This window comes from Pararhodobacter marinus (assembly GCF_003122215.1).
GTDB classification, from domain to species: Bacteria; Pseudomonadota; Alphaproteobacteria; order Rhodobacterales; family Rhodobacteraceae; genus Pararhodobacter; species Pararhodobacter marinus.
This window is the reverse complement of record NZ_QEYD01000003.1, coordinates 226377-282676: the sequence shown is the minus strand read 5'-3', so window position 1 is coordinate 282676 and position 56300 is coordinate 226377. Positions and strand designations below refer to the sequence as shown.

Sequence of the window (56300 nt, the reverse complement as noted above, 5' to 3'; positions counted from 1 at the left end):
ACCCGGGCCGAGGAATTCATCGCGCCGCGCTTTCATCTGAGCGAGGCGGAGCATCGCGAAAGGGTGGCGGCATGGGCTTGATTACGGGCATTGCGCGGGCGCTCTTCGCGCGCGGCGGCGTGGCCGAGATCGGCCGGGTCGGGGCGCAGGTGGCCGAGGTCTTCCGCCCCAACGCCACGCGGCGGATGGAGTTGGGTCACGACGCGTTCAGCGCCACGCAGGCCGCCTATGCGGCCGAGTTCGGCGCAAGCGGGGCAGGGTGGTTCGACGGGCTGGTCAACGGGCTCAACCGCCTGCCCAGACCGATGCTGGCGCTGGGAACGCTGGGACTGTTCGCCTATGCCATGGTGGACCCGCCGGGCTTTGCGCTGCGGATGCGCGGGCTGGCCGAAGTGCCCGAGCCGCTCTGGTGGCTGCTGGGGGCGGTGGTCGCCTTCTATTTCGGCGCGCGCGAGACGCATTACCTGCGGGGCGGGCGGCTGATCGCCGCCGTGGCCGGGCAGGCGGCGCCTGCGGTGGCTCCTGATGCCCCGGCGCCCGGGCGGGACAGGGATGCGCTGCCGGCCAATCCGGCGCTGGCCGAATGGCAGGCGATGCAGGATCGGTGAGGGACGAAATTGCGCAGGGCGCCGGAACCGGGGCGGCCCGCGGGACGTTTGCCTCTGGATAGCGGCATGCGCCCGCGAAGATATTGAGGAAAAACCCCTATGCTTGAATGGATCCTGATACTGCTCGTCGTCGCCGCCGTTGCGGCTCTTCTCGGTTTTGGCCGCCTGTCGGGGCTGGCGCTCAGCGGTGCCAAGATCCTCATCGTGATCGTGCTGGTGCTGTTCCTGCTGATGCTTCTGGGCGTCTTCGCGATCGGCTGACCAAGGTCACCCGGCCACGGCCGGTCCGTGACCCGGACCGCCGTTTTCCTCCCCTCCCGCAAAGACCCGGCCTGCGCGTCAGCGCAGGCCGAATTCTGCCAGGGCCTCGGCCAGTTCGGGCGGCAATTCGTCGTCGCCCTCGCGGTATTCGGGCATGTCGCGCGGCGCGTCCTCGGGTTTCAGATACCGCCAGCCCTGAAACGGACGCCGCGGCGCCGGTTCGGTGCGGAACAGCTTCGGTTCGAACACCATCGCGCAGCGCTGGATGCCGTCCGCGCCCTCGACCGGGTCGAGCCGCAGGATCCGCTGGCGTGCCAGCACCAGACCCTTGATCACCCAGTAGATCGACCCGCCATCCAGCACCTCGTCCGCGCGTTTGGGCCACATCCGGGTGACGTGGCGCGGCAGCCCGTCGGGCGCCTGTTCGGCGCGCAGTTTCTGCCAGGCTTCGAGATCGTCGACCGACTCGGTGCCGACGCTCAGCTTGAGGATATGCGTGGTCATGGCCGCAATATGTAGCGGCGCGTGGCGAAGGACAAGGGATCGCACGAGAGGGTGAAAGCGGCTCGGCGAGACGCCGCGAGGGCCGTCGAAAGCGCCGCCTGCGGCGTTGACCGCGCGCATCGCTGGTCCTATATCCTGCGCCTTCTCCCTATACTGCTCCCTTGCCCTCAGGATCCCGCCATGAGCCGTTTCGCCGCCCCCATCGCCGCGCAGATCTGGGACATGAAATACCGGATGAAAGCCGCCGACGGCACGCCGGTCGATGCCACGCTCGAAGACAGCTGGCGCCGTGTCGCCCGCGATCTGGCCCGGGTCGAGGACCAGCCCCAGGCATGGGAAGACAAGTTCTACGCCGCGCTCGAGGATTTCCGCTTCCTGCCCGCCGGTCGCATCCTGGCCGGGGCCGGAACCGGGCGCTCGGTGACCCTGTTCAACTGTTTCGTCATGGGCACGATCCCCGACAGCATGGGCGGCATTTTCGAGATGCTCAAGGAAGCCGCCCTGACCATGCAGCAGGGCGGTGGCATCGGCTACGATTTCTCGACCATCCGGCCCAAGGGTTCGCCCGTGGCCGGCGTGGCTGCCGATGCCTCGGGGCCGCTCAGCTTCATGGATGTCTGGGACGCGATGTGCCGCACGATCATGTCGGCGGGCTCGCGCCGGGGGGCCATGATGGCGACGATGCGCTGCGATCACCCCGATATCGAGCAATTCATCGAGGCCAAGCAGGATTCGGCCCGCCTGCGCATGTTCAACCTGTCGGTGCTGGTGACCGATCCGTTCATGGAAGCGGTGAAGAACGATGCGCCCTGGGACCTGACCTTTGACGGCCGCACCTATCGCAGCCTGCCCGCGCGCGACCTGTGGAACAAGATCATGCGCGCGACCTACGATTACGCCGAGCCGGGCGTGATCTTCATCGACCGCATCAACAAGGCCAACAACCTCGGCTACGCCGAGACCATCGCCGCCACCAATCCCTGCGGCGAGCAGCCCCTGCCACCCTATGGCGCGTGCCTCTTGGGCTCGATCAACCTCGCGCGGCTCGTCTCGGCCCCGTTCGAGACGGATGCCGGGATCGACCCGGCCGAGCTGGAGGAACTGGTGCGCACCGCGATCCGCATGATGGACAACGTGGTCGATGCGTCGAAATTCCCGCTGCCCCAACAGGCGCAGGAAGCGCAGGCCAAGCGGCGTATCGGTCTTGGCGTCACCGGCCTCGCCGACGCGCTGCTGATGATGGGCCTGCGCTATGGCTCGGACGAGGCCGTCGCCCAGACCGAAGCCTGGATGAAGGCCATCGCGCGGGCGTCGTATCTGGCCTCGGTCGATCTGGCGAAAGAGAAGGGCGCCTTCCCGCTTTTCGAGGCCGAGCCGTACCTCGCCTCGGGCAACATGCAGCAGATGGATGACGACGTGCGCGACGCGATCCGCACCCACGGCATCCGCAACGCGCTGCTCACCTCGGTCGCGCCGACGGGCACGATCAGCCTCTATGCGGGCAATGTCTCGTCGGGGATCGAGCCGGTCTTCGCCTATGCCTATACCCGCAAGGTGCTGCAAAAGGACGGCTCGCGGACCGAGGAAGAGGTCGTCGATTACGCCGTCAGCCTGTGGCGCGAGAAATTCGGCGATGCCGAGCTGCCCGATTACTTCGTCTCGGCCCAGACGCTGGCACCGATGGACCATGTGCGGATGCAGGCCGCGGCGCAGAAATGGGTCGATTCCAGCATCTCGAAGACCATCAACTGCCCCGAGGACATCGATTTCGAGACCTTCAAGGACGTGTATCTCTCGGCCTGGGATATGGGCTGCAAGGGCTGCACCACCTACCGCCCCAATGCGGTGACGGGCTCGGTGCTGGCCGTGTCCGAGAAGGCCGACACCGTGCCGCAGGCCGAGACGGGCGCCGAGGTGATCTATCTCTCCGAACCCCTCGACCGCCCCGAGGCGCTGGAGGGCCAGACCTACAAGCTGAAATGGCCGGTGAGCGAGCACGCGATCTACATTACCGTCAACGACATCGTGGTGGCCGGCCGCCGCCAGCCCTTCGAGGTCTTCATCAACTCGAAGAACATGGAGCATTACGCCTGGACCGTGGCGCTGACGCGGATGATCTCGGCGGTGTTCCGGCGCGGTGGCGATGTGTCCTTCGTGGTGGAAGAGCTGAAAGCGGTTTTCGACCCGCGCGGCGGAGCATGGATGCAGGGGAAATACATCCCCTCGATCCTTGCCGCGATCGGCGGCGTGATCGAGGAACATCTGATCGCCATCGGCTTCATCGAAGGCGCCGGGCTTGGCCTGAAATCCGACCCCAAGGCGGGCGCGGCCTTTTCGGTCAAGGGCAACGCCAAGCCGAAATCCTGCCCCTCCTGCGGTGCCTATGAACTGGTGATGATCGAAGGCTGCATGACCTGCCGCGCCTGCGGTCACTCGAAATGCGGGTAAGGGGGCAGGGTCTGTTGTTGTGATGACACGCTTACTTTGGCCATTTGGGACTAAAAAACGGCTATTCGCACAGTAACGACGGCCATTGGGGAATTCCGTGTGCCATACGGGGTTTCCCTTTCGAAAGGGCAGCTGGGCAGTTCAGTCGGCGTCTCGGAGAGTATAGGGCAGCGGAACTGCGACCCAAAGCGGTGACCCAGGGTTTGCTCGAGCCATGATCGTGTGCTGCTTGTTACCCATAGCCCGATCCAGACATGACAAAGGCCGCAGGTTTCCCTGCGGCCTTGCTTGTCTTGGTGGTGGTCCTGCCGACGGAGAGGATCCGGCACGATCTGATGTCAGGCGGGCGAGCGTCTCGCTGCAGGGCGCAACTTATTCCGGCTGCAACTGAGCTATCTGGCGGCGCGCATCAATCCGAGCCGAAATCAGCTCGCGCATGCGGACGATCACCCGGAAAGCCTGTCGAAGTTCATCGACTGTACGCCCGTGCTCCGACAGAACCGGAACCGAGATGACCGTCCCCACGGATCCAAGCTCTGGATCGTCATAGCCATCAAAGACATTGCGGAAGCCAAGTGTCTCCCTGTCAACGGCATCCGCAGGTGGGTCTCAATTCGGCCAACATGGTCGTCCGCGTCGTCGGCCAAAGGACCTTGGGAACGCAAGCCGGCGAGAGATTGCATCACTGTGTTCCGCTCAGTGGCCGAGAGCCCGCTTCTGTTGCAATCGAAGCGGTCGTGAAGGATGTCGAGTTCCTGAAGGGTCTGGGTCCACAGCTCTTCGAGCGACAGGTGTTTGAAAGACGGCATCGCGGTCTCCTCTCTTCTATTGCAGGGGGTCAGGCGGCGTGCCGGTCTTCGACCGCGAACGAGGAACCGTCGGTCTCATCGTCAAATTCACCGATCGTGACGAGCAAATCGTAGAGCCTGTCCGCGAGGAGACAGATTTCCTGGACTTCGGCACTGTCTGGGTCCGGCAGCAACCAGAGCCCCGCGTCGGTCTCGGGATCCCCGAAGTCCGAGTCGAGGGCGATCAGACGATGGAGATCGAGCAGCCGGCGGCGCATCGCCCGATCGAGTTTCGCGGAGTTGCGCAGTTCGGTCATGATCCGCACGACGCGAGCTTCGCCGGACCCTGCTTGCAGCAGGCCTGCGGCGTTACGGAGCGCCTCGCCGTGAGTCGCGAAATGCGCGCAGACGGCAGCGTGATGGGCGTCGATGGACTGGAACGGGGTGTGGGTGCGCAGCATGATGATACTCCTTAAGCTGTGCGAGCGGCCATTCGTGGCCGTGTCAGTCCGTTCCATCCGCGTTCTGCTGCCTTCGGGTCCCCTTGCTCTCCTTCGCCTGCCGTTCCATTCAAGACATTGGCCGCCAGCGCCGATGACGAAGAATAAAGATCGGCGCTTGTGAAGTTTTCTCGCCGCTGCCAGTGCTCGTCGAAACACCTGCTGATCACGGCGATGAGAAACCCCCGCGGTCCACGGTGAACTGCGGGGGCTTCGAACGTGCCGTGAGGAGCGTCACTTTTCTCCGATCGACCAATCGTCATCGAGATCTGGCACGTCGTAGACATCATCGACGACTGTCGCCTCGCAGATATCGGGCCCGCTGCTTGCTTCAGGTTGGGCGTGGTCGGCGCCGGGGCTACGGCGCGTCGGCAGATCGATCCCGAGGCCATCCTCGCCGGTCGGCACGGTGGCAGCACGGGGCGTGTCCTCGACCCGGAAGCCGATCATCAGAGTGGCGTCCAGCTTCTTGAGCCGCTCTTCGGAAAAATCCTCGACGAACAACCCTTGGCGCGCCATCGCGTTGGCGTTCAGGGCGACAATATGGTCCATGGTCCGGGCGATGATCGCTTCGCTGACTGCGGCTTCCGCGGCGTAAGCAGCACGGATTTCGCGCACGGTCCGGAGCCAGACGCCCGCGCGCTGACCGCGGAAACGCGTCAGCACCGAGGGGATCTCAACCCAGACGCCGTCCAATTCCACGGCGATGGCACCGAGATCCTCGGAATACCAACGCACGCGCACCTCCGGATCCCGAGCATGCATGAACCACCGCGCCAGCGCGTCGGAATGGTAGCGAATGCCGAGGATCGTGATGCCTGTCTTCGTGACCGTGTACTTCGTCCGCGTTCCCAGTGCCTTGCGACGGCGCTCCAGCGACGGCATCGGCGCGACACCGTATTTGTCGACGAGGCGGGTCCAACAATTCAGGGGCGTTTCTCCGCCGAGGCCCGCGTGTGGACGACGATGATAGACGTCCACGACCCAGCGCACGAGGGCTTCGCTCAGCTCCTCCGAAGTCAGGGCGGCGCGCTTGTCAGAGTCGTAATCGCCCTTGGCGATAGTGTTGCTGAACGTCCGCCCCGTGAAGCGTCCGATGAAGCTGCCGGCCATCGTGCCGAACATCCGTTCGATCCTGCCGCGAAACTCGGGCATCCCCGCCGGACCTGCGTCGATGTTGATACCGAGATCGGTCGCCGCGGTACGCGTGTCGAAATCGATGAACCCGGACCCTGCGTCCGTGACGATAAGCTCCGGAGTGCCGGACATGCTCCAGGGGGTCAGAGTGCCCACGGCATCTGCCCAATGCCCCTTGTCGCGCACGATCATGTCGATTGTCTGCATCGCAGCACGGCCGCTTTCGGCGCGCGCCAGCTTCATGGCGAGGATGCAGCGGGTCGTCGCACACATCGCGGCAACCAGGAACCAGCGCGTCTTCTTGCCCATATCCAGACCGAAGGCCGCCTTCTCCTCTTCATCGAGCATCGACCAGATCCCGGCCTCTGACATGATCGTCTTGAGATCGACTTTCCAGGCGTCCATCTCCACCCGCTCGAGTGGCCGTGTCAGAGTCATCCCCGTGCCGACCGGGGCAAACTTCTTGCGAGCTGCATCGAGACCATGTCGGGCCGCAACAACCTCAAAGGGGTCGAGTTTGTTGATCTCGCGACGGATGGTCTCGCGCGACGGCGGCACCAGATAGGACGTCGGCTGTCCGGAGCCTTGACCTGCGGACCCTTGCTCGAACAGGGCCTTGCGACGGAGGTTTTCGGCTCGGAAGGCTCTGCTGACATCATCGACAATGTCAGCGATGGAAGGCCGCTCCGGAGACAGGTAGTTCCGAATTGTCAGTGTCAGCAGGCACAGCTCATCCGGACCGATACGGCGCTCTCGGCGGTTCTGAGTGTCCTGACCGTAGAGCGCAGAAAGGCCGTCGCGCGAATAAGGGGCAACCCGCTTCAGTAGCCGGCTCGCACTGACTTTCTCCGGCGACACCCGCGTGTTTCGAGCAAACTGGCCGCCATCTGCCTCGCTCGCGATCGAATAGTACTTGCCGGCGCGAAACTTGATTTCTTCAAGGGCTTCCTTGGTTGCATCCTCGGTCCGCTTGACCTTGCCTTCCTTTTCCAACTCGAGAAACGCAAGCACGAGGGCCTCATGGTTCTTCGCCTTGCGTTGTGTCTTCGGCGAAAGAGTCGAGAGCTCCCGTGTCGGTTGGCGCAAGCGCCGCCTCGCATGCTGAGAAAGGAACTCGTCACGACGATGTTCCAGCGTGCCGTTGATGACCCGCTGAGACAGGACGGCATGGGAGAAGGACTCTGCAACGTCACTGGCGTCGGTTCGGACGAGTATGTAGCCATCGTCGCTGCAATCCGTCGCGCGGTATGAGATGCCGTCGAGGATCACCTCGTCATACCTGCCGAACGCGAAACGCGGGAGACTGGGGCTGACCTGAACATCGAGCATCAGGCGGCCCTCCGCAGGACAAAGCTCTCATAGGCCACGCGATCGCGATCCCGGAGCTGAAGTTCACGTGCCGCGATCAGCCGCGCAATGGATCGGAAGCCGCGGCCTTTCAAACCGGTACGATCAATCAGGTCGCTGATCCTTGCGGCTCCGCTCAGTCCTCTGACCGCCTCGCGCATGATGGCATCGGCGTCCTCATCGGGATGACGGACGGAATTGAACAGCGTGGCATTGAACACGTCGACTGGGTCGAGGTGCTTTTCGGTCATCAGGGTCACGCGGTCGGCAAAGTCCGGGGTGACGTGCTCTGCAATCTCCGCGATTTCGGCTTGGAAACCGTCTTGCCGGAGCTTGGCATCATACTTGACCATGATCGCGGTGCGGCTGCCGTCCGTCATCGTCGCTCGAAAGTCAAAGTAGTGACGCCTGGTGACCCCCTGGGGCGCAAGCCATGTGAAGAGCACCTGGTTCTCCAGCTCGACGACATCCGGTCGAGCCAGCAGGACGAGCGCGACCCGTTTCTCGGTGAGGCTATCGGTGTTCATGACCGATCCAGCACCGGCGCCATGAACGAACGCACAGGAGAAGTGCTTCTTGGCGCCGACACCGGGAGTACGGTCTGTCTTTGGTCGTGCGGGTAGCATGTCGGCCGCGCGGACATCTTGGTTGCGGACAGGCATCAAACTCTCGGCCCACTCATCGTCGCCGCTGTTCCAGTCGTGATCCATCTTTGTTCTCTCTCTGCGAAGCGATCGGCCGAGCGATGGCTGGCCTGAAGAGAACCTTGGTCCATTCAAGAATTACGGAAGAAATTTCTGGGAAAAATCTTCGGAACTCGAGCGATCTTCTGCTATCTAATTGATTTTGAGCGATATTTTATTCGAGAGTTGATGGTCGGCTGGCGCCATGGTGTGCCCCTGAACTTTGTCGCCGATCTCCCACCCTGCAAATGAAGGCTGCGCCACGTGCCCTTCCACTACCGTATGCATGCGGGCGTGCCGTTCCGATCCGTTCTCGCGTTTTGCAACGAACTGGACACAACACCCCACGAGGAAGCGCGTTTGACCGCCAAGCTGGATACGGGCCATTCCCCAATGTCCGGCCGAACAAGCAAGCCTGCGGACCTCCTGCCATGAGAGTAAGCCGGGAAATTCAGCATGACGAATGTACAGGACGGGAAACGGAAGTTCGCCGCGGCCGCACTCGACTAAATAGAAGGTGACGAGAGCGGAAATTTGATACGGCGCAACGAGCTACCTAAACGTCAGTCGGCCGCCACCAACTGGGCGGTTTCAACTGAGTGAGTGAATCTCACTATTGACACTAAATACCAAATGAAGTTCTGGATTGCTTTGGCTGTCCAATAAACTGTTGTTTGAACTCTCAATCAAAAAGTATCCCAGAAGCACCAGAAGCACAATAATTATCAAAAGGATAATTCTTTTCGTCCAAACAAAGATCTTCTCTCCTTTCTTTACTCTGTTCCACTCAAATTTCAAAAGTGCTTTCGAATCCCGAATGAAGAGACTTTCTACGGCCTTGATCTTCTCCGGGGTGAGTGACTTGTTGTTGCTTGCTAAGGCCTCAAAATCTTTCATCGCAGCCAAAAGGGCCTTGGCTGGAACCTCATCATCATTTACGCGCAAAGTTATTCCGTGGCTGGCCTCGTTCAATAGTTTGTAGTGTGCTATCAAAGCGGAATCGTCATAGCTTTTCCCAGAATCTTTTAGCCTAATAATATCACAAACCGCGTTAATATTTACCAGATAGTCCACAACGCATTTTCTAAGTTGGTCTATCCAGATCTGTCGGAATTCGGAAACTTTTTGTTCTTTTCCGATGATCAGTCCAAGCATCGACACCAAGCCGGCAATCGTCGCAGCGCCAACCGCACCAATGCTGATTTCATTCATAATTTGCGCCCGTCACTTGCTGAAGATAACACTCTGAGATTGAAGGCGGAGGTAAGGCAGGGTAGCAAGGTCGTACTTCACCATGAGTCGTTGAAATTGGCAATGCACTCATTGCCAGGCAAGGAACTTTATGGATGCCCGAGAACATAACCTTTCATTTTGAAGGTGCGCTTGCGGATGAGCACCGCATGAACTTCTATGAATCTGCCCGATTTCAGTATGCCGCTGCTCGCCTTCTCGTGAAGTTGTCCCAGTTCAGAGCTTCTGGAAGGTTCAACAAGAATATCTCAAGTAAGTCGAACCGTGATGTCAGACTTGTCAGCCAGTCCGACGGCTCGTTCAACATCAACGTGGAAGACAACGGCAAAGGCAAGTCCGACGAAGAGTTCATAGATCTGTCCTTGGGTGATTTGGTTGCTTATGTCAGCGAACGTGTAATTGAAAAGATAGATGAAGATTCTTTGAAAGAATATGGCCCGATCGGGCGCCGTGCGGGCGCGGACAAACCTCAGTCTAAAGTAGATGAGATTGCGGAAAGTATAGGCTCAGGAAAAGCCGAGCTTGATGAAGTCCCTGCGGATATACGGGATGTTGTCAGGCGTCGCCTTGCTGAAGTATCCAGAGAGGAACGAATGAATGAGAACACAGAATCAATAAAGAAAATTGATTTCGCTCGAAGTCAAAAATTGATAGCCATGTCTGCCCCGCTGATAAGTGAAATGGCGACTGCGCTGCGAAGGAGCGCGGATTCCCTTGAGGTGTCTTCCTCAGTTTCTGGAGCATTAAAGCCTGTCTTGTTCTTGGATCAGAATATGGCTGCGGAAATTGAAACATCTATTGTAGACAAGGAGATTACAGCTCTCTTGTGTGATGTAATTCAATTCAATAAAGACAATGGCTGGGGTAAGGTGAAAATTGAAAATGGAGCTGTGACAGTTAGCTTCAGCATTCCATACGACATCCTACCTCGAATCAAGCAGACTTTGATTGACACCATGAAAAAGGATCAGGTTTATCTCCAGACCTATTTTGTTCGTGATAGAGCGGGTGATGTTATTCGCCTGATAGTTGCTGGCATCCTTCCGACTCCCACAAATTGACTGAGGCTTTTTTGGGCTGGCTGGTTAAGGCGCAGATGAAGAGAGACTGGACCCAACTGAATGTCGCAAAGGCGGGTTGCATTCGAGTCCTTAGTCAAGTGGCCGCTTTGAGCCGGACGCCACGATGTCTCGCGTCGCGCCCGACCAATAGCCATGCGCCAAAACCGCCGCCTTGCCCTCACGTTCGCATCATGGAGACAAGGTGCGAGACAGCAGCGGCTGCGAACTCCGGCTCCGGTAACTCCAACGCATTGGCAAGCCGGCGCAGCGCCTCAATATCCGGAGCGGCTTCGGCTCCCGTGGTTAGATCGGACAGCCACGCCGGATCCAAGTCAGCTTCGGATGCAAGATCCTCCGATTTGATCTGACGAAGGTCGAGCAACCGGCTGAGTAGTTCCGGGAAGCTCGCTGACTTGTCCGTGAGGAGCATTGAGATGATCTGAGCCATCTGCGCCACCAGATCTTGCGACCGCTGCGGAATGAACCCGCGGCGACGCGAAAGCCACAGTCTGGCATCGGCCGTGTTGAGGCGGAACGACGCTTCTTCTTGGTTGCCACGAGAAATGCGCTGCACTTTTTCGAGCTTGAAGCCCTCTTTGCTGAGTGAGGTTCGCACAGCAGGAACCGTCATGTTCGCAAGCAAGGACAGTTCTCGGATGCTTGGCTGATACTCGATATACTCGAACTCATCAGAGTCGTAGAGAGCGAACCGCGCGTAGAATGTTTCGAGCATTCGTCTGAGGGGGAAATCGTTCAGCATGCAAAACGGCGATGGTTCTCCGTTGGCGTCTGTTTGAGGAAAACCTTCCATCAGTGCACCGACATCATGCCATTCGGAATCGATTTTTCTCGACGCTCCGTCCAACTGATAGGCATAATTATATGCTGCTTTTACCAAGATGAGCATTTGGTGTTCTGAGATGTCGAGCTCCTCGGACCTAACATCTTCGACTGACCGTCCACGAAAAGAGTCACGATCAAGGCAGAGGTAATCCGCAACCAAGTTCTGATCCTGCCAAGGGCCGAAGGTCTCCAAGATGCTTGCTTGGCAAAGGATCGCTTCGCGGACTTGATCCTCGATCTGCTTCCAAGTGTAAGGGATCTCACCGGCCTTGCTCATGCGGCGTTCCTTTCGAGATTCGCGATCTGGGCCTTGAGCCGCTGATGTGCCGCAATCAAAGGCAATGGATTTGTTTGGCGTGACGCGTCTTCAGGCTTCTTGCGGCCAAGGAATACAGCGACACGCTCGGCATTGGCTCCACTTGGATGCGGCATTCCGGACAAGATACGAGCAGGATCAAGAAGCCCTTCCTTGGCAAGATGAGACACAGCGGCCTCGGCCTTAGGGCCAAGCGGCAGCCAGATTGCCTTGCCCAGCAGCTGCGCTTCCTCGGCCAGATACGTATCAATCTGCTTGCGCAAGATAGGCGTCGACAGCATGTCAGGCGAGCCGTTGTAGTTCTTGCCATCCACGAAGACAGGATAGCGCAGCGCTGACGTAAAATGCACGTCCGTCGCACCGGGCTGAAACATAGCGGCCGTGCTTTGTTGCCCGAAGTGCTTCGCGACACCGATGGCGTCGAGCATCGCGACCAGATTGTTGCGGATTGAACTGCCAGAGAAGCTGGCTGTCAATTTCGCTTTCGCAAGCGTTGCTTCGAGACTGAGTGCGTTAGACGCTGCTTTTGCAGCGATCAGGGCGTTGACGGCTTGTGTCATGCCAGGCGTGATGCCGACCACGACCAGGCGAGCGCTCATCTCGATGCGGTCGAACGGCGCGTAGATAATGCGGATCGCACCAGACGCTTCAAGAAGCAGTTCGGGGGCTTTCAGCGGGTCATGGCAATTTTGGGACGTGATGCGCGGAAGCATTGCGCGGGCGATTGCAAGGTTCTGAGCCAAGTCAGGACTCCTCAAAGCGATTGTTTAGCGGCGAAAGCGACGCGTACGGCGCGCAGCTGTTACAACACGATCGCCGGATGCGACGATGATGTAGGCTCCGCGGTAGCGCTCGAGCTCGGCGGAGAGGCGACGGTCATGTTCAGCCGCCAGTGCGATGGCGCGACCATCCAGAGTCAGGCTGAGGGCACCTTTCGCGTGCCGCTCGGTGCCGTAGGCGTGGATCGTAGAGACAACCTCGATGGGCAGGCTGCGTTGGATGCGGCGGCGGTCAGCATGGCGAGTAAGGCGCATATCGATTCTCCTGACTGATAACGGTGAGATATCTGAATCACTAATTTACCACAAGAGAAAAGTGATGGTAGAGTGTTAGGTAAATCACTTTATTGGCTGTGGCGTGATGGGTCGGCTCGGCGCCACGCGCTCGGGGGCATTGTTTGCGCTGGTCGCAGCGAGGCACGACCTCCGTCTCATTCTGGTTCACGCTTCAAGTGTTTCGAACATGTGCCAACCGGTGGCGCGGCAGGCCCAGCAGGGATCAGCCTAAGCAGGTGTTAGGAAGCGTCCGATACCGGTTCCCTCCCGACACGTTCTCGATGTTGGCTGCGAAGGAGTGTGGGCACCCGCGGCCCGCCAAGGCAGCGTAGTGAAGAAAGCCGGCTACAAGCGGTGCAGTTCTGGGGATCAGATCAGGGCCACCGCCTGGCCTCCTCCCGACACACATCCTTGTCTTCGCGCATGAAAGCAAAGTAGCGTCAGACATTGATCATGTGGTTGAGTATTCCGGTAAGGCGACATGGATAAGAGGATTCTTAGCGAGCGCGATATCTGCTCGAAATTCATTACCCCCGCGCTGGTCGCCGCAGGATGGAACCTCACCACACAGATCCGCGAAGAAGTCAGCTTCACCAAAGGGCGGATCATCGTGCGCGGCAAGATGGTCAGTCGCGGTGAAGGGAAGCGCGCTGACTACATCCTCTCTGCCAAGCCCAACATCCCCATCGCCATTATCGAAGCGAAGGATAACAAGCAGCCTGTGGGTGGCGGTTTGCAGCAGGCCCAGGGGTATGCCGAAACGCTTGATATCCCGTTCGTGTTTTCTTCGAATGGCGACGGCTTCATTTTCCATGACCGAACTGGCACGTCACCCGAAGTCGAGCAAACATTGGGATTGGACGAGTTTCCGAGCCCCGATGAACTTTGGCACCGCTACAAGGTCTGGAAAGGTTTGACCGACGCGGAAGAAAAGATCGCTCTCCAAGACTACCACGACGACGGGTCCGGCAAGGAGCCGCGATACTACCAGGTCAACGCGATCAACAAGACGATGGAGGCGATTGCCAAGGGGCAAGACCGTGTTCTGCTCGTCATGGCAACAGGGACAGGCAAGACCTATACGGCGTTTCAAATCATCTGGCGCTTTCGCAACGCGTTCCCGGGCAAACGGGTGCTGTTTCTGGCCGACCGAAACGTCCTGATCGACCAGACCATGATCAACGACTTCCGGCCCTTCAGCGGCAAGATGGCGAAGCTCTCTACGCAGTCGAAGACCATCGAGCGTCCTGATGGGACGCAAGAAAGCGTGACCCTCGCGCTGGACAACAAGCGGCGGATCGACCCGTCCTACGAGATTTATCTTGGCCTGTATCAGGCGATCACCGGGCCAAACGAGAGCCAGAAGATCTACCGTGAGTTCTCCAAGGATTTCTTCGACCTGATCATCATCGACGAATGTCACCGGGGCAGCGCGTCAGCAGACTCGGCTTGGCGTGAGATTCTGGATCACTTCTCGTCTGCCGTGCAGATCGGCTTGACCGCGACTCCGAAAGAGACGGAGTACGCCTCGAACATCGAGTACTTCGGCGCACCGGTTTACAGCTACACCTTGAAGCAAGGCATCCGTGACGGTTTCCTCGCGCCTTACAAGGTCATCAAGGTCCACATCGACCGCGATGTGCAAGGGTATCGCCCGGAGAAGGGGCAGTTGGATCGGGATGGCGAAGAGGTCGAGGATCGGATCTACAACGCCAAGGACTTCGACCGCACGGTGGTGCTCGATGATCGGACCAAGCTCGTCGCAAAGAAGGTGACCGAGTTCTTGCGCGACAGCGGGGACCGCATGGCGAAGACCATCGTCTTCTGCGTGGATCAGGAGCACGCCGCGCGAATGCGGCAGGCCTTGATCAATGAGAATGCGGATATGGTTGCGAAGAATGCCCGCTATGTCATGCGCATCACCGGAAACGACAAGGAAGGGATCGACCAGCTCGGGAACTTCATCGACCCCGAGGCTTCCTACCCCGTGATCGTGACGACATCCAAGCTGCTGTCCACCGGTGTCGATGCTCAGACCTGCCGTCTGATCGTGCTCGATCGGGAAGTCGGGTCGATGACCGAGTTCAAGCAGATCGTCGGACGCGGCACACGCTTGCACGAAGACAGCCGGAAGCTGTTCTTCACGCTAATGGATTTCCGCGGCGCATCGAGCCATTTCGCCGACCCCGACTTCGACGGAGAACCCGTCCAGATCTACCAACCCGGCCCGGACGATCCTGTGACCCCACCGGACGATACCCCGACCAACAACGACGACACATCGGGCGTGGATGACATCGGTGAGAACGAGACCGTACTGATAGATCCGCGCAACGAAAGCATCCTGAGCACCACCGGCCCCGGTCCACGCCCGAAGGTCTACATCGACGGCGTGGGCGCCGACATCGTCGCGGAGCGCGTCGAATACCTCGATGAAAACGGCAAACTGGTGACTGAGTCCCTGCGCGACTACACCCGCAAGGCCATGCGTCAGCGGTTCACCAGCCTCGACGACTTCCTGCGCCGCTGGAAAGAAAGCGAACGCAAGAACGCCCTGATCGAGGAACTCGCCGATGAGGGACTGCCCCTCGACGTGATCGCCGACGAGCTGGGATTGGATCTCGACCCGTTCGACTTGATCTGCCACATCGCCTTCGACGCCAAGCCGCTGACCCGCAAAGAACGCGCCGAGAATGTCAAAAAGCGCGATGTGTTCACGAAGTTCGGCCCCCAGGCGCGCGCTGTTCTCGAGGCCCTGCTCGACAAGTACTCGGACGACGGTGTCATCAACATCGACGATCCCAAGATCCTGAAAATCAATCCCTTCTCCGGCATGGGCACCGAGGTTGAACTGATCCGGGCTTTCGGTAAGAAACCCGACTACATTCGCGCCGTTCATGAAGTGCAGGCGGCGCTCTACGAAGAAAGTGCCTGATCATGTCCGTCCGCAACCTCGTCAAGTCCATCCAGGACATCATGCGCAAGGACACCGGCGTCGACGGTGACGCGCAGCGCATGTCACAGCTGGTCTGGATGTTCTTCCTCAAGATCATGGATGACCAGGACGAGGCGCTGGAAATCACCCTCGACGACTACACCTCGCCCATCCCCGAGGACCTGCAATGGCGCTTCTGGGCGGCCGATCCCGAGGGCATCACGGGCGACGCCCTGCTGAGCTTCGTCAACGACGACCTCTTCCCGCGCCTCAAGATCCTGTCGCCGCAGAAAGGCCCCCGCGCCAAGGTTGTGCGCGATGTCTTCGAGGACGCTTACAACTACATGAAGTCCGGCCAGCTCATGCGGCAGGTGATCAACAAGATCAACGAGGTCGATTTCAACAACCTGTCCGAACGCCAGCACTTCGGCGACATCTACGAACAGCTGCTGAACGACCTCCAGAACGCGGGCAACGCCGGCGAATACTACACGCCCCGCGCCGTCACCGCCTTCATGGTGCAGCAGATGGACCCGAAGCCCGGCGAGATCCTCATGGACCCGGCCTGCGGCACCGGTGGCTTCCTGACCTGCGCCATGCGCCACATGCGTGACACCCACATCAAGCGCCCCGAGGACGAGACGCTGATGCAGGCCTCCCTGCGCGCGGTCGAGAAGAAACCGCTCCCCCACATGCTCTGCGTCACCAATATGCTGCTGCACGGGGTTGAGGAGCCGTCCTGGGTCCGCCATGACAACACGCTCGCCCGCCCGCTGGGCAGCTGGGGACAGGCCGACAAGGTCGACATCGTCCTGTCCAACCCGCCCTTTGGCGGCAAGGAAGAGGACGGGATCGAGAACAACTTCCCCACCTTCCGCACCCGCGAAACCGCCGACCTCTTCCTTGCCCTCATCATCCGCCTGCTCAAGGACACCGGCCGCGCCGCCGTGGTCCTGCCCGATGGCTCGCTCTTTGGCGAGGGCATCAAGACCCGGCTCAAGGAACACCTGCTTGAGGAATGCAACCTGCACACCATCGTGCGGCTGCCGAACTCGGTCTTCAAACCTTACGCCTCCATCGGCACGAACCTGCTGTTCTTTGAAAAGGGCACGCCCACGCAGGACATCTGGTACTGGGAACACCGCGTGCCGGAGACGCAGAAGGCCTATTCCATGACCAAGCCGATCCGGCTGGAGCATCTGGACGACTGCGCCGCATGGTGGGGCGGAGAGGCCCGCGAGGGGCGGCAGGAGAGTGAACGCGCCTGGAAGGTGTCGATCAATGATGTCCGGGAGCGCGGCTTCAACCTCGACATCAAGAACCCGCATGTCGTCGAGAAGGACTGGGGCGACCCCGAGACCCTGCTGAATGATCTGACCAAGGCCGAAGCCTCGGTCGACAGCCTGCGGGCCGAGCTGAAGGCCATCTTGACCGAGGCACTTGCCCGATGAACGCGGAACGGTTGCTGGAGGTTTACGACCAGATGAGCGAAGCGCCGGACGCCATCGCACGGCTGCGGCGGTTCGTGTTGGATCTGGCGGTGCGTGGGAAGCTGGTGGAGCAGGATGCGGGGGATGAGCCTGCGGCCCGCCTTGTCCAAAGGATTGAGGATAGGAAGGCCGAGATACTTAGCGAGAGTGGCCTGCGGAAGCCTCGCAAAGTCGCCGACATGGACCCTGCCGAGATTTGGGCAGACTTGCCAGCTAACTGGGCATGGAGCCAGATTTCGAACCTCGGGTTCATCTCACCACGGAATGAAGCCGACGACCATGTCGAAGCATCGTTCGTACCGATGCCGATGATCTCCACTGAATACGGCGTAGCGAACGATCATGAGGTCCGCCCTTGGGCAGAAATCAAGAAAGGCTACACGCACTTTGCAGAGGGTGACGTTGGTCTTGCGAAGATAACTCCCTGCTTTGAGAATGGGAAATCCACGGTTTTCCGGAATCTCACAGGCGGATTTGGAAGCGGCACGACAGAGTTGCATATCCTTCGCCCAGTCCTCGTCGATCCCGACTTCGTCGTTCTGTTCCTGAAGAGTCCTCAATTCATCGAGACTGGCATTCCAAAGATGACCGGCACCGCCGGGCAGAAGCGGGTTTCCAGTGAGTATTTTACAAGCTCGCCATTCCCGCTTCCCCCTCTCGCCGAACAACACCGGATCGTCGCCAAGGTCGATGAGCTCATGGCGCTCTGTGATCGGCTGGCGGAGGCTCGCAAGACGCGGGAGGAAGTGCGCGACAAGCTCACCGCCGCCAGCTTCGCCCGCCTGACGCCCCCTGATACCAACCCCGAGGATTTCCCCACCCACGCCGCCTTCGTCCTCGAAGCACTCCCCGCCCTCACCACGCGCCCCGACCAGATCAAGACCCTCCGCCAAACCATCCTCAACCTCGCCGTCCGCGGCAAACTGGTGGAACAGGACCTGGCGGACGAACCTGCGTCGGAGCTATTGAAGGCGATCGAAGCCGAGCGGCACCTAAAGGTCAAAGCCAAAAAAATCAGAACATCCAAGCCGCTTGCGGCCATTCGCAACGATGAGTTGCCTTTCGATCTACCATCAGGATGGGTGTGGGTGCGGCTCGGCAATATCATACAATTGATATCGGGGCAGCACCTTCAGCCGTCGGAATACTCAGAGAATATCGACGAGGGGCTTCCCTACATTACTGGCCCATCCGACTTTGGTTCAAATGGCGCAGTTGTCCGTCGTGCTGCCCTCGTCCGAAAGGCGGTCGCGATAAAGGGCCAGCTCCTTATCACAGTTAAAGGTTCGGGCGTTGGCAAGGCTATGATCTGCGACCTCAACGAAGTTGCAATCAGTCGCCAACTCATGGCGATGGAGCCGCTTGGCTGGGAGATAGGTTTCCTTGAACTCATCGCAGACCGCCTCGCTGTAAAGCTCCAAGAAGAGGCCCGCAGCCTTATCCCCGGCATTTCTCGAGAGGACATCAGCGAATTCGTAGTAGCCCTACCGCCTCTCGCCGAACAACACCGCATTGTGGCCAAGGTCGACGCCCTCATGGCCCTCTGCGACCGGCTGGAGGCCGCCCTGACCACCACCGACACCACCCGCATCCGCCTGCTCGAGGCCCTCCTCCACGAGGCGCTGAACCCCGCCACCGACGCCTTGGAAGCGGTGGAATGAGCGACCACGTCGACTGGGCGCGCGTCGCCGCCTTGCTCGACGATCTCTACACCGCGGCCGATGGCCTCGAACGGATATTCCCCGGTCGGAAATTCACCCTCGACGGCCATCTCGTCGGCAGCATTGGCGAGGTCGTCGCCGCCTACATGTTCGACCTTGACCTGAATCCGGCCTCCACCCACGGCCACGACGCCCGCGCCCGCGATGGTCGCCAGGTGGAAATCAAGCTGACCCAGGGCCGTGGCGTCGCAATCCGCCACGAGCCCGAACACCTGATCGTCCTGCACCGCCCCGTTGGCGGCCCGATCCGCGTAATCTTCAACGGCCCCGGTCCCGTCGCATGGGCCGCTGCTGGTGCGATGCAGAAGAACGGCCAGCGCCCGATCTCGCTCTCCCGCCTGACCGCACTGTCGAACGAATTGGCCGAGCAAGACCGTCTGCCGGTCCTGCGCCCTCCGCCCGTTTGATCCCACTTGGCATCCGCAGCCCGCCACCCAAGGAAATCCACGTCATGAACACCGGCCTGCCAAACGGCAAACGCATCCGCATTCGTTCTTTCTATGGCTTCAGCCCGGAAGACGACGGCTACGTCGGTTGGTCCAAGGAGACCGACCGCGACGCTTACCTGCGCAAGCTGAGCGACGGTGATCTGATCATGATCTACGGCGCCAGCACTTCCGAGACTGACAAGGCCGAGCGGTCCTACGTTCTCGGCTTTCTCGAGATTGAGGTGCGCGCAATCCGAGACGAAGACAAGGCTTCCAAGGTCGGCATGGAACGTAAAAGCGAGCGAGGCTGGCTGGGTCGTTGGAGCCACGCGATCCCGGTGCGCCGTGCTTGGCGTACTGAGGAGAAGCTGATGATCAGTCAGATCGCCTTCAACTCCTACCGCGCCGAGGCCGGGCAAGCACTGGCCGTACACGGTGCGGAACTGGATGACGACGAGATCGAACAAGCCCTGAAGATCAAGGTTAGGGAGGTCAATGTCTTCGGGGAACCCCCGGTGGAAACCCAAGAGACGGGAGCGATCCCGTTCGGGCAGGTGTTCAAACCGTCCAGGGCTTTCCCGGGCAGTCACGGCGAGCGCACGGCCAATTACGAGGACGGCGAGGCCTACGTTTACCTCGCCGTCTTCGAGGGCGACGGGCATGCGCTGCTCAATCGGCGGAAGGAGTTTGGCGACAAGTCCGTGGCCATGAAGATCGGGGTTTCGAACGATACCAAGCGCAGGCTGGCGGAATTGAACGCAGGCATCCCCCCGGCGGCCGGCGGCAAGTGGACGATCAGCATGATCTCGCAGCCCTTCGCTGACAAGAAATCGGCCGAAGCGAGCGAAACGCTCTTTAAGGAACGTGCCATCCCTCGACTGGAAAGCTTGGGCAGGGAGTTCTTCTGGGGCAGGCTTGACGACGCCAATTCTGTCTTCTGGTTGCTGCCCGGCATGGCGCGCTTTTCCAAGAAGTAAGGTGCCTTCGTCCCTTGATGTCGTGTCGAGGGCAACCTGCTGTCACTGAGAACAACCGAGCCGCCGCCTCGTCGGCGGCCCAGACGACGGAAAGATCTTGGTTCCCCTCCGACTGATCTTCAAACCTGCCACCTACCAAGGCAACCAGCCCGAACAACTCGCGCGCGGATTTCTGGAGAAATTTTCTTCTGCCCCGAGGAAATCGGCCAACCTGTCAGGCGCCAAACCACAGGAGAAGCGCCATGTCGAACGAAGAACGGTCGAAAACAGCGATGACAGCAGCGAACCTTCGCTGAAGGACCCTCCAGCAGGAGGCCCGCCGAAAGACTGCAGAAGCGCGTGCTGCACCGGTTGCCTGGCTTGGGCATCCTCTCCCTCCGGATTGCCTTCGATCCTCTCGAGTCAGCGATGGGCTATGCCGCCCGCCTCGCTGCGTTCCATATCCTCCGTGACTACGTATTCGAAAACATGGCAATGCCCGCCGGTTCACATGTGCTCGGGGAGGACCTTGGTGAGCGGCGGCTGCACACCTGTGCGAGCCTCGCACGTGAATGCGATGTTGATCGGCGCACCCTTCGATCCTTGCTGGAGGCGAAGGGTCTGATCCCCGCCGATACGGCCGAAGAGGCACTGCATGTTTTCGATGCTCACCTCGGTCGGGAAATCGCAGAGAGCATGCGTCGGCTTGTTCCGGTCAACAGCTTGCCCAAGCGGCTCCGGTGCACCCGCCCACTTGCCGAGCAACTCATGGAGGAACGGATCCTTTCTCCGATCGTGACCGAGCTCACTTGGGCCCGAGGCCGAACGAAGAAAAGCGTAGACGAGAAGGAAATCAAGGAGCTGATCCATCGCCTTTTCGTCAACGCAAAACCCGTCGGCAGCGTGCCGGATGGCATGGTTGATCTCGCGAAGGCGGCGATGAAGGCGAATGCCCCGGCGGGCGAGATCGTACACCTCATCCTCGCAGGCTACCTGAAGAACGTCGTTCGGATGATCGACGGCCAAGGGTTCGATGCGATCTATCTGGATCCAGCGGAAGCCAAGGCAATCGTGTCCGAAGTCATGATCGGCCTGTCGCCGATGGAGGTGTTCGGTCGTCTCCGCATCCCGGTTGCCTCGGGTTGGGAGCTGGTCCAGATGGGCATCCTGCCGTCACACAAGATCCTGACCAATGACGGCAAGCACGTCATTCACCGGTTTCCGCTGGATGCTGCCGAGCGTTTCCTTTCCGAGTTCACGACCGAAGTGCATATCGGAGCAGCCCTCGAACTTGGCGTGGACGGCCTGAAGCAGGAGATGAAAGCCGCCGGTGCGAAGCCGATGTTGCTGAAGACAGAAATCGGTGCGCGAATTTTCCGGCGGAGCGAATTGCCGGAGCGATTTCGGTTGTAGCGACATCCAGCCAAATCCAAGATCAAGAAGTGGCCGTCCCTCGGGGCGGCCACTTTTTTGCGTTCCGACATGGCGAGGATGCGAAACCCATAGCCAAAATAAGGTTGTTAAATGGCCGTTTTCGCCGCCGGATATTGTTCTGGTGCTCGTAAAATCAATGACTTGCGATGCCGCAATGGCCGTTTTTATGTTGTCGTCACAGTTGTTGAAATTGAAAGGACTAATTGTCCTTTGTAGGTAGTTTTTTGGCCATTCTGATAAGCACAACGTGACCACCGGGCGGAAACGCCCAGTTTTCGCGTATTATCAGCATGCACCTTGGGTGCAGAATTCGATTCTGTCCCGAGGAAGATGGTTCTGGGAGTCTCGCGGCCAAAAGGGTTTTCGGGAATTTATTTCGCAAGGATGGTCTTTTGTGCTTGCGTTACATTTGGCGGAAAGCACGGATCGAAAGCGCTATTCCGAAGGCGCGACCTTTGTCACGCTGTCCTGGGCGCAAGGAGCTTCTCGTATACAAGCTACGCTGGCAGCCTAGGAACCTGCCATGACTTCAGGGGCGCGAAGAGCTGAGCGCTGCAATCTCAAATGTTAGGCGGCGCGCTCCGACTGCGGTGGGCCGACTGATTTTCTCGGCGACGACAGATAAGAGGGCAGCGGGTACGAGGATGCTCATCACCTATGATGCCGAAACCAGTTCGCTCAAGATGCCAAGTCCGCGAACCTTGCGCCGGTGGATGTCGGCCTACGAGAAGGACGGTCTACCGTGTAGGTGTATTGCGTGGAGGCATTCGCCATCCACTGCCGGATCGCGTCGCGACCCGTGTAGGTATTGCCTTCGTCGGTAACCGTGGCGTCCTGCGTGAAGACCTCGGCGATGGCCTGCGCGTTGCCCTTCTTGTCGGCCGAAAAATACGCCTCAATCGCGTCTGGCAGTTCGATACTCATGATGGCTCTCCTGTCTGGGTAGGGATCGGTGGCAGCGACCAGCCTCGCCGCTTGACCTTTCGGGTCGGGACCGGCGCCACGAGCCAGAATTTATGGGTTTGACACAATGCGAATAAGCGGGACAAATCCGGATGTGGCGTTTGGACTTTCGGGATAATGGGAACCTACAAGCTGTCCGATTTCGACGCGGTCCTTGCGATTGCCCGCAGGGCATCGTTCCGGGCGGCCGCGCTGGATGTTGGGATGTCCACGAGCGCGCTCAGCAGCGCGGTCGCGAAGCTCGAGGAGCAACTCGGCGTGCGGCTTTTCAATCGCACGACCCGCAGCGTGTCGCTGACCGCCGCCGGGCAGCGTTTCGTCGATCAGGTCAACCCGGCGCTCAAGGACATTCACAGCGCGATCGACACGGTCCGCTCGCAGCAGGAAACTCCCACCGGCCTTCTGCGCATCAGTACCTTCGCCACGGCGGGCCGGGAGATCCTGGCGCCGCTTGTCCTTGAATGCCTGCGGCGATTTCCGGGGGTGCAGATCGACCTCGTGACCGAAGGCAACCTCATCGACATCGTTGCGGACGGTTTCGATTTTGGTGTGCGCAGTCAGAACATTGTGCCGACCGATATGATCGCCATTCCGCTGGGGCCCGCGCGGCGCTACGCGGTGGTCGCGGCGCCTGCCTATTTCGAAAGCCGGGAGCCGCCAAAGGTGCCTTCCGACCTGATGGCGCATGCCTGCATTCGGACGCGCCTGCCGAATGGGGCGCTCTTTCGCTGGCGGTTCGAAGCCGAGGGCCAGCCGGTTCTTGTCGATGTCGAGGGGCCGATCACTCTGGACGAAGCCAGCCTGGCGCGCATTGCCGTGCTTGATGGTCTCGGTATCGGGTTCTTCATGGAATCCGACGTGCGAGAGGACATCGACACGGGGCGGCTGGTGCGGGTTCTCGACGCGTGGACGCCGCCGCTGGCGCCGCTTTGCCTGTACTATCCGAGTCGGCGCAATCCGCCGGCGGCTTTCAAGGTCTTCGTGGATCTCGCACGGGAACTCGCGCGATCCTCAAGAGCGAGTTGAAGGCGTCGTGCTCATCCCGTCGCAAAAGCACGCAGTCATTATTTATAATTTGCTAACAAGAGGATAGATCATCTCCACCGGCAATGTTGCAAAAAGCACCAACCCGTGCTGGGCCAGGAAGAACGCCAACAAGCGGCGCCTGACCGCCGAAACGCGACCTACAATCTCTGCCCGGACGATTTGGGGGGGAGACGACTTGAGATCAGCCCGATATCGTTGATCAAACGGTGCGGCGGTGAAGGCTGCGCTGGATCTCCGCTCCCGAAGAGCGTCCCAAAGTCAGTCCGAGGTTAAGGCGAATGAGCGTACTCCGCCCCCTTGGCGTACGCCGCGGTCGGCTTCTCTAGTGTCCGACAGTCTATCGCAACTCGTGCATGGCGAGCGGGGCCTGACTGCAGTATCAGCGGCTTCTCGGGCCACTCCGCAAGAAACGCGCACTGCGTCGAGGTTTGCCATCGAGCGAGTTTGTACCCCCCATGGGTACAAGCTGTCGCGGAACTCGCGGACAGATCGCATGGTGATGCTGAGCCCGCGCGCGCCCGGCCTGGCGCATGGATGACCCGTCACCGCCGTGTCCCGGCGGTCCTGAGGACCGGCGCCTGACGTTCGGCCCAGTCGTAGAGATCGCTCAGGATGCCGCGCAGCGATTCTCCGCGGGGCGTCAGCGCATAGGTGACCTCGCGGGGGAAGAGGTTGGTCTCACGACGGCTGACGAGCGCACGGGCCGTCATCCCCGCGAGCCGTTCTGTCAGCACCTTGGCCGAAATCCGCGGCAACAGGGCCTGCAGGTCCGAGAACCGTTTCGGACCGTCGGACAGATGCCACAGGATCAGGGCATTCCAGCGATGGCCCAGAAAGCCCAGCCAATCCTCGGCCAGGCATTCATCGGGCCGGCAGACGCGCGGCAGATCGGGGGGCAGGTCGGGCATCGGGCTTCCCATTTGGTGAGTGCTGAGTCGGTGTGATCTGAGCGGGGGCGCGAACACTGACAGCCCTGCAGGCAAGGAACACGGCATGAACAGGATACTCATCATCGGCGGCTATGGCCATGTCGGTCAGAAGATCGCGCGGCGCCTCGTCGCGGCCGGTCAGCGCGTGACGATCGCCGGGCGGAGCGCTAGCAAGGCAACGGACGTGGCGGCCCGGCTTGGATGCGAGGGGACCGCGCTGGACCTCGCCCGGCCCGAGAGTTGGGGCGCTGCGCTCGACGCCGCCGATGCCGTGATCTGTTGTCTCGACACGTCGGATGCCGCGCTGGCGCGGGCGGTGGTCGAGCGCGGCGCACGGTATCTCGACATCTCGGCCACCGATGCGGTCCTGCGGCGGATCGAGGGGCTCGATCCCGTGGCGCGGCAGAACGGCGCGCTGGCGGTCCTGTCGGTCGGGCTGGCACCGGGACTGACCAATCTTCTTGTCCGCGAGGCCCGCGCGCGTTGCCCCGGGGCGCAACGGTTCCGGATCGGCGTGCTGCTGGGGCTGGGCGATACCCATGGGCCGGCGGCGATCGGCTGGACGCTGAACGCGCTGGCGCCCCTGTCGCGCGGCGATATCCGGCCCATGCGCTTTGGCGAGGACCGGCATGGTCAGCCGACGATCCCGTTCGACTTCTCGGATCAGCACAGCCTGATGCGCCGTGGGTATCCGGCCGTCGAGACGCGGCTGGCTCTGGGCTCGCCGCTGGTTACGCCCTTGACGTTGCGGTGGCTCGCGGCGGTGGCGAGCCGGCCCCGGCTGCGCCGCATCCTGGCGCGCGTTCTGCCGTTCTTCCGGTTCGGCAGCGACCGCACCGCTCTGGTGGTGGAGGCGTTTACCGATGCCGGGAACGCGCCCGTCTGCCGCCTGACGCTCGACGGGCGCGCGGAAGCCGAGATCACCGCGCTGGTGGCCGCCGAGGCTGCCCTTCGGCTTTCCGAGACAGGGGAGACGGGGGTACGCCATCTCGATGAGCTGCTGACGCTCGACGATCTGCGCGCGGTGCTGTGCCGGCACGGTTTGCGCCTGTCGGAAGGCTGAGGGCTTGGCCGTGGCAGAACCCCGCCGTCTGCCCCTCACATCGCCGACCATGTGGCGAAGACGACGATGACGAGCATCACCACACCGAGCCCGATCATCATCGGCACCGACAGGGCGGGGCGCGCGGTCCCTGACTCGGCCCCGCGTGCGATCTGCCAGCCCGACAGGACGACAAGGACGGCGCCCAGAAGGGTGCCGATCCATTCCATCGTGTAGAGCGCCCGCGACATCGGTTCGGCAGAGACCGGGAAGATTTCGGCCAGGTCCAGAACATACACCGCCACATAGCCCAGGCCGGCCAGAAGCGGCGTCACGCCCGCGCGGCCTCTTCGCAGGATGCGATAGCCCATGATCAGGCTCCCCAGCCCCAGGACCGTCAGGAAGATGTTGAACGCGGCCAGAACGGCGACGTCATAGGCTGGGAAACTGCGCGTCTCGACGATGCCGCCCGGCACCATCAGGGCAAGGTTCACGGCGCTCAGCAGGACGAATGCAGCGATGGCGCGGGGCAGGGTCATGACAGGGGGCCTTCGTTTTTCGATTGGGGAAGCAACGGGGTCATCAGAAGCGAAAAGGCGCGTTGCGACAGCGCCGCCTCGTCGCCGTCGGGCAGGCTGTCCGCGTGGCGGGCAAACCAGCGATCGACGGAAATCAGCACATCCAGCGCCACATCGGCCAGCATCGACAGCGGCAGGTCGTCGCGCACCGCGCCCACCGAGCGACCGGCGGCCAGCACGCCCTCGATCCGCGCGCGGAAGCCGGCCAGCTTGTCGCTGACGGCCTCTTGAGCGGCCTTTTCGCGATGCAGCGTGCGGACCAGCGCGGCGAGCGTTGCGTCCTGTTGAAAACGCTCGGTCAGGCGGGCCGAGAGCGTCGCGAGCGCCTTCCAGAACCCGGCAGGGTCGATATCCGCCAGCGCTTCGGGCGTGAACATCAGCCCGGCCAGCGGTTCGAGACGGCGCTCGAGCGTGGCGTCGAACAACGCGCCCTTGCCGGAAAAGTAGTGATAGGTCCGCCCCTTGCTTTCGCCCGCCGACGCGATGATCCGGTTGAGCGAAGCCCGCTCGAAACCATGCGCGACGAACTCCGCTTCCGCAGGATCGAGCCAGAGCGCCCGCTCGGGTTCCCCGAGTTCAAGGAAACGGGCGCGCGGGGAATTGGGTGAAGAAGATGGCATCGGGCGCTTTCCTGGACCGGTGGTCTAAACGTTCACACGGAATTAGACCGCTGGTCTAAAACTGTCAAGTCAAACCCGTTTCGCCGGGTACAAAAGACGCGCCATTGCGTGTTTGTTCAGCTTTCAGCGAAATCCGTGCGGGGCGCGGCGGTGAATTCTTCCCCAAGACTTGACGCAAGCGTGCTGCGATGCAGCATGGGCGCTGCAATCCCATGACGGAGCCGGTTCATGCCACAGCCCAACGCCGCAGCCCTTCGCGCAGGCCGTTCCGCAGGCCTTCCTGCGGCGTCGGCTTTGCCGGTTCAGGGGCTTCCGCCCGGCATCCTTTCGGCCATCATTGCAAGGGGGCCCGCCCGGCCGGTTTCCGTGGCGGCGCTAGGCGTTGCGCCGTCTGACTTGGGCGAATTCGTTGTCGTCCCGCTCGATGCCTCGCGGATGCGCGCGCGCCCTGGCGCGGATGACAGGCCGCTTTCGGAAATGGAGGCCGATGCGCCGATCACGCTGCATCTCGCCCGCGAGCTGGGCTTCGACCGCTTCGCGCTGATCGAGAGCGACGCGGAGGGCGGACAGGCGGCGACGGTCTATCACGGGCGTCTGCGCGCGATGCCGGTGCGCCAAGGGCCGGGCGCGATCAACGAGGCGCTGGAACGCATCGGCGTGCGCCCGGAAGGCGGGCGCGATGCCTTCGATACGCTGGGGCTGGGCAGCGTCGTTCAGGCCGGGATCGGCGCGTCCGGCTGATCGAACCAAGCCCTTTTGCGCAACAGAATGCCCCGGGGCCCTGACGGGCACCCGGGGCGCTATGTGGATACCATGATCGCCGGGCAGCGTTACTCGGCGGTAATCACCGTCATCACCAGATCGCCGTCCATGCGGACCGGCCCATCCTCGGAGGCACCCAGCGTGTATTCGAACACGCCGGTCGACATGCCGCCATCCTCGCCATGCACCATCAGCATCAGCATCTGGCCCGGCTCGACCGCTTCGGTCAGGATCGCGGCGACATCCGTGGTTTCGCCTTCGCGGATCGGGGCGTAGCCCACGACCGGGCCGGGCGCCATCTCGGCATCGGTGCGGTGAACGACCATCCAGCCATTGGCGGGCGCGACGATGCGCTCGGCGCTCACCACGCCGTTGGCAACGCTCTGATCCGAGGCTTCGACCATCGGCGCCATGTGATCGTCGGCCAGCGCGGGAGCGGCAAGGACGGTGGCGGTGGCGGCAATCGCGACAAGGCTTTTCATCTCTCTCTCCTGTTCAGGGACGGCGCTTTGCTGCGCCTGTGTCCGAGTTACGACAACAACGCGTCCAGAGTTTCACCACGCGCGCAGAAAATCCTTCGCGCGCCGGTCGCCTTCGCGCCGGGGCTGCGCTAGCGTTGCGGCATGTTCCCTGTCTGCAGCTTGGCCCCATGCGCGATGCCCTCTCCCTGACCGATCCCGAGAGCCGCAGCCGGATGCCCGCGCGCATCGGGCCGGCGCCGCCCGTCTTCATCGGCTCCGAGATCTACCGCGCCTTGCCTTTCGCGCGGCACCATCCTTTGTCGATCCCGCGCGTCTCGACGGTCATGGACCTTGCCCGCGCGCTGGGCTGGCTCCCGCGCGAGCGCTACATCGCCTCGCCCCGCGCCCGCACCCCGGCTTTGTCGGCGTTTCACAACCCCGTTTATCTCGAGGTGCTTCAGCGGGCGGAGGCCACGGGTGACGTGTCGGAAGCCGAGCGCGAACGCCACGGGCTGGGCACGCTGTCCAACCCGATCCATCCGCTGATGTTCACGCGCCCCGCCACCAGCGCCGGGGGTGCCCTGCTGGCCGCCGAACGCGTGCGGCATGGCGGGATCGTGCATGTGCCGGGCGCGGGCACGCATCACGCCATGGCCGACCGTGCCGGTGGCTTTTGCTATCTCAACGATCCGGTGCTGACGATCCTGCACCTGCGGCGGCTGGGGCTGCACCGCGTGGCCTATGTCGATATCGACGCGCATCATTGCGACGGGGTGCAGGCGGGGCTGGCCGGTGCGCCGGGCGTGCTGCTATTGTCGGTTCATGAAGCGGGGCGCTGGCCGTTCACCGGCGCGCTGGAGGATGACGGCGGGGGCAATTGTCTGAACCTTCCGGTCCCGCGCGATTTCAACGATACCGAGATGGCACATGTGCGCGAGCACCTGATCCTGCCCGCGATCGAGGCCTTCGCGCCCGAAGCGATCGTCCTGCAATGCGGCGCCGACGCGGTGACCGAGGATCCGCTCAGCCGTCTGGCGCTGTCGAACAACGCGCATGTCGGGGTGTTGCGCGCGCTCCGACGCATGACCGAGCGGCTGATCGTCACAGGCGGTGGCGGCTACAACCCGTGGTCGGTCGCGCGCTGCTGGACGCGGATCTGGGCCGAGATCGCGGGGCAGACCGTGCCCGACCGGCTGCCGCGCGAGGCGCAGGAGATCCTCGATGCGTTGGCATGGCCGGGCCGGGCGGCGGGCCGAAACCCGCCACGGGACTGGTTCGAGACCTTGATCGACCCGCCGCGACCCGGAACGCTCAGGCCCGGAGTCGCGGCAGGCGTGGCCACGCTGCGCGCCCGGCTTGCCGCCATCGCGCGGCTGCCGTGACGCCCGGCATGCCTACTGGCCTGTCAGACAGGATGGATGACCAGCGAAACCACGGCATAGATCATGAACGCCGTGATGGCCGCCAGAAACAGCGTCAGGGTGGGATAACGGAACATGGGATCCTCGCATTGTCGAAAATGTCAGACGGGGGCGACGATCAGCTCCGGGGGGCCGCGCGGATGCGGACGGGTGAGGGGCGCAAGGCCCGAGGGACGCGTCACAACGCGCCAGAGCACCTTGCCCGACGGGACCGGCGTCATCTCCGGGCGCTGCAGGGCAGGAAGCGCGGCATCGGTGCCAGGATCGGGTAAGGGAGGAAGCGGCACGGCGCGGTCGCTGGCCAGAGCCTCGGCCGTGCGCGGCTCGATCAGGACCAGAACGCGCTCGGCGCGCTCGTCCTGAACCAGTGCCTGCGCCACGGGGCCAAAGGCAACCAGACCCGCCAGGAACGCCACGGCCAGCATCCCGCCCCGACGCCCGAAGGCGCGCGACAGGCCCCCAAGGGCCACAAACAGGACAAGACGCAGGAGGTGCGTCATCATGGCTCAGCTTTCGCGCCGATTCGACAGAAGACGACATTGCGCCGGTCCGGGGCGAAATCAAGCCTGCGTCCCGCCTCCGGCGCGCGGGATCATCAGAAAGGTGTGATCCATGCGCCGGAACCGCGTCGATCCCGAGGGAGAGCTTCACGCCGTGCCACAGCGTCTGGTCTGGATGGGCAATCGCGGTTGTCTGCATGACTCAGAAGGGCAGATCCGCCGCCATCACCGGGGCCGGCGCTGGATCACCTGCGTGACCGCGTTCCGGGGGCGACAGCGGGACCCGATGCCCGCCGGACGCTACACCGCGCTGTTCTTCCTCGACGAGGCCACCGCCTATGCCGCCGGGCACCGCCCCTGCGCCGAGTGCCGTCATGCCGACTGGCAGCGCTTTCGCGCGCTCTGGGCCGAAAGCTTCGGCGACAGCCGGGCCGACGCCATTGACGCGGCCCTGCACACGGCACGGTGGGACGGCACGGGCCGGGTGCTTGTACCCGTGGATCCCCCGCAGGTCCCGGCCGGGGCGATGATCCGCGACGCGGGCGGGCCAGTGCTTCGGACGCCCACGGGCTGGGCGCGCTGGTCCTTCAACGGCTATCGGCCCGCACCCATGCCGAAAGGCCCTGTGCCGCTGTTGACGCCCGCGCCACTGGTGCGTCTGATGGCAAGGGGATTGCCGGTGCAGATCGACCCGACGGCGGCGGGGTGATTTGCTTGCTTTGTGCAGTAATTTCTGTTTCTGTCCCGGCGAACGGCTGAGGGAGGCGCCACGATGACCGAGAAACCCGTGATGGACTGGGAGGAATTCGCCCGCCTTGGCGCCGATATCGCCGCCTGGGGGGCCGCGTATCACCGCGCGCTGCCTGACCGTCCGGTCCGCGCGCCGCTCACGCCCGGTGCCATCGCCGCGCAATTTCCCAAGGCACCGCCCGAAACGGGGCAGGGGCTGGACGGCATCCTGTCGGAACTCGACGAAAAGGTCGTGCCGGGCCTGACCCATTGGCAACATCCGCGCTTCTTTGCCTATTTCCCCTCGAACGCGACGCCGGCCTCAATGCTCGCCGATTTCGCGGCCTCGATCATGGCGCAGCAATGCATGCTCTGGCAGACCTCGCCCGCCGGGACCGAGATCGAGACGCTGATGCTCGACTGGCTGCGGCAGGGGCTGGGCCTGCCCGAAGGGTTCCACGGCGTCATTCAGGACAGCGCCTCGTCCGCGACGCTGGCGGCGGTGCTGACGATGCGTGAGCGCGCGCTCGAATGGGCGGGGAATGCGCAGGGGCTGAGCGGGCAGCCCCGGCTGCGGGTCTATGCGTCGAGCGAAGTCCATACCTCGGTCGACCGCGCGATCTGGGTCGCGGGGATCGGGGCCGAGAACCTCGTGCGGATCCCGACGCAGGGGCCGCTCAGAGCGATGGACCCTGATGCCCTGAGGGCACAGATCGCCAGCGACCGGGCGGCAGGATACGTGCCCGCCGGAATAGTGGCCTGCACGGGAGGCACGGGGACGGGCGCCTGCGACGATCTGCGCGCGGTGCTGGCGGTGGCGCGGGAGGAAGGGCTTTATTCCCATGTTGATGCCGCCTGGGCCGGGGCGGCGATGCTGTGCCCCGAATTCCGCGATCTCTGGGCCGGGATCGAGGCCGCGGATTCGCTGGTGCTGAACCCGCATAAATGGATGGGCGTGCAGTTCGATTTCTCGGCCCATTACCTGAAGGATCCCGCCGCGCTGACAAAGACGCTGGCGATCCAGCCCGAATACCTGAAAACCCACGGCAAGGACGGGTTCGTCAATTACTCGGAATGGTCGGTGCCGCTGGGGCGCCGGTTCCGCGCGCTGAAGCTGTGGTTCGTGCTGCGGGCCTACGGGCTGGAGGGATTGCGCGCGGTGATGCGCGACCATGTGCGCTGGTGCGGGGATCTTGCCGAGACCCTGCGCGCCGATCCGCGCTTCGAGATCATCACCGAGCCGGTGCTGGCGCTGTTCACGCTGGCGCTGAAAGACGCGTCGGACGCGGACATGATCGCCTTCGTCAACCGCGTGAACGAGGACGGGCGGATCTATGTCACGCAGGGCCGCACGCAGGGCCGGATCGTCATGCGCTTCACCGTCGGCAGTTTCGCCTGTACCGAGGAGGATGTGCGCCTTGCGGGGGACGTGCTGAAGGACCTGGCGGACTGAGGCGCTTGCGGCACGGTTGGGGGCGCTGCCCCCAAACCCCCGGAGTATTTGCGGCAAAGTGAAAGGAAAGAGCGTGGAGATCGAGAGAAACGGGTTCAAGGCAGCTTTGGCCGCGGGCGAGACGCAGATCGGCTGCTGGGTCGGGCTGGCCGATGGCTATGCGGCCGAGATCGCCGGCGAAGCGGGATTCGACTGGCTGCTGATCGACGGCGAGCATGCCCCCAACGACATCCGTTCTATGCGCGAACAGCTGGCGGCGCTGGGCCGCTCGGCCTCGCATCCGGTGGTGCGGGTGCCGGTGGGCGAGACCTGGATCATCAAGCAGGTGCTGGATATCGGCGCGCAGACCGTGCTGGTGCCGATGGTGGAATCGGGCGCGCAGGCCGAGGCCCTGGTGCGCGCGATGCGCTATCCGCCCGACGGGATGCGCGGCGTGGGCGCGGCCCTGGCGCGGGCCTCGCGGTTCTCGGGCGTGGCGGATTACGTCAACAAGGCCGATGCGGAAACCTGCCTGCTGGTGCAGGTCGAGAACCGCGCGGGCATGGCGGCGCTGGACGACATCCTTGCGGTCGAGGGCGTGGACGGGGTGTTCATCGGGCCTGCCGACTTGTCGGCGGATATGGGCTATCGCGGCAATCCCGGCGCGCCCGAGGTGCAGGGCGCCATCGCCGATGCGATCCGGCGGATTCGGGCGGCGGGCAAGGCGCCCGGCATCCTGACCTCGAACGAGGCGCAGGCGCGCGAATGGATCGATATGGGCGTTACCTTCTGCGCGGTGGGCATCGACGTGCTGGTGCTGGCCAACGGGCTGCGCGCGCTGGCCGCCAAGTTCCGCTGACGCCGGGATGCGGGTTCTGACCTTCAACGTCCAGAACCTGCGCCTGCGCCATCCCGGCGGGCGCGAGCGGCTCGACGGCGCGCGCGACGGCGAAGGCGATGGCGAAGGCGATGGCAGGGCGGATCCGCTCGATTACGCGGATCGGCGGCTGACGGCGGGAGTATTGGCGCGGGCCGATGCCGATATCTGCGCGCTGCAGGAGGTCTTCGACCGCGAGACGCTGGATTATTTCCACGACCATCTGCTGCGCGCGACCGGGGCCGCGCCCTGGCCGTACCGCGCCTGTCTGTCGGGCAATGACGGTGGCGGGCGCGATCTGGCGGCGATGGCGCGCCGGCCCTTCGCCGCGCGCAGCGATGCGCGGCTTCTGCCCGGCGCGCTGGGGCTTGAGGGGATGCCGGGCGCGCGCGCCGATCTGCCGGTGTTCAGCCGTGACCTGCTGGAGGTGGGGCTGGGCGCGCTGAGCCTTTATGTCGTGCATTTCAAGGCGCCGTGGCCCGACCCCGACGCGGCGTGGCAGCGGCGCCGGGTCGAGGCGCTGGCGGTCCGCCGGGTGATCGAGACGCGGCATCCGGATCCGGGCGCGCTGTGGCTGGTGCTGGGCGATCTCAACGATCCCGGGCGTGACCCTGAGCGGGCGGTGGCGCCGCTGCTGGCGCCGTTCGGCGTGGATCTGACCGAGCGGATGGCCGAGGCCGAGCGCTGGACCTGGTGGCAGGACGACCACCGCCGGGGCTGTCCCGACGCGATGATCGCCTCGCCCGCTCTGGCCGCGCGCTGGCCCGGCGCAGTGCCGCGTGCGATCCGGGCGGGGCTGAGCCGCGAGGCGGGGGGCCGGCAGCCCCGGCTGGAAGATGTGGGCGCGCTCCGGCCGCGGGCCAGCGATCACGCGGCGCTGGTTCTGGATCTCGACGGTTTGTGAGCCGCGCGCGCGGGAAGCGAGATACACGCCTGACGCGACCGTCATCAATCTGTTACAAGGGACTGCGAGAAGCCCCGGGCAGGCCCCGTTCGTCCGGGCTGCGCGCCCAGTCCCGACCCGTCCCTCCGAGGCCCCGCCCTTGACCGCCATGACCGCTGATCTTGCCTCTTGCGGCGCCCTTCTGGACGCGCTTCCCGATCCCGCGATGCTTGTCGGGCCCGAGCGGCGGATCGTGCTGGCCAACCCCGCCGCGCGCGAGCTGTTCTCGGCCCCGCTGACCGGCGCGCTGGCCTTCAGCTATATCCGGCAGCCCGAACCGGCGGCGGCGCTGGAAAAGGCGCTGGCGGCGCTGTCGCAGCCGGGCCTGCCGGGCGTGCCGCTGGAAGCGCGGATGATCCAGACGACGCCCACCCGCGACACCGTGCTGCGTGTGCAGGCCGCGCCGATCCTGGCCGAGGGCGTGCAGCCCGGCGTGCTGGTCACGCTGCGCGATATCAGTCACGTCGAAGAGGCCGAGCAACAGCGCCGCGATTTCGTCGCCAATGTCAGCCACGAGATGCGCTCGCCACTGACCGTGCTGGCAGGATTCATCGAAACGCTGAAGGGCCCCGCGCGCGAGGACCCCGTGGCGACGGCGAATTTCCTCGACATCATGGAGCGCGAGGCCCAGCGCATGACGCGGCTGGTAAGCGATCTTCTGTCTCTCAGCCGGGTCGAGGGCGAGGAACGCGTGCGTCCGCGCGACCGCGTGTCGATGAGCGAGGTGTTGCGCGCCACGCTGGCCGCCTTGCGTCCGCAATTCGAGGATGCGGGCGTGCGCGTCGATTTCACCGATCTGCCCGATGTGCCGCCCATCGCCGGTGACCGCGACCAGCTGGTTCAGGTGTTCCGCAACCTTGTCGAGAACGCACTGAAATACGGCGGGTCGGGCGGGCGCGTCGAGGTGGGGATGCGGCTGATCGAACAGATGCCGGGCTTTACCGGGCCGGTCATCAAGGTCGATGTGCGCGATTTCGGCGACGGGATCGACGCCATTCACCTGCCGCGCCTGACCGAGCGGTTCTACCGCGTCGACGGCCACCGCTCGCGCGCGATGGGGGGCACCGGGCTGGGCCTTGCCATCGTCAAGCATATCGTCAACCGCCACCGGGGCCGTTTCGCCATCCGCTCGACGCGGGGCGAGGGCTCGACCTTTTCCGTCACGCTGCCACTGGGCTGACAGCGACCCGTCCTGACGACGCCCGGCCGGGCGTCAACGAAGTGTCACAATGCGCCGCTAAGGTGCGCCAGAAACAACGAGACCTGCCATGACCCGCGTTCACATCGATTCCACCTTCGACCAGGACCTTGAACAGATCCGCGAACTGATGCTTGCCATGGGCGGCCGCGTCGAGGAGGCAATCACCCTCTCGGCCAAGGCGCTGGAAGAGCGCGACGAGGATCTCGCGCAGAACGTGGTCGAGGGCGATCACGCCGTCGACCGGCTGGAAGAGGAGATCGACCAGAACGTCGTGCGTCTTCTGGCCCTGCGCCAGCCGCAGGCCGGCGACCTGCGCGCAGTGATCGCGGTGATGAAGATGGCCGCCGACCTGGAACGGCTGGGCGACTATGCCAAGAACATGGCCAAGCGCGTGGCCGTCCTCTCGGCCGGGCCGCAGATCGAGGGCGCCGGGTCCTCGATCCGCCGCCAGGCGCGGCAGGTGGGGCAGATGCTCAAGGACATGCTGGACGCCTTCGCCCGGCTCGATGTCGATCTGGCGCAGGATGTGATCCACCGCGATGTCGAGGTCGACCACATGACCAACGCGCTGTTTCGCGAATTCATCACCCACATGATGGAAGACCCGCGCAACATCTCGGCCTGCCTGCATTACACCTTCATCGCCAAGAACGTCGAACGGATGGGCGATCTGGTGACCGGCGGCGCCGAGCAGGTGATCTTCCTTGCCACCGGCGAGCGCGTGGGCGACCGGCCCAAGGGCGACAGCACCGCTACCATCGACATGAAGCCCGAGTGATGTTCATGGGCCGCACCGATACGCCCCTCGTCCTCGTGGTCGATGACGAGCCCGCCCAACGCGCGCTTCTGTCCTACAATCTGGAAGCCGCCGGTTTCCGTGTCGCCACCGCCTCGGACGGCGAAGAAGCGCTGCTTCTGGTCAGCGAGGAAGCGCCCGACGTGATTCTGCTCGACTGGATGCTGCCGCGCGTCTCGGGGATCGAGGTCTGCCGCCAGCTCAAGGCGCAGAAGGGCGGCTCGGATGCGGCGATCATCATGGTCTCGGCGCGCTCGGACGAAACCGACCGCGTGCGGGGGCTGGAAACCGGGGCCGACGATTACATCACCAAGCCCTATTCGGTGAACGAGCTTCTGGCGCGCGTGCGCGCCAACCTGCGCCGGGTGCGTCCGGCACGGGCGGGACAGGTGCTGGAAGTGGGCGACCTGACGCTCGACCCCGAAGCGCACCGCGTCCACCGCGCGGGACAGGAGCTGCATCTGGGCCCGACAGAGTTTCGCCTTCTGTCGGCGCTGATGGAGAAACCGGGTCGCGTCTGGACCCGCGAGGCGCTGCTCGACCGGGTCTGGGGGCGCGACATCTATGTCGATACCCGCACCGTCGACGTGCATATCGGCCGGCTGCGCAAGGCGCTGATGGCGAAGGGTGGCGAGGATCCCATCCGCACCGTGCGCGGCGCGGGCTATTCGCTGGATTGACATCCCGGTCCCGGGCCTGTCGGATCGCCGCATAAGCGACGAGAGGCCCGCCATGATCCCCCAGAATCCTGCCCAGAACTCCGCACAGGGCTACCAGCCCGATCCCCGCAACGAGGATGTGCTGGTCTGGGTCAATGGCGATCTGGTGCCCAAGGCGCAGGCGATGGTCAGCGTCTTCGATGCGGGTTTCGGCTTTGGCGACGGCGTCTGGGAAGGTCTGCGGCTGGTGCGCGGAACGGTCCTGCAGCGCGAGGCGCATCTCGACCGGCTGTTCGAGGGCGCCTGTTCGATCGCGCTGGAAATCCAGCAGGGACGGGACGGCATCAACGCCGCGATCGACGCGGTGATCGCCGCCAACGGGATGGAGGACGGCGCGCATCTGCGGCTGATGGTGACGCGGGGCGTGAAATCCACCGCCAACCAGGACCCGCGCTTCATCGTCGCGGGGCCGACGGTCGTCATCACCGCCGAGTACAAGACCCCGCGCCCCGAGGCGAAGAGCAGAGGCATGACGCTGTTCACCTCGACCTTCCGGACCTCGCAGCCCGATGTCTTCGACCTGCGGCTCAATTCGCATTCGCGGCTGAACCTGATCCAGGCGCTGATCCAGGCGATCAACGCGGGCGCGGACGAGGCGCTGATGCTCGACCCGCGGGGCTTCGTGGCCTCGTGCAACTCGACCAATTTCTTCATCGTGCGGGAGGACGAGATCTGGACCTCGACCTCGGCCTATTCCTTCAAGGGGATCACGCAGGGTGCGGTGATCGCGGCCTGCCGGGCCGAAGGGATCGTCGTGCGGGAATGTGATTTCACGCTGGCGCAAGTGTATTCGGCGGATGAGGCCTTTGTCACCGGCACGCTGGGTGGCGTGACGCCGGTCTGCCGGATCGACGGCCGGGGGATCGGAGACGGCAAGCCCGGTCCGACGACTGAGCGGGCACGCGCCCTGTACGAGGCGGCGGTCTACCCGTAAGCAGGGCACCGCCCGGCACGGCTCCCGCCCACCCACCCCGCCGCGCCGGGCGGCGCCCCTTTGACCCGGGCGCGCGCGGCGGCTAGGGTGATGCGCCAGCCATCCCGCCAGCCCGTTCCCCGACCGGGGTTTCCGGTCGCTTCCTGAAAGGATCGCTCATGTATCTTGCCATGAACCGCTTCACCGTCCCCGCCGAGAACGCCGCCGCTTTCGAGGCGATGTGGCTCGGGCGCGACAGCCGCCTCAACGAACTCGACGGGTTCGTCGAGTTCCACATGCTCAAGGGCCCGGAAGAGGACGGCAGGATCCTCTATGCCTCGCATACGGTCTGGGAAAGCGAAGAGCATTTCCGCGCCTGGACCCGGTCGCAGCAATTCCGCGACGCCCATGCCCGCGCCGGGCAGGGGAGCCAGAAACTGCACGAGGGCGCGCCGCGTTTCGAGGGTTTCACGGCGATCCAGCATCTGGCGTCGACAAAGGCTGCCTGAGCGAGGGAAAGGGAGGGGGCTGTCTGCCCCCTCTTGGCCTGCGGCCAATTCACCCCCGAGGATATTTGCGGAACAAAGACGGGGGCCGCGCCCACGCGGGCGTGACCGGGGCGCGGCAGGATAGGCCTTGACCCTTCCGGGGTTTCGCCCGACCTTGCGCCCGCCTGCGCGGCCCGGTCGCGCCCTGTCATGGATCGCGCGCCGCATGTCTTCCCGAACGCCCCCTTTCGCCGCTTTCGAATGGTCGATCGCCTGGCGCTACCTGCGCGCGCGCCGCGCCGAGGGCGGGGTCAGCGTGATGACGGTGATCTCGCTCGTGGGCGTCGCGCTGGCGGTCTTTGCGCTGATCGCGACGCTGGCCGTGCGCTCGGGGTTCCGGACGGAATTCGTGGGCACGATCCTGGGCGCCAATGCCCATGCGACGATCTATTATTCGGGCGCTGTCGATGAAAGCGGGCGCCGGAACAGCACGATTGCCGATTTCGACGCGGTTGCGGAACGGCTGGCCGGGGTGCCGGGCGTCACCAGCGCCGCGCCACTGATCAAGGGGCAGGTCATGGCGGCCAATCAGGGCCGCAACGCAGGCGTCGAGGTGTTCGGCATCCGCGCGGACGACCTGAGGCAGATCCCCGGCATCGCGCAATCCGAGCGCGCGCGCGGCGATATCGACCGGTTCGGCGAGGGCATCGCCATCGGCGAGGGCGTGGCGCGCGAGATCCAGGCGCGGGTCGGCGACCGGATCCGCATCATCTCGCCCGAGGGGGTGCAGACGGCCTTTGGCACCTCGCCGCGCGTCAACAGCTACGAGGTGGTCTATATCTTCAGCGCCGGGCGCTACGATATCGACCGCACGCGGGTCTACCTGCCCTTTGCCGAGGCGCAGAGCTTTTTCAACCGCGACGGCGTGGCCGACGAGATCGAGGTCATGGTCGAGGATCCCGAGAGGGTCGAGACCATGATCCACCCGCTTCTGAGCGCGGGCGGCGAGCGGGCGATGGTCTGGACCTGGCGCGACAGCGCGGGCGGTTTCCTGCGCGCGCTCGATATCGAGGACAACGTGATGTTCATCATCCTGTCGATCCTCGTGCTGATCGCGGCGATGAACATCATTTCGGGGCTGATCATGCTGGTCAAGAACAAGGGCCGCGATATCGGCATCCTGCGCACGATGGGGCTGAGCGAGGGCTCGATCCTGCGGGTCTTCTTTCTGTGCGGATCGCTGATCGGGGTTGTCGGCACGGCGATCGGGGTGATCGCGGGCTGCCTGTTCGCGCTCTATATCGACCCGATCTTCGCCTTCGTGAATTACCTGTCGGGCGGCGGCGCCTGGGACCCGTCGGTGCGCGGCATCTACGCGCTGCCGGCGGAATTGCGGCTTGAGGACGTGCTGAAGGCGGTGGGGCTGTCGCTGGGCCTGTCCTTTGTCGTGACGATCTTTCCCGCCCGCCGGGCCGCGCGGATGAACCCGGTGGAGGCGCTGCGCTATGAGTGAGAAAGCGCTGATCCTGGAGCAGATCACCAAGACCTATGCCGGCGAGGCGAGCGGCCCGGTCGAGGTGCTGCGCGGCGCCTCGCTGGAGTTGGCGCGCGGCGAGGTCGTGGCTTTGGTGGCGCCCTCGGGGGCCGGGAAATCGACGCTCCTGCATATCGCGGGGCTGCTCGATACCTGCGATGGCGGTCGGGTGGTGATCGGTGGCACCGACATGACGGGGCTGGGCGACCGCGCGCGCACCGCCGCGCGGCGCCGGCAGGTGGGCTTCATCTACCAGTTCCACCACCTGCTGCCGGAATTCACGGCGGCCGAGAACATCGTCCTGCCGCAGCGCGCGAATGGTGTCGCCACGGCCACGGCCAGGGCGCGCGCGGCGGATCTGCTGGCGCGCGTCGGGTTGGAGCATCGCGGCGATCACCGGCCCGCGCAGCTGTCGGGGGGCGAGCAGCAGCGCGTCGCCTTCTGCCGGGCGATGGCCAATGCGCCGCGCATCCTGCTGGCCGACGAGCCGACCGGCAATCTGGACCCCGGGACCTCGGATCAGGTGTTTGGCGTGCTGATGGATCTGGTGCGTGATACCGGGCTCTCGGCGCTGATCGCGACGCATAATCTGGAGCTTGCTGCCCGGATGGACCGCGTTTTGCGTCTGGAGGCGGGCAGAATTGCAACGCCCTGAGGCGGAATCCCGGTTCCGGCCCACGTTATATTGACTCTTCTCCCCCGGTTTCGGCCAAGTGGCCCTGTTCACAGGCGCTGCCACGCCGTTGATTACAATCACTTTCCACCGGGGGGTTGGAATGAAGTTCTTGCAAAGGGCCGCGCTTGCGGCCGCGATGCTCTGCGCGGCGGTTGCGCCGAAAGGGGCCGAGGCCGAGGCGATCGTCGCCCGCGTCAGCGTCGAAACCCAGACCATGCATGTCTATCTGGATGGCCAGCTGCGCTATGAATGGCCGGTCTCGACCGCGCGGGCGGGGAAATACACGCCGCGCGGCGAATGGCAGCCGCAATGGCTGTCGCGCTGGCACCGCTCAAGCCTTTACAACAACGCGCCGATGTATTTCGCGATCTTCTACGACGGCGATTACGCCATCCATGCCACCGATGCGGTCAGCCGGCTGGGCCGCCCGGCCAGCGCCGGCTGCGTGCGCCTGCACGAGGATAACGCCGCGCTGCTTTTCGCCATGGTGCAGGAGCAGGGGATGGAGAACATGCGCGTCGTGGTGGTCGACTGACGCCCACCACCTGCGCCCCGGCTGCAACAGCGCAGGCCCCCGATCTGGGGGTTGACGATTTGCGGTACCCAAGGTCTGGCGGGCGCCCTATAGTCGCTGTGGATTTGCCGTCAGCCACCCCGATGGAGAGGTCATGCGCTGCCCGTTTTGCGGAAATGTCGATACCCAGGTCAAGGATTCACGCCCGGCCGAGGACCATGTCTCGATCCGCAGGCGGCGCTTCTGCCCGGCCTGCGGCGGGCGTTTCACCACTTATGAGCGGGTGCAACTGCGCGATCTGGTGGTGGTGAAATCCTCGGGCAAGCGCGAACCCTTCGACCGCGACAAGATGGAACGCTCGATCCGCATCGCCATGCAGAAGCGCCCGATCGAGCCCGAGCGGATCGAGCAGATGATCTCGGGCATCGTGCGGCGGCTGGAATCGATGGGCGATACCGACGTGCCCAGCCGGGTGATCGGCGAGATCGTGATGGAGACGCTGGCGCGGATCGACACGGTCGCTTATGTCCGCTTCGCCAGCGTCTACAAGAATTTCCAGGCGGCGGATGATTTCGACAAGTTCGTGAGCGAATTGCGCCCGCCGGTTCTGCCCGACGACTGATCGGACGACGATAGGCGCGGAAGCGGCGGCCGGTGTTCCGGCGTCGAGGGCGCGCCAGAAGCGAGTATTTTGGGCAGGGTGAAAGGAGGCGCGGTGAGCGAGACCGACCGTCGGTTCATGCGGCTGGCGCTGGGGCTGGCGTCGCGCGGGTTGGGCAATGTCTGGCCTAATCCGGCGGTGGGCTGCGTCATCGTGCGCGAGGGGATCATCGTCGGGCGCGGCTGGACGCAGCCGGGCGGGCGACCCCATGCCGAGTGTCACGCGCTGGCGCAGGCGGGCGAAGGCGCGCGCGGCGCGACCGCCTATGTTACGCTGGAGCCTTGCGCGCATCACGGCCGCACGCCGCCCTGTGCCGAGGCGCTGGTCGCGGCGGGGGTGGCGCGCGTGGTCAGCGCGATGACCGATCCCGATCCGCGCGTGTCCGGCCGGGGCCATGCTATGCTGCGCGACGCCGGGATTACCGTTGCCGAGGGGGTGGAAGAAGCCGCCGCGCGGCGCGTGAATGACGGGTTCCTGCGGCGGGTGAGCGACGGGCGGCCCTCGGTCACGCTGAAACTGGCGTTGACGCTCGATGCGCGGATTGCCACGGCGACCGGCCAGTCGCGCTGGATCACCGGGGCCGAGGCGCGGCGCCGCGTGCACCTGATGCGCGCGCGCCATGACGCGGTGCTGGTCGGGGCGGGAACGGCGCGCGCCGATGACCCCGACCTGCGCATCCGCGATCTGGGGATTGACCGGCAGCCGGTGCGCATCGTCGCGGATTCGCGGCTGGGGCTCTCGCCCGATTCCCGGCTGGGGCGCAGCGCGCGCGAGGCGCCGGTCTGGCTGTTGCACGGCCCGCAGGCGACCGAGGTTGCGCGCATGGCCTGGGCCGCGCAGGGCGCCGAGCTGATCGCCTGCGAAAGCGACCCGATGGGGCGCATCGACATCGCCGACGCGCTGCGCCAGCTGGGCGCGCGCGGTCTCACGCGGATCCTGTGCGAGGGCGGCGGGGGGCTGGCCGCGACGCTGATCGGCGCGGGCCTTGCCGATGAGCTGGCCGTGTTCAGCGCGGGCCATCTGTTCGGCGCCGACGGCACGGCGGGGCTGGCCGCGATGGGCGTGACGGGGATCGGGGCCCCGGATTGGGTGCTGGAACACGCCACGCCCGTCGGGGCCGATCTTTACCACCACTGGCGTCGTCGGCGGGGCTGACACGCAGCCTTAGCGGGCGCGGGAGGTCGCGCCGATTTTAGCGAGGCACCGCAAATCCGCCCGTTTCGCTGCACACTTGTGCCACAGTGCAGCGAAAGGCTGAACGGGTGAGAGTTGAATTCCCCCGCAAGCGGTCCCAGATATAGCCGTGAACCGGACGCCGCGGGGCCGGGACGGGAGCTTTCTCGTGTTAGCGTAACGCGGCGCAGAATAGAGTTGAGGTCAGGTATGACACAGAACACCACCGCCCATGCCGTCCTGCCGCTGCGCGACATGGTCGTGTTTCCGCATATGATCGTGCCGCTGTTCGTGGGGCGCGACAAATCCGTGCGCGCGCTCGAAACCGTGATGGCCAGCGAAAAGCAGATCCTTCTGGTCGCGCAGATCGACCACGCGGCGGAGGATCCCGATGCCGACGGCATGTACCGCGTGGGCGTTCTTGCCAATGTGCTGCAGCTTCTGCGCCTGCCCGATGGCACCGTGAAGGTGCTGGTCGAGGGCAAGAACCGCGTGCGGATCACCGAGTTCGTCGACAATGACCAGCATTTCGAGGCGCTGGCCGAGACGCTTGAAGAAACCGAGGGCGACGCCGAGACGATCGAAGCGCTGACCCGCGCCGTCAGCGACGATTTCGAGCGCTACGCGAAGATCAAGCGCAATGTCCCCGAAGAGGCGCTCAGCGCCATCGCCGATGCGGGCGAGCCCGCGCGGCTGGCCGATCTGGCCGCCGGCCATCTGAGCATCGAGGTGCCGCGCAAGCAGGAGCTTCTGGAAACGCTCGATGTCGGTGAGCGGCTGGAGAAGGTCTATGGCCTGATGGAGGGCGAGATTTCCGTCCTGCAGGTCGAGCGCAAGATCAAGTCGCGCGTCAAGACGCAGATGGAGAAGACCCAGCGCGAATATTACCTGAATGAGCAGATGAAGGCCATTCAGAAGGAGCTGGGCGAGGGCGAGGACGGCCAGAACGAGGTGGCCGAGCTCGAGAAGAAGATCTCCGAGACCAAGTTCTCGAAGGAAGCCCGCGAAAAGGCCGAGGCCGAGCTGAAGAAGCTGAAGTCGATGTCGCCGATGTCGGCCGAGGCCACCGTCGTGCGCAACTATCTGGATTGGCTGCTGGCGCTGCCCTGGGGCACGAAAAGCCGGGTCAAGAAAGACCTGAACCGCGCCCAGCGGATCCTGGACGAGGACCATTACAGCCTGGACAAGGTTAAAGAACGCATCGTCGAGTATCTCGCCGTGCAATCGCGTTCGGCCAAGCTGAAAGGTCCGATCCTGTGCCTTGTCGGGCCTCCGGGCGTCGGCAAGACCAGCCTTGGCAAATCCGTCGCCCGCGCCACGGGCCGGGAATTCATCCGCATCAGCCTTGGTGGCGTGCGCGACGAATCCGAGATTCGCGGCCATCGCCGGACCTATATCGGCTCGATGCCCGGCAAGATCATCCAGGCGCTGAAGAAGGCCAAGACCACCAACCCGCTGATCCTGCTCGATGAAATCGACAAGATGGGGCAGGATTTCCGGGGCGATCCGGCCTCGGCGATGCTGGAGGTTCTGGATCCCGAACAGAACGCGACCTTCGTCGACCACTATCTGGAAGTGGAATACGATCTGTCGGACGTGATGTTCATCACCACGGCCAACAGCTACAACATGCCCGGACCGCTTCTGGACCGGATGGAGATCATCCCGCTTTCGGGCTATACCGAGGACGAGAAGGCCGAGATCGCGCGCCGGCACCTGCTGCCCAAGGCGATCAAGAACCACGGCCTGAAAAAGTCCGAATTGTCGGTGTCCGACGACGCTCTCACGGCGGTGCTGCGGCACTATACCCGCGAGGCCGGGGTGCGGAACTTCGAGCGTGAGCTGTCGAAGATCGCCCGCAAGGCGGTGACGAAGATCGTGCGCAAGGAAGTCGATCATGTCGCCGTCACGGCGGAGAATCTCGACGACTTCCTCGGCGTTCAGCGCCATCGTTACGGGCTGGCCGAGAAGGAAGACCAGGTCGGCGTGGTCACGGGCCTCGCCTGGACGCAGGTGGGCGGCGATCTCTTGCAGATCGAAGCGCTCAAGCTGCCGGGCAAGGGCCGGATGAAGACGACGGGGAAACTCGGCGACGTGATGAAGGAATCGATCGACGCGGCGTCGAGCTATGTCCGGTCGGTCAGCCCGCAGATCGGCGTCAAACCCCCGGTCTTCGAGACGATGGACATCCACGTCCACGTGCCCGACGGCGCCACGCCCAAGGACGGCCCCTCGGCGGGTCTGGCCATGGTCACGGCGATCGTCTCGGTGCTGACCGGTATCCCGGTGCGCAAGGACATCGCCATGACGGGCGAGGTGACGTTGCGCGGGAATGCCTCGGCCATCGGCGGGCTGAAAGAGAAACTGCTCGCCGCTTTGCGGGGCGGCATCACCAAGGTGCTGATCCCGGTCGAGAACGCCAAGGATCTCCCCGAGATCCCCGACAACGTGAAAGAGGGGCTGGAGATCGTGCCCGTCAGCCACGTGTCGGAGGTTCTGGAACACGCGCTGGTGCGCAAGCCCGAGCCCGTGGAATGGGACGCCGCCGCCGAGGAAGCCGCCGCGCTGGCCGCGCGGCTGAACCGGAAAGAAGGCTCGTCCCCGGCCACCGCGCACTAAGCGCAACCTGCAGATCGGCCCGCCCCCGGGACTTCGGGGGCGGGTTTTTTCGCGCCTGACCGGCGGCGTCAGCGGGGACTGCCAACGGAAGACACGCGCGGTTTCCCGGGCGCGAGCCACCCCGGCCAGGACGCACGCGACAGGGCAGGGCGCTTGCCGGATGCCCGGAGACAGGGGCGCGAAAAACCTGACCGACGGCGCGTCTTTCCCCCTTGAGCCCACCCGCCCGACTCGCTATAGACCCGCCACGGCGGGCGATTAGCTCAGCGGTAGAGCGCTTCGTTCACATCGAAGATGTCAGCGGTTCAAATCCGTTATCGCCCACCATCCAGTTTCAAAGCCGAGGCCCGCGCCTCGGCTTTTTCGTGTCTGGGCCTCTGCAATTGTCCGGTCGCTGCGCCCTCGGGCTTCGCGCGAGACCAGGCCCTGGTCCGGCATCCCGGCGGCGGCGACAGCCGCTCTTGCCGCGCCCCGGAAACACGCCAGATAGAGACCACGGGCCACCGTCTTTGCACGGGGAAGGGTGGTCTCAATAACCCGCTGACTTCATTGACGTTCTGACGGAACCGGTCCGCCCATGATCCCTGACGGCTTTTTCGGCTTCAACCCCTATCACGTCGCGCTGGCGGCGGTCGGGGTGATCGTCATCCTTGCGCGTTTCCTGCCCCGCCTGATCACGCGCCAGGAACCGGCCTCGGCCCCGTTGATGATCGTATTCGGCGCGGCAGCGACGCTCCTGATCCCGGCGATCCCGGCTGTTCCCGATCCGCGCGAGACGCCGCTGCCCTGGGAGATCATCAGCGAACTTGCCGTGATCTTCGCGCTGTTCGGGACCGGCATGCGCATCGACAGCGTCAGGCCCTGGCGCAAATGGGGGCCGACCGCGCGGATGCTCGGCATCGCCATGCCGCTCACCATCCTGGCCGTGGCGCTGCTGGGGGTCGGGTTCGTCGGGCTGACCGTGGCCGGGGCGATCCTGCTGGGGGCCGTGGTCGCGCCCACCGACCCTGTACTGGCGGCGGATGTACAGGTCGGCCCGCCGCAGGAAGGGCGCGAGCATCCCGTGCGTTTCACCCTGACGACCGAGGCCGGGCTGAATGACGGGCTGGCCTTTCCCTTTGTCTATCTGGGTCTGATCGTTGCTGCCGAAGGGCTCAATCCGGGCGCGTGGTTCGTCGACTGGCTGGTCTGGGATGTGGTGTACCGCATCGCCCTGGGCGTGCTGGCGGGATGGGCCGGGGGGCGGATCCTGGCATTCGTGCTGTTCACAATCCCGCGCGACGCGCCCCTGGCCGATACCGGGTCGGGGGTCGTGGCGCTGGCGGGGGTGCTGTTGTGCTACGGATCGACCGAGCTGATCGAGGGCTACGGCTTCATCGCCGTCGCCGTCATGGGCCTGACCGTGCGCCGGGTGGAAGAGGACAACCGCTTTCACCGCCAGTTGCACGATTTCACCGAATCCATCGAACACGCGCTGACGGCGGTCCTGCTGGTCATGCTGGGCGCGGTCCTGCCGGTGGTCTTTGCCGATCTGAGTTGGAGCCAGGTCTGGCTGGCGCTGGTCGTCATCGTCATCGTCCGGCCGCTTGCGGGCTGGGTCAGCCTGATCGGCACCGACATGCCCCGCAAAGACCGCGCCGCCATCGCCGTCTACGGCGTGCGGGGCATCGGCTCGGTCTATTACCTGTGCTACGCGATCAACCACATGGAATTCACCAACGAGGCGCAGCTCTGGTCCCTTGTCGGGCTGGTGATCCTGATGTCGACGATCCTGCACGGTTTCAGTGTCTCCTGGGCCATGCGGCGGATCGAAAACTAGGCAGGGCGGTCGGGCGCAGCGTCCTTCCTGCCACGTTCGCGCCCGCAATATCCGCCGCGGCTGCCCCCAAACCTTGCGTCCGGGCGGCGCCGGTGATCTATTGCTTGTCAATTCACGACAGAGTCGAGCCGCTTCAATGACCGATTTCCTCGCCGGCCAGCCCGAGACCTATGACGCCTCCTCGATCGAGGTGCTCGAAGGTCTGGAACCCGTTCGCAAACGCCCCGGCATGTATATCGGCGGGACCGACGAGCGTGCGCTGCACCACCTCGTGGCCGAGATCCTCGACAACTCGATGGACGAGGCCGTCGCCGGCCACGCCAACCGGATCGAGGTCGAAATCGCCGCCGATCATACCGTGACGATCCGCGATAACGGCCGCGGCATGCCCTTCGATCCGCATCCGAAATTTCCCGGCAAATCCGCGCTCGAGGTGATCCTGTGCACGCTCCATGCGGGCGGCAAGTTTTCCGGCAAGGCCTACGAGACCTCGGGCGGGCTGCACGGCGTCGGCGCCTCGGTCGTCAACGCCTTGTCCGACAGCATGGTCGTGCAGGTTGCGCGCGACCGCAAGCTGGTGGAACAGCGCTTCTCGCGCGGCAAGCCGCTGGGGCCGGTGACCGAGATCGGCGCGGCCCCGAACCGGCGGGGCACCACGACCAGCTTCCATGCCGATGAAGAGATTTTCGGCAGCCACCGTTTCCGTCCCGCGCGGCTGTTCAAGATGGTGCGCTCGAAAGCCTACCTCTTCTCGGGCGTCGAAATCCGCTGGAAATCCGCGATCGAGGATGGCGACACTCCGCAGGAGGCGGTGTTCCATTTCCCCGGCGGGCTGGCCGATTATCTGGGCGAGCAGCTCGGCAAGGACATGACCTATTCCGACAAGCCCTTTGCCGGAAAGGTCCATTTCCAGGAAAAGTTCGGCGTGCCGGGCTCGGTCGAATGGGCGATCAACTGGACGCCCGCGCGCGACGGTTTCGTGCAGAGCTATTGCAACACCGTGCCGACACCCGAAGGCGGCACGCATGAGGCCGGCTTCTGGGCCGCCGTGCTCAAGGGCATCCGCGCCTATGGCGAGCTTGCCGGCAACCGCAAGGCCAAGGACATCACGCGCGAGGATATGGCGGCGGGCGGCTGCGCGCTGATCTCGGTCTTCATCCGCGAGCCGGAATTCGTGGGCCAGACCAAGGACCGGCTGGCCACGACCGAAGCCGCGCGGCTGGTCGAGAACGCCGTGCGCGACCATTTCGACAACTGGCTGGCGGGCGACCCCAAGGCGGCCGGCGCGATTCTCGACTTTCTGGTCCTGCGGGCCGAAGAGCGGATGCGGCGCAGGCAGGAAAAGGAAACGCAGCGCAAATCGGCGACCAAGAAGCTGCGGCTTCCCGGGAAGCTCGTGGATTGTTCGGCCTCGAACCGGGCGGGCACGGAATTGTTCATCGTCGAGGGCGACTCGGCCGGTGGCTCGGCCAAGATGGCGCGCGACCGGCGGACGCAGGCGCTCCTGCCCCTGCGCGGCAAGATCCTGAACGTGCTGGGCGCGGCGTCGGGCAAGCTGAACCAGAACCAGGAAATCAGCGATCTGTGTCAGGCCCTAGGCGTTCAGATGGGCACGAAGTTCCGGGTCGACGACCTGCGTTACGACAAGATCATCATCATGACGGACGCCGATGTCGACGGGGCGCATATCGCCTCGCTTCTGATGACCTTCTTCTTCACACAGATGCGTCCGCTGATTGATCAGGGCCATCTCTACCTTGCCTGTCCGCCGCTTTTCCGGCTGACCCAGGGGGCCAAGCGCGTCTATTGCCTCGACGAGGCCGAGCGCGATCTGTGGATGGCCAAGGGCCTTGGCGGCAAGGGCAAGATCGAGGTGTCGCGCTTCAAGGGCCTGGGCGAGATGGACGCCAAGGATCTGAAAGAAACGACCATGGATCCCGAGCAGCGCAAGCTCATCCGCGTCTCGATCGACGAGGATATTCCGGGCGAGACCGGCGACCTCGTGGAACGGCTGATGGGCAAGAAACCCGAGCTGCGCTTCCAGTACATCAGCGAGAATGCCCGCTTCGTCGAGGATGTGGACGTCTAGGCCGCCTGCGCGCTCAGATCGTCCCTCGCCGAACCGTCAGCTGACCTACCGATGGTCTGTAAGGCTGTTTGCGTGGTTATCGGTTATCTCTTCGCCTGTTTCTCTCGGCCCGCTTCTCGCTGCCGATTGTCTCCCTGACCGTCATCTTTCTGACCCGGCAATTGGCCGACGGGTTGCCTTGCTGTGCCGTTCCCCGTCCAACCGTTTGTCGCGCCGCTTTGCAAATTGGATACGTCTGTTTCAGACCGTAGGACGCGGCCTCTGGCCAGGCAGGCTCGAGGTTTTCGGGCGTCGTCGCGAGCGAAGCCTGACCCGGCCGCACGCTGCCGGATGGGATTTCTACGTCGGACAACAGAAGACATTCAAATTCTAAACCATGCGCGGCTTCCTTTCAGCTTTGTTGCTTTCCGGGCCCTGACCCGTCCGGTCCGAAAAGCGCCTTCCCGATGACAAGAGCGGGTTCTGCGTTGCGCCGGTGGGTTAAGCCATGTCGTCCATGCCGCCGGCAGCGAGCCCCCGGAAACGAGAAATAGGGCGGACAGGTTAAGAGCAGGTGAACACTGGCGAGAAACTCGCCGCGATCCGCAAAAGTCGGACTGTTTCTGGATCACCAGAACTTTTTCCGGCGCGACGCACGATTTGTTAACCCGCTCGCCGCATCCTGTCGGGGCAGCAGCCACCGAATCCCATGCGACACCTGTTTCTTGCCTTTTCGCTGATCGCCGCTGGTCCCCTGCGGGCCGATCCTTGTGAGCAGCATTTCATTACCGGGCTGACCGCCGGACAGCCGGTGGACGCCTGGCTCACGCGGACGGAGGCCTTTCTTTATGCGGGGCTGGGCTGGGTGACCCGAGGCGCGGTGATGGACCGGCTCGAAGGCCGCTCGATCCAGACCACGGCCTGCGAGGAAATCACTGTGCTGCAGAATGAACTGTCGCTTGTTCAGCAGCGCCTGTCGCAAGCCGAACGGGCATTCCGGCTGGCCACCTCGCTTTGCTGGGGGGAGAACCGTGTCCGGGCGCAGCGGAACCTGGACGCCCTTGTCGACCACCGGACAGGGGCAGAGGACATCGCGATGTACCTGGCCACGCTCAGGGAGCGCTGCGATGGGTGAGCGGTTTGCAGGATGGCGTCAGCAGAGCCCGGTGAGGCAGAATTCCTGTTCCGCTTGCGGCCGTGGCGAACTGCCCAGCGCCCGCTACAGGGGGGCTGTCGCTTCGGTCGCTTGCACGAGGATGGCGGCAGGTTCAGGCGCGGTGCAAGGAGGATTCTTGGGCGGAGTGCGGCTGGTTCCGGCCGGCCCCTCCCCGGTCTGCGGGGCGAAACCGGGATATGCGCAGGCCCTTCTTGCCGAACGGCGCGGGCGCGCCCGATCCGGAAGGCTGGACCAGCGGAAATGTACACCCGCCGGTCGCGGGTCTGCCGATGGCCCTAGTGTCAGGACTCGTTCTCTCTCAAAGCCAGAAAATCACGGTCGCAGCGCGTGCGATCGCTGAGAAGAAGGTCTTCGGGCATCGGTCATAACGGGTCGCCACCCGTCTCCAATCTTTGAGCCCGCCGAACATGATCTCGATCCGGTTGCGCCGCTTGTACCTGCGCTTGTCGTAGCGGACGGGCGTCGTCCGTTTCTTCCGGGATGCAGGGACATATCTTCTTGTCTTACAAGGCTTCTCTGAACCAGTCGGCATCGTAGCCACGATCCCCGAGCAGCGCCTTAGCATCGGGCAACCCGCTGACCAGCGCACGCGCCCCGATGTAATCGCTGACGGGCCCGGCAGTCAGGAACAGGTCGATGGGCCGGCCATGGCTGTCGCAGACGGCGTGCAACTTCGTGTTCATGCCTCCCTTCGTCCGGCCAATCAGGCGTCCACGCCCCCCCTTTTTTACGCCCAGGCTGGACGCCGTGCGATGGGCCTTCAGATGAGTTGCGTCGATCATCACGGTAGTCTCCTCACCATGCTCGGCCGCCAGCCCGGCCATGATCCGGGCGACGACGCCTCTGTCGCTCCACCGCTTCCAGCGGTTGTAGAGTGTCTTGTGCGGGCCGTATTCCCTTGGCGCATCTCGCCACCGCAAGCCATGGCGACTGATAAACATAGTACTGCTCAGAACGCGCCGGTCATCAACCCGGGGCTTGCCGTGCGACTTGGGGAAGCAAGGCTCCAGACGCGCCATCTGCGCAGCGCTCAACCAGATGAGATCTGACATGTTCACCGCTCGTTTTCGAACGGTGAATCACGCTCTCCCAACCAAATCAATGGGTCCTGACCCTAGGAGCAGGGGAGAAGAAGCGCCGGAAAAAGTCGATATCGGATCCATTCATTTGCTTTCCGGTGGGCTGATCACGATACCGGGAAAGATAGGACCAGAGGCGCGGCGCGCGCTTGCGGGTCGAAATTGCCCGGGCACAAAAAATGGGGGGCGCAAGGCCCCCCATCGTCGCTCCGGTGTCTCAGCTTTCAGCGCGGCACCAATGTGCGTCCCACAGGCCACAGCGCGAACCCGGCGAGTTTCAGATGCGCCCAGGCGAAAGGCAGGCCGATGATCGTCACCGCGTTCAGAACCGCCGAAACCAGATGGCCCAGAGCCAGCCACCAGCCGGCCAGGACGAGCCACAGGATATTCCCCAGCGTCCCGAAAGCGCCGGTGCCGATATCGGGGCCGGTGATCTCGGTCCGGTCGGCGGCGCGCATGCCGAACGGCAGCAGCGAATAGCCCGCCATCACCACGGCCGAGCGCGCCCAGGGGATCCCGACGATGCTGATCGCCATGATCAGCGCCGCGATCAGCCATCCCACGGCCATCCAGGCACCGCCCAGGACAATCCACAATACGTTCAGGATCAGGTTCATGTCGATCTCCCAATGTTACGAGTATTCACATGGGGTGGCGCGACGCGGATTCAAGGCCGCGCGGAAAAGACCGCCAAAGAGGGCGAACCGCCGATCCGCCGAGGCCCCGCGCAGGGTGCGGTCGCGCCGCCGGGAGGCGTGCCGTCGGCCCGCGGATGCGATATCTTGACCCCGCGCCTGCAGCGCGATAGCGCAGCGTCATGGCGCCCACACCCCTTCTTCAACTCTCGCAAATCTCGCTCACCTTCGGCGGCGATCCGCTGTTTTCCGAGCTGGACATGGTCATTCAGCCGGGCGACCGGCTGGCGCTTGTCGGCCGGAACGGCTCGGGCAAATCCACCCTGATGAAGATCATGGCCGGGCTGGTCGATGCCGATAGCGGCGGGCGGGTGCTGACACCCGGCACAAGCGTGGGCTACATGGAGCAGGATCCCGACTTCGCGGGGTTCGCAACGCTCGGCGATTACGCGCTTTCGCAGCTTGATCCCAGCGAAAGCTACAGGGTCGAGATCGCCGCCGAGGGCCTGGGCTTCGATCCGGCGGTGGCGATCGCGACGGCGTCGGGCGGGGAACGGCGGCGCGCGGCTCTGGCCAAGCTGCTGGCCGAGGCGCCCGAGCTCATGCTGCTCGACGAGCCGACCAACCACCTGGACATCCACGCCATTCGCTGGCTGGAAGAGCGGTTGAAGGAAACCCGCGCGGCGTTCGTGATGATCAGCCACGACCGCGCCTTCCTGAACGCGCTGAGCCGGGCGATGCTGTGGGTGGATCGCGGGCAGGTGCGCAGGCTGGACCAGAACTTTGCCGCCTTCGAGGAATGGCGCGACAAGATCTGGGCGGACGAGGACGAGGCGCGCCACAAGCTCAATCGCAAGATCAAGCACGAGGCGAAATGGGCGGTCGAGGGGATCAGCGCGCGCCGCAAGCGCAATATGGGCCGGGTACGGGCCCTGCAGGACCTGCGCGCCGAGCGCGCGGCGCAGATCCGGCGGCAGGGCACGGCGGCGATGGCGTTCGAGGCCGGTCCGCAATCGGGCAAGCTGGTGGCCGAGGCGACAGGCATCTCGAAAAGTTTCGACGGAACGCCCATCGTGCGGGATCTGAGCCTGAGGGTGCTGCGCGGCGACCGGGTGGCGCTGGTCGGACCCAACGGTGCGGGCAAGACCACGCTGCTCAAGCTGCTGACCGGCGAGATCGAGCCCGATAGCGGGTCGATCCGGCTGGGAACCAACCTGGACATGGCGGTTTTCGACCAGACGCGCGCGCGGCTCGACGGCAACGCGACGCTGTGGGAGAACATGACCGGCGATCCGCTGATGCGGGTCAGCGGCTCGTCCGATCAGGTCATGGTGCGCGGCACGCCCAAGCACGTGGTCGCCTATCTCAAGGATTTCCTGTTCGACGAACAACAGGCCCGCGCCGCCGTGCGCAGTCTGTCGGGCGGCGAGCGCGCGCGGCTGCTTCTGGCCAAGATCATGGCGCGCGAGTCGAACCTTCTGGTGCTGGACGAACCGACCAACGATCTGGATGTCGAGACGCTGGATCTGCTGCAGGATTTGCTGGGGGATTATCCGGGAACCGTGCTGTTGGTCAGCCACGACCGGGATTTCATCGACCGGGTGGCGACGACGACGCTGGCCTTCGAAGGCGGGGGCAGGGTGGTTCCCTATGCCGGCGGCTGGAGCGATTATCAGGCGCAGAAGGCGCTGAGCGAACCGACGGCCGAGAAGCCCTCGGCGAAAGCGCAGCCCGTGAAGCCAGAGGGGAAGCCCGAGGCGCCGAAGGCCCCGGCGAAACCGGCCGGGTTGAGCTTTACCGAGAAGAAGCGGCTCGACGCGCTGCCCGACGAGATCGCGCGGCTGGAGGCCGAGATCGCCAAGCTGTCGGACCTGTTGTCGGATGCCGAGCTTTACACGCGGGAGCCGGTGAAAGCGTCGAAAGCCACGGCGATGCTGGAACAGCGCCAGGGCGCTCTGGCGGCGGCGGAAGAGGAATGGCTGACGCTGGAGGAAAAGGCGGGCGGCTGACCGCTCACGGGGTGCCCGGATGCCGCTTTCGGTGGCGTTTGAGCAGCATCCAGCCCAGCCCGGCCGCCATCGCCAGGGATCCCAGCAGGCCCAGGGCATCGCCCAGCATGTCCCCCGCTTGCTCAAGCTGGCCGCCGGCCACATAGCCCAGCCCGACATAGAGGATCACCCAGACGATTTCGCCGGCGATGCCCATCGCGGTAAAGGTCAGCCAGCCCAGCCCCACGCCGGGCGCCAAAAGGTTGACGTAGGGGCCCAGCACACTGAACAGCCAGCGCGACAGGAAGACGGCGATGCCGCCGCCCTTCCGCGTGGCATCGCGCGCGCGTCTCAAAAGCGCCGCGCGCGCCGGGCTGTGCAGAAGCCACGCCTCGGCGCGCCGATAGCCCAGCCTGCCCAGCTGATAGCCGGTCTGATCGCCCAGCACCGCGCCGATCAACGCCGAGGCCGCGACCGTCGTCAGGTCCAGATCGCCCGAGGCCGCAAAGGCGCCCGCGGTCAGCATCATCAGCGACGAGGGGACGGGCACGGCAAGGCACGACAGGAAGGTGATGATCCCCAGCGCCAGCGCGCCCCAATCCGCGACCAGGGCCTGCAGCCATTCAGTCATGCGCGGTCTCGCGGTAGCGCGAGATGCCGGTTTCAATGCGCAGGATCAGCGTCTTAAGCGGCACGCCTTCGTCGCGGGCGATCATCTCGAGCGAGCGGCGGCCCGAGGGGACCTGGTCGATGCCGGCAATCTCCTGCATCGCCGCGCGCGGCACATCCCACGAGCGCGCGACATAGCCCAGCGGCATCCAGCCCTCGACCGCCTGGTCGCGATGCGCGGGATCGGACCAGTAGAACGCCCCGAGCGCAAGCCGGACCGCGAAGAAGAGGCTCAGCGCGACGGCCAGCCCGAATCCGGTGAGAAGCAGCAGACGCAGGGGCCGGGAGCTGGGATGCATCATTGTCCTCTTGGCGACCCGCGCAGGACGGCGCGCGTTGCCGGATTCTGCGGGCAACGCGGCCGACACGCAACCTAACAAAGCCATGATATCGATGAAACCTTCTGGACAGGCTGGGGGAATCCGGGCAGCATCCAGCGCGATCCGGCGGGCAGACCCGACCGGGTGCCGCCTGCAAAGCGGGCGGTTGAGGCGAATTTGAAACAAGTATTTCGATGTACGATGGAGGACACCATGTTCAACACTCTGAAACTCGCGGCCGTCGCCGCGCTGGCGCTGGCCGGGATTTCCGCCATGGCCCCCGACACGGCCGAGGCGCAGAATTACAGCCTTCGCCCGTCCTACGGCTCGATCACGCTGAACGCCGGTTTCCTGCCTGATCCGCGCACCCGCACGGTGCGCGCGGGCGGCGATCACCATTTCGGCGGAGGTGGCGGCTGCCCGGGTGGTGGCTGGTTCGCCAATGCGCCCGACTGGCGCCTGCATTACCGCGCCGGGGGCTACCCGCTGACGATCTATATCAGCGCGCCGGGCGACACGATGCTGCTGGTCAACGATCCGTCGGGCCAGTGGTATTGCAACGACGATTTCAACGGGCTTGACCCGCTGATCCGGTTCTCGAACCCGCGTTCGGGCCAGTACGACATCTGGGCGGGCACCTATAACCGCTCGCGCGTGCACAACACCACGATCCTGATCTCGGAACGCTGATCGCGCCGGGATCGCGACAAGAAAGGCCGGGCATCGCGCCCGGCCTTTTGCTTTGGATCGCTCCGCCTTGGGGTCAGACCAGCCGCGACAGAAGGCGTTTGGCCTCGGTCTCGCACGGGGTCAGCTGGTCGCGGTCCTCGCCGGGGAAAAACCGCGCGCGCGTGGCGGTGGGCATCGGCGCGGGCGTGTCGATCACGACCTGCGGCGCGCGCTCGGCGCTCAGTCCGGCATTCTCGACCTGCCAGGCACAGGCCAGCGCGATCTGCCCCGCCTTGGCCGCACCATAGGCGCCGAAGAACTTCGCCGCTTTGTCCCCGTCGCGCCAGCTTGCATCGTCGAAGAACAGCGCCTTGCCGTTGTCCGAGCCGCGCAGCAGAGGCTCGATCATCGGGATCAGGCTGCCTGTGGCGCGCAGCGTGGTCGCCAGCGTCTTGTCCCAGTCCTTGGTCGCGATATGGCCGGCGGGCGACAGCGGGGGGACATGAACGGCG

Annotated in this window: 54 protein-coding genes, 1 tRNA gene and 1 pseudogene (2 of these 56 cut by a window edge); 36 read left to right on the top strand and 20 right to left on the bottom strand. The window is 64.2% G+C overall.

Translation table 11 applies throughout. The annotated features are described in order from the left end of the window. From C4N9_RS06255 to C4N9_RS06245, 3 genes are all read left to right on the top strand, one after another. On the top strand, nt 1-81 hold the final stretch of the coding sequence (locus C4N9_RS06255) for a holin-associated N-acetylmuramidase (protein ID WP_109532432.1). It extends 531 nt beyond the left edge of the window; 81 of the gene's 612 nt are visible here — the last part of the coding sequence; the start codon falls outside the window, past its left edge; its stop codon occupies nt 79-81. Beyond that, on the top strand, nt 72-608 hold the full coding sequence (locus tag C4N9_RS06250; protein WP_109532431.1) for a holin family protein: 537 nt from the start codon (nt 72-74) through the stop codon (nt 606-608). Before C4N9_RS06255 ends, C4N9_RS06250 begins: the two co-directional genes overlap by 10 nt. A 99-nt stretch (nt 609-707) precedes the next feature. After that, the gene (locus C4N9_RS06245) at nt 708-869 is read left to right on the top strand and encodes a DUF1328 family protein (RefSeq protein WP_109532430.1); all 162 of its coding nucleotides are present in this window, start codon (nt 708-710) and stop codon (nt 867-869) included. A 78-nt stretch (nt 870-947) separates the two neighbouring features. Here C4N9_RS06245 and C4N9_RS06240 read toward each other — a convergent pair whose 3' ends face one another. Continuing rightward, nucleotides 948-1373 carry a DUF1489 family protein gene (locus C4N9_RS06240; RefSeq protein ID WP_109532572.1) on the bottom strand — a complete coding sequence of 142 codons (426 nt, stop codon included), beginning with the start codon at nt 1371-1373 and terminating at the stop codon, nt 948-950. A gap of 180 nt (nt 1374-1553) precedes the next feature. On the opposite strand from C4N9_RS06240, the gene C4N9_RS06235 reads away from it, so the two are divergent. Further along, nucleotides 1554-3821 (top strand): adenosylcobalamin-dependent ribonucleoside-diphosphate reductase, encoded by a 2268-nt coding sequence (locus C4N9_RS06235; protein WP_109532429.1) that lies wholly within the window; start codon nt 1554-1556, stop codon nt 3819-3821. An 838-nt stretch (nt 3822-4659) separates the two neighbouring features. Here C4N9_RS06235 and C4N9_RS06225 read toward each other — a convergent pair. The 5 genes from C4N9_RS06225 to C4N9_RS21645 all read right to left on the bottom strand — a co-directional run bounded on the left by C4N9_RS06225 (nt 4660) and on the right by C4N9_RS21645 (nt 9488). Then, nucleotides 4660-5070, bottom strand: coding sequence for a hypothetical protein (locus C4N9_RS06225; RefSeq protein WP_109532571.1), 411 nt, complete (start codon nt 5068-5070; stop codon nt 4660-4662). Nucleotides 5071-5343: 273 nt separating this feature from the next. Then, on the bottom strand, nt 5344-7575 hold the full coding sequence (locus C4N9_RS06220) for a Mu transposase C-terminal domain-containing protein (protein WP_109532427.1): 2232 nt from the start codon (nt 7573-7575) through the stop codon (nt 5344-5346). After that, a complete protein-coding gene (locus C4N9_RS06215; protein WP_109532426.1) occupies nt 7575-8303 on the bottom strand; it encodes a hypothetical protein in 729 nt (242 codons plus the stop codon). Before C4N9_RS06215 ends, C4N9_RS06220 begins: the two co-directional genes overlap by 1 nt. Nucleotides 8304-8429: 126 nt before the next feature. Continuing rightward, the gene (locus C4N9_RS21650) at nt 8430-8663 is read right to left on the bottom strand and encodes a hypothetical protein (RefSeq protein ID WP_146195129.1); all 234 of its coding nucleotides are present in this window, start codon (nt 8661-8663) and stop codon (nt 8430-8432) included. Between the two features lie 204 nt (nt 8664-8867). Then, nucleotides 8868-9488, bottom strand: coding sequence for a hypothetical protein (locus C4N9_RS21645; RefSeq protein WP_146195128.1), 621 nt, complete (start codon nt 9486-9488; stop codon nt 8868-8870). A gap of 134 nt (nt 9489-9622) precedes the next feature. On the opposite strand from C4N9_RS21645, the gene C4N9_RS06210 reads away from it, so the two are divergent. Beyond that, nucleotides 9623-10588, top strand: coding sequence for a hypothetical protein (locus C4N9_RS06210; protein WP_109532425.1), 966 nt, complete (start codon nt 9623-9625; stop codon nt 10586-10588). 178 nt (nt 10589-10766) lie between these two features. Here the strand turns inward: C4N9_RS06210 and C4N9_RS06205 are convergent, their stop codons facing one another. Genes C4N9_RS06205 through C4N9_RS21640 form a run of 3 tightly spaced genes read right to left on the bottom strand, consistent with a single transcriptional unit; the run spans nt 10767 to nt 12781 of the window. Further along, on the bottom strand, nt 10767-11708 hold the full coding sequence (locus C4N9_RS06205; protein ID WP_109532424.1) for a hypothetical protein: 942 nt from the start codon (nt 11706-11708) through the stop codon (nt 10767-10769). Continuing rightward, complete coding sequence (locus tag C4N9_RS06200; RefSeq protein WP_210403988.1) at nt 11705-12490, bottom strand: hypothetical protein; 786 nt, start codon at nt 12488-12490, stop codon at nt 11705-11707. Before C4N9_RS06200 ends, C4N9_RS06205 begins: the two co-directional genes overlap by 4 nt. A gap of 24 nt (nt 12491-12514) precedes the next feature. Continuing rightward, on the bottom strand, nt 12515-12781 hold the full coding sequence (locus tag C4N9_RS21640; protein WP_146195127.1) for a hypothetical protein: 267 nt from the start codon (nt 12779-12781) through the stop codon (nt 12515-12517). A gap of 502 nt (nt 12782-13283) precedes the next feature. On the opposite strand from C4N9_RS21640, the gene hsdR reads away from it, so the two are divergent. The 6 genes from hsdR to C4N9_RS06170 all read left to right on the top strand — a co-directional run bounded on the left by hsdR (nt 13284) and on the right by C4N9_RS06170 (nt 21745). Next, nucleotides 13284-15737, top strand: a complete 2454-nt coding sequence (gene hsdR / locus C4N9_RS06195) for an EcoAI/FtnUII family type I restriction enzme subunit R (protein ID WP_109532423.1) — start codon at nt 13284-13286, stop codon at nt 15735-15737. Between the two features lie 2 nt (nt 15738-15739). Continuing rightward, nucleotides 15740-17188, top strand: coding sequence for a class I SAM-dependent DNA methyltransferase (locus tag C4N9_RS06190; RefSeq protein ID WP_109532422.1), 1449 nt, complete (start codon nt 15740-15742; stop codon nt 17186-17188). Continuing rightward, nucleotides 17185-18888, top strand: coding sequence for a restriction endonuclease subunit S (locus tag C4N9_RS06185; protein ID WP_109532421.1), 1704 nt, complete (start codon nt 17185-17187; stop codon nt 18886-18888). The genes C4N9_RS06190 and C4N9_RS06185 overlap by 4 nt, the downstream gene beginning before the upstream one ends. After that, complete coding sequence (locus C4N9_RS06180; protein WP_210403987.1) at nt 18885-19355, top strand: DUF6998 domain-containing protein; 471 nt, start codon at nt 18885-18887, stop codon at nt 19353-19355. Before C4N9_RS06185 ends, C4N9_RS06180 begins: the two co-directional genes overlap by 4 nt. A 44-nt stretch (nt 19356-19399) precedes the next feature. Further along, nucleotides 19400-20353 carry a GIY-YIG nuclease family protein gene (locus C4N9_RS06175; RefSeq protein WP_245902477.1) on the top strand — a complete coding sequence of 318 codons (954 nt, stop codon included), beginning with the start codon at nt 19400-19402 and terminating at the stop codon, nt 20351-20353. A gap of 408 nt (nt 20354-20761) precedes the next feature. Continuing rightward, on the top strand, nt 20762-21745 hold the full coding sequence (locus tag C4N9_RS06170) for a hypothetical protein (RefSeq protein ID WP_146195126.1): 984 nt from the start codon (nt 20762-20764) through the stop codon (nt 21743-21745). Between the two features lie 699 nt (nt 21746-22444). Here the strand turns inward: C4N9_RS06170 and C4N9_RS06165 are convergent. Then, entirely contained in the window at nt 22445-22690 is a 246-nt protein-coding gene (locus C4N9_RS06165; RefSeq protein WP_109532419.1) for a nuclear transport factor 2 family protein, read from the bottom strand. 156 nt (nt 22691-22846) lie between these two features. Between C4N9_RS06165 and C4N9_RS06160 the strand changes: the two genes are divergently transcribed. Next, on the top strand, nt 22847-23755 hold the full coding sequence (locus tag C4N9_RS06160) for a LysR family transcriptional regulator (protein WP_109532418.1): 909 nt from the start codon (nt 22847-22849) through the stop codon (nt 23753-23755). A gap of 563 nt (nt 23756-24318) precedes the next feature. Here the strand turns inward: C4N9_RS06160 and C4N9_RS06155 are convergent. Continuing rightward, on the bottom strand, nt 24319-24684 hold the full coding sequence (locus C4N9_RS06155) for a winged helix-turn-helix transcriptional regulator (RefSeq protein ID WP_109532417.1): 366 nt from the start codon (nt 24682-24684) through the stop codon (nt 24319-24321). Nucleotides 24685-24769: 85 nt separating this feature from the next. On the opposite strand from C4N9_RS06155, the gene C4N9_RS06150 reads away from it, so the two are divergent. Beyond that, a complete protein-coding gene (locus tag C4N9_RS06150; RefSeq protein WP_109532416.1) occupies nt 24770-25768 on the top strand; it encodes a saccharopine dehydrogenase NADP-binding domain-containing protein in 999 nt (332 codons plus the stop codon). Nucleotides 25769-25803: 35 nt separating this feature from the next. Here the strand turns inward: C4N9_RS06150 and C4N9_RS06145 are convergent, their stop codons facing one another. Both C4N9_RS06145 and C4N9_RS06140 read right to left on the bottom strand, forming a co-directional pair. Continuing rightward, nucleotides 25804-26286 (bottom strand): DUF8051 family protein, encoded by a 483-nt coding sequence (locus C4N9_RS06145; protein WP_109532415.1) that lies wholly within the window; start codon nt 26284-26286, stop codon nt 25804-25806. After that, on the bottom strand, nt 26283-26945 hold the full coding sequence (locus C4N9_RS06140) for a TetR/AcrR family transcriptional regulator (RefSeq protein WP_109532414.1): 663 nt from the start codon (nt 26943-26945) through the stop codon (nt 26283-26285). The genes C4N9_RS06145 and C4N9_RS06140 overlap by 4 nt, the downstream gene beginning before the upstream one ends. A gap of 396 nt (nt 26946-27341) precedes the next feature. On the opposite strand from C4N9_RS06140, the gene C4N9_RS06135 reads away from it, so the two are divergent. After that, complete coding sequence (locus C4N9_RS06135) at nt 27342-27686, top strand: hypothetical protein (RefSeq protein WP_109532413.1); 345 nt, start codon at nt 27342-27344, stop codon at nt 27684-27686. An 89-nt stretch (nt 27687-27775) separates the two neighbouring features. On the opposite strand, the gene C4N9_RS06130 is transcribed toward C4N9_RS06135, so the two are convergent. Further along, nucleotides 27776-28189: a DUF7282 domain-containing protein gene (locus tag C4N9_RS06130; protein ID WP_109532412.1), complete on the bottom strand. Its 414-nt coding sequence runs from the start codon at nt 28187-28189 to the stop codon at nt 27776-27778. Between the two features lie 212 nt (nt 28190-28401). Here C4N9_RS06130 and C4N9_RS06125 point away from each other — a divergent pair, with 212 nt between their 5' ends. Then, nucleotides 28402-29550, top strand: coding sequence for an acetoin utilization protein AcuC (locus tag C4N9_RS06125; protein WP_109532567.1), 1149 nt, complete (start codon nt 28402-28404; stop codon nt 29548-29550). A gap of 140 nt (nt 29551-29690) precedes the next feature. Here C4N9_RS06125 and C4N9_RS06120 read toward each other — a convergent pair whose 3' ends face one another. Continuing rightward, nucleotides 29691-30092, bottom strand: coding sequence for a hypothetical protein (locus C4N9_RS06120; RefSeq protein ID WP_109532411.1), 402 nt, complete (start codon nt 30090-30092; stop codon nt 29691-29693). 109 nt (nt 30093-30201) lie between these two features. Between C4N9_RS06120 and C4N9_RS06115 the strand changes: the two genes are divergently transcribed. The 19 genes from C4N9_RS06115 to C4N9_RS06025 all read left to right on the top strand — a co-directional run bounded on the left by C4N9_RS06115 (nt 30202) and on the right by C4N9_RS06025 (nt 50386). Then, complete coding sequence (locus tag C4N9_RS06115; protein ID WP_109532410.1) at nt 30202-30798, top strand: hypothetical protein; 597 nt, start codon at nt 30202-30204, stop codon at nt 30796-30798. Nucleotides 30799-30879: 81 nt separating this feature from the next. Further along, nucleotides 30880-32271, top strand: coding sequence for a pyridoxal phosphate-dependent decarboxylase family protein (locus C4N9_RS06110; RefSeq protein ID WP_109532566.1), 1392 nt, complete (start codon nt 30880-30882; stop codon nt 32269-32271). A 73-nt stretch (nt 32272-32344) separates the two neighbouring features. After that, nucleotides 32345-33109, top strand: coding sequence for a 4-hydroxy-2-oxoheptanedioate aldolase (gene hpaI, locus C4N9_RS06105; protein WP_109532409.1), 765 nt, complete (start codon nt 32345-32347; stop codon nt 33107-33109). A 7-nt stretch (nt 33110-33116) separates the two neighbouring features. Then, a complete protein-coding gene (locus C4N9_RS06100) occupies nt 33117-34031 on the top strand; it encodes an endonuclease/exonuclease/phosphatase family protein (RefSeq protein ID WP_109532408.1) in 915 nt (304 codons plus the stop codon). A gap of 148 nt (nt 34032-34179) precedes the next feature. Further along, nucleotides 34180-35250, top strand: a complete 1071-nt coding sequence (locus C4N9_RS06095) for a sensor histidine kinase (protein WP_109532565.1) — start codon at nt 34180-34182, stop codon at nt 35248-35250. An 88-nt stretch (nt 35251-35338) separates the two neighbouring features. Continuing rightward, nucleotides 35339-36049, top strand: coding sequence for a phosphate signaling complex protein PhoU (gene phoU, locus C4N9_RS06090; protein WP_109532407.1), 711 nt, complete (start codon nt 35339-35341; stop codon nt 36047-36049). A gap of 5 nt (nt 36050-36054) precedes the next feature. Beyond that, the gene (phoB, locus tag C4N9_RS06085; RefSeq protein ID WP_109532564.1) at nt 36055-36747 is read left to right on the top strand and encodes a phosphate regulon transcriptional regulator PhoB; all 693 of its coding nucleotides are present in this window, start codon (nt 36055-36057) and stop codon (nt 36745-36747) included. 52 nt (nt 36748-36799) lie between these two features. Further along, on the top strand, nt 36800-37720 hold the full coding sequence (locus tag C4N9_RS06080; RefSeq protein ID WP_109532406.1) for an aminotransferase class IV: 921 nt from the start codon (nt 36800-36802) through the stop codon (nt 37718-37720). A 158-nt stretch (nt 37721-37878) separates the two neighbouring features. After that, nucleotides 37879-38208, top strand: a complete 330-nt coding sequence (gene hmuQ / locus C4N9_RS06075) for a heme-degrading protein HmuQ (protein ID WP_109532405.1) — start codon at nt 37879-37881, stop codon at nt 38206-38208. A gap of 205 nt (nt 38209-38413) precedes the next feature. After that, nucleotides 38414-39700 carry a lipoprotein-releasing ABC transporter permease subunit gene (locus C4N9_RS06070; RefSeq protein ID WP_109532563.1) on the top strand — a complete coding sequence of 429 codons (1287 nt, stop codon included), beginning with the start codon at nt 38414-38416 and terminating at the stop codon, nt 39698-39700. Then, nucleotides 39693-40376: an ABC transporter ATP-binding protein gene (locus C4N9_RS06065; RefSeq protein WP_109532404.1), complete on the top strand. Its 684-nt coding sequence runs from the start codon at nt 39693-39695 to the stop codon at nt 40374-40376. Before C4N9_RS06070 ends, C4N9_RS06065 begins: the two co-directional genes overlap by 8 nt. 121 nt (nt 40377-40497) lie before the next feature. Next, nucleotides 40498-40932, top strand: a complete 435-nt coding sequence (locus C4N9_RS06060; RefSeq protein WP_109532403.1) for a L,D-transpeptidase — start codon at nt 40498-40500, stop codon at nt 40930-40932. Nucleotides 40933-41065: 133 nt separating this feature from the next. After that, nucleotides 41066-41533 carry a transcriptional regulator NrdR gene (gene nrdR, locus C4N9_RS06055; RefSeq protein ID WP_109532402.1) on the top strand — a complete coding sequence of 156 codons (468 nt, stop codon included), beginning with the start codon at nt 41066-41068 and terminating at the stop codon, nt 41531-41533. 93 nt (nt 41534-41626) lie between these two features. Next, nucleotides 41627-42727, top strand: a complete 1101-nt coding sequence (ribD, locus tag C4N9_RS06050) for a bifunctional diaminohydroxyphosphoribosylaminopyrimidine deaminase/5-amino-6-(5-phosphoribosylamino)uracil reductase RibD (protein WP_168192135.1) — start codon at nt 41627-41629, stop codon at nt 42725-42727. Nucleotides 42728-42955: 228 nt separating this feature from the next. After that, nucleotides 42956-45364 (top strand): endopeptidase La, encoded by a 2409-nt coding sequence (lon, locus tag C4N9_RS06045; RefSeq protein ID WP_109532401.1) that lies wholly within the window; start codon nt 42956-42958, stop codon nt 45362-45364. A 252-nt stretch (nt 45365-45616) separates the two neighbouring features. Next, a tRNA-Val gene (locus C4N9_RS06040) sits at nt 45617-45691 on the top strand. Nucleotides 45692-45941: 250 nt separating this feature from the next. Further along, complete coding sequence (locus C4N9_RS06035) at nt 45942-47183, top strand: cation:proton antiporter (protein ID WP_109532400.1); 1242 nt, start codon at nt 45942-45944, stop codon at nt 47181-47183. A gap of 136 nt (nt 47184-47319) precedes the next feature. Further along, nucleotides 47320-49272, top strand: a complete 1953-nt coding sequence (gene parE / locus C4N9_RS06030; protein ID WP_109532399.1) for a DNA topoisomerase IV subunit B — start codon at nt 47320-47322, stop codon at nt 49270-49272. Between the two features lie 688 nt (nt 49273-49960). Further along, the gene (locus C4N9_RS06025) at nt 49961-50386 is read left to right on the top strand and encodes a hypothetical protein (protein ID WP_109532398.1); all 426 of its coding nucleotides are present in this window, start codon (nt 49961-49963) and stop codon (nt 50384-50386) included. Between the two features lie 340 nt (nt 50387-50726). Here C4N9_RS06025 and C4N9_RS06020 read toward each other — a convergent pair. Continuing rightward, nucleotides 50727-51480, bottom strand: a pseudogene (locus tag C4N9_RS06020) (IS5 family transposase). 251 nt (nt 51481-51731) lie between these two features. Continuing rightward, nucleotides 51732-52124, bottom strand: a complete 393-nt coding sequence (locus C4N9_RS06015) for a YccF domain-containing protein (protein WP_109532397.1) — start codon at nt 52122-52124, stop codon at nt 51732-51734. 200 nt (nt 52125-52324) lie between these two features. Here C4N9_RS06015 and C4N9_RS06010 point away from each other — a divergent pair, with 200 nt between their 5' ends. Further along, complete coding sequence (locus C4N9_RS06010; RefSeq protein ID WP_109532396.1) at nt 52325-54151, top strand: ABC-F family ATP-binding cassette domain-containing protein; 1827 nt, start codon at nt 52325-52327, stop codon at nt 54149-54151. A 4-nt stretch (nt 54152-54155) separates the two neighbouring features. Here C4N9_RS06010 and C4N9_RS06005 read toward each other — a convergent pair whose 3' ends face one another. Beyond that, nucleotides 54156-54761 (bottom strand): DedA family protein, encoded by a 606-nt coding sequence (locus tag C4N9_RS06005; protein ID WP_109532395.1) that lies wholly within the window; start codon nt 54759-54761, stop codon nt 54156-54158. Beyond that, the gene (locus C4N9_RS06000; RefSeq protein WP_146195125.1) at nt 54754-55098 is read right to left on the bottom strand and encodes a hypothetical protein; all 345 of its coding nucleotides are present in this window, start codon (nt 55096-55098) and stop codon (nt 54754-54756) included. The genes C4N9_RS06005 and C4N9_RS06000 overlap by 8 nt, the downstream gene beginning before the upstream one ends. 234 nt (nt 55099-55332) lie before the next feature. On the opposite strand from C4N9_RS06000, the gene C4N9_RS05995 reads away from it, so the two are divergent. Then, nucleotides 55333-55809, top strand: coding sequence for a peptidase S1 (locus tag C4N9_RS05995; RefSeq protein ID WP_109532393.1), 477 nt, complete (start codon nt 55333-55335; stop codon nt 55807-55809). 73 nt (nt 55810-55882) lie between these two features. On the opposite strand, the gene C4N9_RS05990 is transcribed toward C4N9_RS05995, so the two are convergent. Continuing rightward, nucleotides 55883-56300: the 3' portion of an SDR family NAD(P)-dependent oxidoreductase gene (locus C4N9_RS05990; protein WP_109532392.1), read on the bottom strand. 320 nt of this gene lie beyond the right edge of the window; 418 of the gene's 738 nt are visible here — the last part of the coding sequence; the start codon falls outside the window, past its right edge; the stop codon is at nt 55883-55885.

Coding starts and splice junctions, on each gene's coding strand:
- C4N9_RS06210 (WP_109532425.1), top strand. CDS start 9,623: ATGCCCGAGAACATAACCTTTCATTTTGAAGGTGCGCTTGCGGATGAG.
- C4N9_RS06065 (WP_109532404.1), top strand. CDS start 39,693: ATGAGTGAGAAAGCGCTGATCCTGGAGCAGATCACCAAGACCTATGCC.
- C4N9_RS06120 (WP_109532411.1), bottom strand. CDS start 30,092: ATGATGACGCACCTCCTGCGTCTTGTCCTGTTTGTGGCCCTTGGGGGC.
- C4N9_RS06225 (WP_109532571.1), bottom strand. CDS start 5,070: ATGCTGCGCACCCACACCCCGTTCCAGTCCATCGACGCCCATCACGCT.
- C4N9_RS06130 (WP_109532412.1), bottom strand. CDS start 28,189: ATGAAAAGCCTTGTCGCGATTGCCGCCACCGCCACCGTCCTTGCCGCT.
- C4N9_RS06245 (WP_109532430.1), top strand. CDS start 708: ATGCTTGAATGGATCCTGATACTGCTCGTCGTCGCCGCCGTTGCGGCT.
- C4N9_RS06095 (WP_109532565.1), top strand. CDS start 34,180: ATGACCGCTGATCTTGCCTCTTGCGGCGCCCTTCTGGACGCGCTTCCC.
- lon (WP_109532401.1), top strand. CDS start 42,956: ATGACACAGAACACCACCGCCCATGCCGTCCTGCCGCTGCGCGACATG.
- C4N9_RS06160 (WP_109532418.1), top strand. CDS start 22,847: ATGGGAACCTACAAGCTGTCCGATTTCGACGCGGTCCTTGCGATTGCC.
- C4N9_RS06060 (WP_109532403.1), top strand. CDS start 40,498: ATGAAGTTCTTGCAAAGGGCCGCGCTTGCGGCCGCGATGCTCTGCGCG.
- hsdR (WP_109532423.1), top strand. CDS start 13,284: ATGGATAAGAGGATTCTTAGCGAGCGCGATATCTGCTCGAAATTCATT.
- parE (WP_109532399.1), top strand. CDS start 47,320: ATGACCGATTTCCTCGCCGGCCAGCCCGAGACCTATGACGCCTCCTCG.
- C4N9_RS06190 (WP_109532422.1), top strand. CDS start 15,740: ATGTCCGTCCGCAACCTCGTCAAGTCCATCCAGGACATCATGCGCAAG.
- phoU (WP_109532407.1), top strand. CDS start 35,339: ATGACCCGCGTTCACATCGATTCCACCTTCGACCAGGACCTTGAACAG.
- C4N9_RS06180 (WP_210403987.1), top strand. CDS start 18,885: ATGAGCGACCACGTCGACTGGGCGCGCGTCGCCGCCTTGCTCGACGAT.
- C4N9_RS06005 (WP_109532395.1), bottom strand. CDS start 54,761: ATGACTGAATGGCTGCAGGCCCTGGTCGCGGATTGGGGCGCGCTGGCG.
- C4N9_RS06110 (WP_109532566.1), top strand. CDS start 30,880: ATGGACTGGGAGGAATTCGCCCGCCTTGGCGCCGATATCGCCGCCTGG.
- C4N9_RS06035 (WP_109532400.1), top strand. CDS start 45,942: ATGATCCCTGACGGCTTTTTCGGCTTCAACCCCTATCACGTCGCGCTG.
- C4N9_RS21650 (WP_146195129.1), bottom strand. CDS start 8,663: ATGGCCCGTATCCAGCTTGGCGGTCAAACGCGCTTCCTCGTGGGGTGT.
- C4N9_RS06125 (WP_109532567.1), top strand. CDS start 28,402: ATGCCCGCGCGCATCGGGCCGGCGCCGCCCGTCTTCATCGGCTCCGAG.
- C4N9_RS06150 (WP_109532416.1), top strand. CDS start 24,770: ATGAACAGGATACTCATCATCGGCGGCTATGGCCATGTCGGTCAGAAG.
- C4N9_RS06025 (WP_109532398.1), top strand. CDS start 49,961: ATGCGACACCTGTTTCTTGCCTTTTCGCTGATCGCCGCTGGTCCCCTG.
- C4N9_RS06185 (WP_109532421.1), top strand. CDS start 17,185: ATGAACGCGGAACGGTTGCTGGAGGTTTACGACCAGATGAGCGAAGCG.
- C4N9_RS06070 (WP_109532563.1), top strand. CDS start 38,414: ATGTCTTCCCGAACGCCCCCTTTCGCCGCTTTCGAATGGTCGATCGCC.
- C4N9_RS06145 (WP_109532415.1), bottom strand. CDS start 26,286: ATGACCCTGCCCCGCGCCATCGCTGCATTCGTCCTGCTGAGCGCCGTG.
- C4N9_RS05995 (WP_109532393.1), top strand. CDS start 55,333: ATGTTCAACACTCTGAAACTCGCGGCCGTCGCCGCGCTGGCGCTGGCC.
- nrdR (WP_109532402.1), top strand. CDS start 41,066: ATGCGCTGCCCGTTTTGCGGAAATGTCGATACCCAGGTCAAGGATTCA.
- C4N9_RS06205 (WP_109532424.1), bottom strand. CDS start 11,708: ATGAGCAAGGCCGGTGAGATCCCTTACACTTGGAAGCAGATCGAGGAT.
- C4N9_RS06155 (WP_109532417.1), bottom strand. CDS start 24,684: ATGCCCGACCTGCCCCCCGATCTGCCGCGCGTCTGCCGGCCCGATGAA.
- C4N9_RS06115 (WP_109532410.1), top strand. CDS start 30,202: ATGCGCCGGAACCGCGTCGATCCCGAGGGAGAGCTTCACGCCGTGCCA.
- C4N9_RS06000 (WP_146195125.1), bottom strand. CDS start 55,098: ATGCATCCCAGCTCCCGGCCCCTGCGTCTGCTGCTTCTCACCGGATTC.
- C4N9_RS06165 (WP_109532419.1), bottom strand. CDS start 22,690: ATGAGTATCGAACTGCCAGACGCGATTGAGGCGTATTTTTCGGCCGAC.
- C4N9_RS06220 (WP_109532427.1), bottom strand. CDS start 7,575: ATGCTCGATGTTCAGGTCAGCCCCAGTCTCCCGCGTTTCGCGTTCGGC.
- C4N9_RS06010 (WP_109532396.1), top strand. CDS start 52,325: ATGGCGCCCACACCCCTTCTTCAACTCTCGCAAATCTCGCTCACCTTC.
- C4N9_RS06080 (WP_109532406.1), top strand. CDS start 36,800: ATGATCCCCCAGAATCCTGCCCAGAACTCCGCACAGGGCTACCAGCCC.
- C4N9_RS06015 (WP_109532397.1), bottom strand. CDS start 52,124: ATGAACCTGATCCTGAACGTATTGTGGATTGTCCTGGGCGGTGCCTGG.
- C4N9_RS06240 (WP_109532572.1), bottom strand. CDS start 1,373: ATGACCACGCATATCCTCAAGCTGAGCGTCGGCACCGAGTCGGTCGAC.
- C4N9_RS06170 (WP_146195126.1), top strand. CDS start 20,762: ATGGGCTATGCCGCCCGCCTCGCTGCGTTCCATATCCTCCGTGACTAC.
- C4N9_RS06140 (WP_109532414.1), bottom strand. CDS start 26,945: ATGCCATCTTCTTCACCCAATTCCCCGCGCGCCCGTTTCCTTGAACTC.
- hmuQ (WP_109532405.1), top strand. CDS start 37,879: ATGTATCTTGCCATGAACCGCTTCACCGTCCCCGCCGAGAACGCCGCC.
- C4N9_RS21645 (WP_146195128.1), bottom strand. CDS start 9,488: ATGAATGAAATCAGCATTGGTGCGGTTGGCGCTGCGACGATTGCCGGC.
- C4N9_RS06215 (WP_109532426.1), bottom strand. CDS start 8,303: ATGGATCACGACTGGAACAGCGGCGACGATGAGTGGGCCGAGAGTTTG.
- C4N9_RS06175 (WP_245902477.1), top strand. CDS start 19,400: ATGAACACCGGCCTGCCAAACGGCAAACGCATCCGCATTCGTTCTTTC.
- phoB (WP_109532564.1), top strand. CDS start 36,055: ATGGGCCGCACCGATACGCCCCTCGTCCTCGTGGTCGATGACGAGCCC.
- C4N9_RS06235 (WP_109532429.1), top strand. CDS start 1,554: ATGAGCCGTTTCGCCGCCCCCATCGCCGCGCAGATCTGGGACATGAAA.
- C4N9_RS06100 (WP_109532408.1), top strand. CDS start 33,117: ATGCGGGTTCTGACCTTCAACGTCCAGAACCTGCGCCTGCGCCATCCC.
- C4N9_RS21640 (WP_146195127.1), bottom strand. CDS start 12,781: ATGCGCCTTACTCGCCATGCTGACCGCCGCCGCATCCAACGCAGCCTG.
- C4N9_RS06250 (WP_109532431.1), top strand. CDS start 72: ATGGGCTTGATTACGGGCATTGCGCGGGCGCTCTTCGCGCGCGGCGGC.